The 57,671-nt window shown below is 65.9% G+C and carries 49 protein-coding genes (2 of these 49 running past the window's edge); 37 read left to right on the top strand and 12 right to left on the bottom strand.

Annotation, left to right across the window (positions count from 1 at the left end):
- Positions 1–56, bottom strand: the start of a protein-coding gene (locus tag B5X78_RS13720) for an MFS transporter (protein ID WP_268234330.1). Its footprint begins 1,168 nt before the window's first position; 56 of the gene's 1,224 nt are visible here — the first part of the coding sequence; the start codon lies at positions 54–56; its stop codon lies beyond the left edge, outside the window.
- Positions 57–154: 98 nt separating this feature from the next.
- Between B5X78_RS13720 and B5X78_RS13725 the strand changes: the two genes are divergently transcribed.
- Positions 155–1,081 (top strand): LysR family transcriptional regulator, encoded by a 927-nt coding sequence (locus B5X78_RS13725; protein WP_079725075.1) that lies wholly within the window; start codon positions 155–157, stop codon positions 1,079–1,081.
- 21 nt (positions 1,082–1,102) lie between these two features.
- Here B5X78_RS13725 and B5X78_RS13730 read toward each other — a convergent pair whose 3' ends face one another.
- Positions 1,103–1,891, bottom strand: a complete 789-nt coding sequence (locus B5X78_RS13730; RefSeq protein WP_079725076.1) for a DODA-type extradiol aromatic ring-opening family dioxygenase — start codon at positions 1,889–1,891, stop codon at positions 1,103–1,105.
- A gap of 393 nt (positions 1,892–2,284) precedes the next feature.
- Here B5X78_RS13730 and B5X78_RS13735 point away from each other — a divergent pair, with 393 nt between their 5' ends.
- From B5X78_RS13735 to B5X78_RS13745, 3 genes are all read left to right on the top strand, one after another.
- Positions 2,285–3,376 carry an OmpA family protein gene (locus B5X78_RS13735; protein ID WP_079725077.1) on the top strand — a complete coding sequence of 364 codons (1,092 nt, stop codon included), beginning with the start codon at positions 2,285–2,287 and terminating at the stop codon, positions 3,374–3,376.
- A 184-nt stretch (positions 3,377–3,560) separates the two neighbouring features.
- On the top strand, positions 3,561–4,073 hold the full coding sequence (locus B5X78_RS13740; RefSeq protein ID WP_079725078.1) for a hypothetical protein: 513 nt from the start codon (positions 3,561–3,563) through the stop codon (positions 4,071–4,073).
- A gap of 41 nt (positions 4,074–4,114) precedes the next feature.
- Positions 4,115–4,918 carry a pseudouridine synthase gene (locus tag B5X78_RS13745; RefSeq protein WP_079725079.1) on the top strand — a complete coding sequence of 268 codons (804 nt, stop codon included), beginning with the start codon at positions 4,115–4,117 and terminating at the stop codon, positions 4,916–4,918.
- On the opposite strand, the gene kbl is transcribed toward B5X78_RS13745, so the two are convergent.
- Positions 4,908–6,107, bottom strand: coding sequence for a glycine C-acetyltransferase (gene kbl / locus B5X78_RS13750; protein ID WP_079725080.1), 1,200 nt, complete (start codon positions 6,105–6,107; stop codon positions 4,908–4,910). The two genes, B5X78_RS13745 and kbl, sit on opposite strands and share 11 nt — an antisense overlap.
- 166 nt (positions 6,108–6,273) lie before the next feature.
- Here kbl and B5X78_RS13755 point away from each other — a divergent pair, with 166 nt between their 5' ends.
- The 6 genes from B5X78_RS13755 (at position 6,274) to B5X78_RS13780 (ending at position 12,621) form a co-directional block, all read left to right on the top strand.
- Positions 6,274–7,731, top strand: coding sequence for a porin (locus tag B5X78_RS13755; protein ID WP_079725081.1), 1,458 nt, complete (start codon positions 6,274–6,276; stop codon positions 7,729–7,731).
- A gap of 32 nt (positions 7,732–7,763) precedes the next feature.
- Positions 7,764–8,768, top strand: a complete 1,005-nt coding sequence (locus B5X78_RS13760; protein WP_139381638.1) for a sulfate ABC transporter substrate-binding protein — start codon at positions 7,764–7,766, stop codon at positions 8,766–8,768.
- 3 nt (positions 8,769–8,771) lie between these two features.
- Positions 8,772–9,635, top strand: coding sequence for a sulfate ABC transporter permease subunit CysT (cysT, locus tag B5X78_RS13765; protein WP_079725083.1), 864 nt, complete (start codon positions 8,772–8,774; stop codon positions 9,633–9,635).
- A 32-nt stretch (positions 9,636–9,667) separates the two neighbouring features.
- Positions 9,668–10,606, top strand: a complete 939-nt coding sequence (gene cysW, locus B5X78_RS13770) for a sulfate ABC transporter permease subunit CysW (protein ID WP_425478746.1) — start codon at positions 9,668–9,670, stop codon at positions 10,604–10,606.
- A 24-nt stretch (positions 10,607–10,630) separates the two neighbouring features.
- Complete coding sequence (locus B5X78_RS13775) at positions 10,631–11,674, top strand: sulfate/molybdate ABC transporter ATP-binding protein (RefSeq protein WP_079725085.1); 1,044 nt, start codon at positions 10,631–10,633, stop codon at positions 11,672–11,674.
- Positions 11,675–11,817: 143 nt separating this feature from the next.
- A complete protein-coding gene (locus tag B5X78_RS13780) occupies positions 11,818–12,621 on the top strand; it encodes a TorF family putative porin (protein WP_079725086.1) in 804 nt (267 codons plus the stop codon).
- 86 nt (positions 12,622–12,707) lie between these two features.
- Here the strand turns inward: B5X78_RS13780 and B5X78_RS13785 are convergent, their stop codons facing one another.
- Positions 12,708–13,004 (bottom strand): hypothetical protein, encoded by a 297-nt coding sequence (locus tag B5X78_RS13785; protein ID WP_079725087.1) that lies wholly within the window; start codon positions 13,002–13,004, stop codon positions 12,708–12,710.
- Between the two features lie 177 nt (positions 13,005–13,181).
- Between B5X78_RS13785 and B5X78_RS13790 the strand changes: the two genes are divergently transcribed.
- The 4 genes from B5X78_RS13790 to B5X78_RS13805 are packed head-to-tail and all read left to right on the top strand — an operon-like array spanning position 13,182 to position 16,755.
- Complete coding sequence (locus tag B5X78_RS13790) at positions 13,182–14,189, top strand: methionine ABC transporter ATP-binding protein (RefSeq protein WP_079725088.1); 1,008 nt, start codon at positions 13,182–13,184, stop codon at positions 14,187–14,189.
- On the top strand, positions 14,186–14,869 hold the full coding sequence (locus B5X78_RS13795; protein WP_079725089.1) for a methionine ABC transporter permease: 684 nt from the start codon (positions 14,186–14,188) through the stop codon (positions 14,867–14,869). The genes B5X78_RS13790 and B5X78_RS13795 overlap by 4 nt, the downstream gene beginning before the upstream one ends.
- A gap of 29 nt (positions 14,870–14,898) precedes the next feature.
- Positions 14,899–15,693, top strand: a complete 795-nt coding sequence (locus B5X78_RS13800) for a MetQ/NlpA family ABC transporter substrate-binding protein (RefSeq protein WP_079725090.1) — start codon at positions 14,899–14,901, stop codon at positions 15,691–15,693.
- A gap of 39 nt (positions 15,694–15,732) precedes the next feature.
- Positions 15,733–16,755 (top strand): NADP-dependent oxidoreductase, encoded by a 1,023-nt coding sequence (locus B5X78_RS13805; RefSeq protein ID WP_079725091.1) that lies wholly within the window; start codon positions 15,733–15,735, stop codon positions 16,753–16,755.
- On the opposite strand, the gene B5X78_RS13810 is transcribed toward B5X78_RS13805, so the two are convergent.
- The gene (locus B5X78_RS13810) at positions 16,742–19,366 is read right to left on the bottom strand and encodes an excinuclease ABC subunit UvrA (RefSeq protein ID WP_079725092.1); all 2,625 of its coding nucleotides are present in this window, start codon (positions 19,364–19,366) and stop codon (positions 16,742–16,744) included. The two genes, B5X78_RS13805 and B5X78_RS13810, sit on opposite strands and share 14 nt — an antisense overlap.
- A gap of 209 nt (positions 19,367–19,575) precedes the next feature.
- Here B5X78_RS13810 and B5X78_RS13815 point away from each other — a divergent pair, with 209 nt between their 5' ends.
- The 5 genes from B5X78_RS13815 to B5X78_RS13835 all read left to right on the top strand — a co-directional run bounded on the left by B5X78_RS13815 (position 19,576) and on the right by B5X78_RS13835 (position 28,006).
- Entirely contained in the window at positions 19,576–20,073 is a 498-nt protein-coding gene (locus B5X78_RS13815) for an RNA polymerase sigma factor (RefSeq protein ID WP_176140870.1), read from the top strand.
- Entirely contained in the window at positions 20,066–21,199 is a 1,134-nt protein-coding gene (locus B5X78_RS18635; protein ID WP_176140871.1) for a FecR family protein, read from the top strand. Before B5X78_RS13815 ends, B5X78_RS18635 begins: the two co-directional genes overlap by 8 nt.
- A gap of 22 nt (positions 21,200–21,221) precedes the next feature.
- Positions 21,222–23,552 carry a TonB-dependent receptor gene (locus B5X78_RS13825; RefSeq protein ID WP_188444679.1) on the top strand — a complete coding sequence of 777 codons (2,331 nt, stop codon included), beginning with the start codon at positions 21,222–21,224 and terminating at the stop codon, positions 23,550–23,552.
- Positions 23,553–23,675: 123 nt separating this feature from the next.
- Positions 23,676–25,841, top strand: coding sequence for a TonB-dependent receptor (locus B5X78_RS13830; RefSeq protein WP_079725095.1), 2,166 nt, complete (start codon positions 23,676–23,678; stop codon positions 25,839–25,841).
- Between the two features lie 26 nt (positions 25,842–25,867).
- On the top strand, positions 25,868–28,006 hold the full coding sequence (locus tag B5X78_RS13835) for a prolyl oligopeptidase family serine peptidase (RefSeq protein ID WP_079725096.1): 2,139 nt from the start codon (positions 25,868–25,870) through the stop codon (positions 28,004–28,006).
- A gap of 53 nt (positions 28,007–28,059) precedes the next feature.
- Here the strand turns inward: B5X78_RS13835 and B5X78_RS13840 are convergent, their stop codons facing one another.
- On the bottom strand, positions 28,060–31,005 hold the full coding sequence (locus B5X78_RS13840; RefSeq protein WP_079725097.1) for an L-glutamate gamma-semialdehyde dehydrogenase: 2,946 nt from the start codon (positions 31,003–31,005) through the stop codon (positions 28,060–28,062).
- 92 nt (positions 31,006–31,097) lie between these two features.
- On the opposite strand from B5X78_RS13840, the gene B5X78_RS13845 reads away from it, so the two are divergent.
- The 4 genes from B5X78_RS13845 (at position 31,098) to B5X78_RS13860 (ending at position 34,689) form a co-directional block, all read left to right on the top strand.
- Positions 31,098–31,577 (top strand): Lrp/AsnC ligand binding domain-containing protein, encoded by a 480-nt coding sequence (locus B5X78_RS13845; RefSeq protein ID WP_079725098.1) that lies wholly within the window; start codon positions 31,098–31,100, stop codon positions 31,575–31,577.
- Positions 31,578–31,727: 150 nt separating this feature from the next.
- Positions 31,728–32,213 (top strand): chorismate mutase, encoded by a 486-nt coding sequence (locus B5X78_RS13850; protein ID WP_079725099.1) that lies wholly within the window; start codon positions 31,728–31,730, stop codon positions 32,211–32,213.
- Entirely contained in the window at positions 32,210–33,226 is a 1,017-nt protein-coding gene (gene nadA, locus B5X78_RS13855) for a quinolinate synthase NadA (protein WP_079725100.1), read from the top strand. Before B5X78_RS13850 ends, nadA begins: the two co-directional genes overlap by 4 nt.
- On the top strand, positions 33,223–34,689 hold the full coding sequence (locus B5X78_RS13860; RefSeq protein WP_229730733.1) for an L-aspartate oxidase: 1,467 nt from the start codon (positions 33,223–33,225) through the stop codon (positions 34,687–34,689). Before nadA ends, B5X78_RS13860 begins: the two co-directional genes overlap by 4 nt.
- 224 nt (positions 34,690–34,913) lie before the next feature.
- Here B5X78_RS13860 and B5X78_RS13870 read toward each other — a convergent pair whose 3' ends face one another.
- Positions 34,914–36,680: a peptide-N4-asparagine amidase gene (locus B5X78_RS13870; protein ID WP_176140872.1), complete on the bottom strand. Its 1,767-nt coding sequence runs from the start codon at positions 36,678–36,680 to the stop codon at positions 34,914–34,916.
- Positions 36,681–37,116: 436 nt separating this feature from the next.
- Between B5X78_RS13870 and B5X78_RS13875 the strand changes: the two genes are divergently transcribed.
- A complete protein-coding gene (locus B5X78_RS13875) occupies positions 37,117–37,824 on the top strand; it encodes a DUF2306 domain-containing protein (RefSeq protein ID WP_079725102.1) in 708 nt (235 codons plus the stop codon).
- Between the two features lie 95 nt (positions 37,825–37,919).
- Positions 37,920–39,257, top strand: a complete 1,338-nt coding sequence (locus B5X78_RS13880; RefSeq protein ID WP_079725103.1) for an APC family permease — start codon at positions 37,920–37,922, stop codon at positions 39,255–39,257.
- Here B5X78_RS13880 and B5X78_RS13885 read toward each other — a convergent pair.
- Positions 39,196–39,756: a dihydrofolate reductase family protein gene (locus B5X78_RS13885; protein ID WP_079725104.1), complete on the bottom strand. Its 561-nt coding sequence runs from the start codon at positions 39,754–39,756 to the stop codon at positions 39,196–39,198. The two genes, B5X78_RS13880 and B5X78_RS13885, sit on opposite strands and share 62 nt — an antisense overlap.
- A gap of 225 nt (positions 39,757–39,981) precedes the next feature.
- On the opposite strand from B5X78_RS13885, the gene B5X78_RS13890 reads away from it, so the two are divergent.
- The 4 genes from B5X78_RS13890 to B5X78_RS13905 all read left to right on the top strand — a co-directional run bounded on the left by B5X78_RS13890 (position 39,982) and on the right by B5X78_RS13905 (position 43,969).
- On the top strand, positions 39,982–41,100 hold the full coding sequence (locus tag B5X78_RS13890) for a WD40 repeat domain-containing protein (RefSeq protein ID WP_139381568.1): 1,119 nt from the start codon (positions 39,982–39,984) through the stop codon (positions 41,098–41,100).
- A 64-nt stretch (positions 41,101–41,164) separates the two neighbouring features.
- Positions 41,165–41,659 carry a hypothetical protein gene (locus B5X78_RS13895; RefSeq protein WP_079725106.1) on the top strand — a complete coding sequence of 165 codons (495 nt, stop codon included), beginning with the start codon at positions 41,165–41,167 and terminating at the stop codon, positions 41,657–41,659.
- Between the two features lie 11 nt (positions 41,660–41,670).
- A complete protein-coding gene (locus B5X78_RS13900) occupies positions 41,671–42,270 on the top strand; it encodes a TetR/AcrR family transcriptional regulator (protein ID WP_079725107.1) in 600 nt (199 codons plus the stop codon).
- A gap of 238 nt (positions 42,271–42,508) precedes the next feature.
- A complete protein-coding gene (locus tag B5X78_RS13905; protein ID WP_079725108.1) occupies positions 42,509–43,969 on the top strand; it encodes an alpha/beta hydrolase family protein in 1,461 nt (486 codons plus the stop codon).
- A 34-nt stretch (positions 43,970–44,003) separates the two neighbouring features.
- Here B5X78_RS13905 and B5X78_RS13910 read toward each other — a convergent pair whose 3' ends face one another.
- Positions 44,004–44,951, bottom strand: a complete 948-nt coding sequence (locus B5X78_RS13910; RefSeq protein ID WP_079725109.1) for a hypothetical protein — start codon at positions 44,949–44,951, stop codon at positions 44,004–44,006.
- A 186-nt stretch (positions 44,952–45,137) separates the two neighbouring features.
- On the opposite strand from B5X78_RS13910, the gene B5X78_RS13915 reads away from it, so the two are divergent.
- A complete protein-coding gene (locus B5X78_RS13915) occupies positions 45,138–46,034 on the top strand; it encodes a hypothetical protein (protein WP_079725110.1) in 897 nt (298 codons plus the stop codon).
- A 47-nt stretch (positions 46,035–46,081) separates the two neighbouring features.
- Here the strand turns inward: B5X78_RS13915 and B5X78_RS13920 are convergent, their stop codons facing one another.
- From B5X78_RS13920 to tdh, 3 genes are all read right to left on the bottom strand, one after another.
- Complete coding sequence (locus tag B5X78_RS13920; protein WP_079725111.1) at positions 46,082–47,380, bottom strand: PDDEXK-like family protein; 1,299 nt, start codon at positions 47,378–47,380, stop codon at positions 46,082–46,084.
- Between the two features lie 95 nt (positions 47,381–47,475).
- The gene (locus B5X78_RS13925; RefSeq protein WP_079725112.1) at positions 47,476–47,982 is read right to left on the bottom strand and encodes a gluconokinase; all 507 of its coding nucleotides are present in this window, start codon (positions 47,980–47,982) and stop codon (positions 47,476–47,478) included.
- Positions 47,983–48,188: 206 nt separating this feature from the next.
- Positions 48,189–49,223 carry an L-threonine 3-dehydrogenase gene (tdh, locus tag B5X78_RS13930; RefSeq protein ID WP_176140873.1) on the bottom strand — a complete coding sequence of 345 codons (1,035 nt, stop codon included), beginning with the start codon at positions 49,221–49,223 and terminating at the stop codon, positions 48,189–48,191.
- A gap of 152 nt (positions 49,224–49,375) precedes the next feature.
- On the opposite strand from tdh, the gene B5X78_RS13935 reads away from it, so the two are divergent.
- From B5X78_RS13935 to purF, 7 genes are all read left to right on the top strand, one after another.
- Entirely contained in the window at positions 49,376–51,541 is a 2,166-nt protein-coding gene (locus tag B5X78_RS13935) for a S46 family peptidase (protein WP_079725114.1), read from the top strand.
- 156 nt (positions 51,542–51,697) lie between these two features.
- Positions 51,698–52,342, top strand: coding sequence for a histidine phosphatase family protein (locus tag B5X78_RS13940; protein ID WP_079725115.1), 645 nt, complete (start codon positions 51,698–51,700; stop codon positions 52,340–52,342).
- Positions 52,343–52,448: 106 nt separating this feature from the next.
- Positions 52,449–53,282 carry an energy transducer TonB gene (locus B5X78_RS13945; RefSeq protein WP_079725116.1) on the top strand — a complete coding sequence of 278 codons (834 nt, stop codon included), beginning with the start codon at positions 52,449–52,451 and terminating at the stop codon, positions 53,280–53,282.
- A 43-nt stretch (positions 53,283–53,325) separates the two neighbouring features.
- The gene (folC, locus tag B5X78_RS13950; RefSeq protein ID WP_079725117.1) at positions 53,326–54,600 is read left to right on the top strand and encodes a bifunctional tetrahydrofolate synthase/dihydrofolate synthase; all 1,275 of its coding nucleotides are present in this window, start codon (positions 53,326–53,328) and stop codon (positions 54,598–54,600) included.
- 67 nt (positions 54,601–54,667) lie between these two features.
- On the top strand, positions 54,668–55,684 hold the full coding sequence (locus tag B5X78_RS13955) for an SPOR domain-containing protein (protein ID WP_079725118.1): 1,017 nt from the start codon (positions 54,668–54,670) through the stop codon (positions 55,682–55,684).
- Between the two features lie 34 nt (positions 55,685–55,718).
- Entirely contained in the window at positions 55,719–56,312 is a 594-nt protein-coding gene (locus tag B5X78_RS13960; protein ID WP_079725119.1) for a CvpA family protein, read from the top strand.
- Between the two features lie 21 nt (positions 56,313–56,333).
- Positions 56,334–57,671: the 5' portion of an amidophosphoribosyltransferase gene (gene purF / locus B5X78_RS13965; protein ID WP_079725120.1), read on the top strand. Its footprint extends 132 nt past the window's final position; the window shows 1,338 of its 1,470 coding nt (coding positions 1–1,338); it begins with the start codon at positions 56,334–56,336; its stop codon lies beyond the right edge, outside the window.

A 57,671-nucleotide genomic window follows, 5' to 3' on the forward strand; every position in this document is an offset into this window, starting at 1 on the left:
GCAGTCAGGGCATACAGGGCCAGCGGCAGGCCAGGGCGGGAAGCGGAGGAGGTCACGGCAGGTGTCCAAGCAGCAAGGCAGGCACTGTGAGCCTTCCCCGCTGCGCGAAAAACCGCGAGACTGCGCAAATACTTTCAACGAAAGGTTGATAATCATGGACCGCGTCGGTGACCTGACCCTGTTCCTGCGCGTGCTGGACCTTGGCTCGATCACCGCGGCCGCGCGCAGCCTGGATCTGTCCGTGGCCGTGGCCAGCCAGCGACTCAAGCGTCTGGAACGCGAGCTTGGGGTGCGACTGCTGCACCGGACCACGCGCCGCCTGCACCCCACCCCCGAGGGCGTGGCCCTGGCGCAGCGCGGTCGCCTGCTGGTGGAAGAGCTGGAGTCGCTGGGCGCCGGGCTGCGCGAGGCCGCCGAGGAAGTGGCGGGCACCCTGCGGGTCACGCTCTCGGCGACCTTTGGCCGGCAATACGTGTCGCCCCTGCTGCCCGCCTTCCTGGCCCGCCACCCCAAGCTGCGCATGAGCGTGCATTTGAGTGACCACGTCGTGGACCTGGTCAGCGAAGGCTTCGATCTGGCCATCCGCATCGGCGCGCTGGAAGATTCCGGCATGGTCGCCCGCCGCATCGCGCCGAATCGGCGCGTGTTGTGTGCGTCGCCCGAGTACCTGCGTCGACGCGGGCGCCCGCTGCACCCGGAACAGCTGGCCGGGCACGAATGCCTGCTGCTGTTCGGCAGCCAGGGACGCCAGGACCTCTGGCGCCTGCAGGATCCGCAAGGGCGCGAAGTGGCGGTGCGGGTCAACGGGCGCTACGAAAGCAACTTCGGCGAACTCTTGCGCGATGCCGCTGTTGCGGGCGAAGGCATCGCTCTGCATTCGCTCTGGCATGTCGCCGAGGACCTGCGCCAGGGCCGATTGCAGGTGGTGATGCCGACTTATGCGCCGGCGACCACTGCCATCAGCGCGGTCATGCCGCGCCGCCAGCTGGTGCCGCCGCGGGTTCGCGCCTTCGTTGACTTGCTGGTGGACGCCTACGGCCAGACGCCGCCGTGGGAACTCGACCTGCCACCAAGGGAGTGAGGCAGGCCGGCAGGATGGGCCTCAGTCGAACGCGAACGCATCCAGCGCCAGGCCACCCAGTTCCACATCCCGATGCAGCAAGCGCGCGTGGGTATGTTCGCTGCCGGCGCCAAGCGCGACGTAGAGCGGGTACAGATGTTCCTGGGTGGGGTGGTTGCGCAGCGCATGCGGCAGGGACTTCCAGTCCAGTGCCGAAGCGATGTCGCCGGCTTCCAGATGCGTGCGCAGCGCATCCGTGAAGGCCGCGACCCACGGATAGGCGGGCGCGTGGGCGTGTTGCCAGTCCAGTTCGCGCAGGTTGTGCGAAAAGCCGCCCGAGCCCACCACTAGCACGCCGTGCTGACGCAGGGGCGCCAGCGCGCGACCGACCTGGAAGTGGTCCTCAGCGCTGCCATGCGGGTTCACTGACAAGGCCAACACCGGTATGTCGGCAGCCGGGTACATCCGCCGCAGCGGCACCCAGACGCCGTGGTCCAGGCCGTGGCGGTCGTCCTGCTGTGCAGGCAGGCCGGCGTTTGCCAGGCATTCCAGCACCTGCGACGCCAGATCGGGAGCGCCCATCGCCGGGTAGCGCAGTTCGTACAGAGCCGCAGGGAAACCACCAAAGTCATGGATCGTCTCGGGCGCGGGCGTCGCGGTGACCGTGGTGGTCGGGCGCATGAAATGGGCCGAAGCCACCAGCACGGCCCGGGGCGTGGGCAATGCCTGGCCCAACCGGTCGAGGAAGCGGCCCGTGGCCGAGTCTTCGATGGCCAGCATCGGCGAGCCATGCGAGAGGAAAAGTGAGGGGAGAAGAGCGGGCGTGTCCATGGGGGACAGCATGGTCCACCGACGGCCCCGGACCAAGCCCGCCGGCGGTACCGATGTGTTGCATGGAGAACATTGGTATACGTGTGCTACCCATCCCCGCCTGCAGGTGTTAGGGTCGCGCCCCATGCGTTCGTGAACATCCGCCCAAGGGCGCAAACCCTTGTGGCATGGGGATCGCGAATGGGACAGGCGCCGTTCGGCGGAAGGACCCGCAGGGAGCCATGTAACGCTTACTTGTTATAGTACCGTTAACACAGTCTTCACGCTGTTCCGCATAATCTGTTCAGGATGGCGCGCGTCCTACAGCCGTCTGTTTACGATAAGAAAGCTCGAGAGAACGCGTAGAGCATTTCGGTTTTTCTTACCACCGATGATTTTGACAAGGAGCTGCAAATGAACAAGAAACTGCTTTGTGCCGCGCTGCTGAGCGGTCTGAGCCTGGCGCAGGCCGCTTCGGCCCAGGAGTTCGACGACCGTTGGTACCTGACCGGTTCCGCCGGCATCAACGTCCAGGACAACGACCGCAACACCGACGATGCTCCGTTCGGTGCCATCGGTCTGGGCAAGTTCATCAGCCCGAACTGGTCCCTTGATGGTGAAATCAACTATCAGAACACCCAGTTCGAACGCGACGTCAACTTGAACTGGAGCCAGTACGGCATCTCGCTGGACCTGCGTCGCCACTTCTGGCTGTCGGGTCGCACCTGGCATCCGTACGTGCTGGCCGGCCTGGGCCTGCAGCGCGCTGAAGAAGAGTTCGATGCGTTCCCGAACCCGAATTCGCCGGGTGAGCGCAAGGACAACAACTTCGCCGCCAAGCTGGGTGGTGGTATTCAGGCCAAGCTGGGTCGCGTCGGTGTCCGCACCGAACTGGCCTACCGCATCGATTTCGACGACAACGCCATTGGCCCGTCCTACGACGGTTCGATCGACGACGGCGACGACTTTGCCGATCTGCTGGCTTCGGTCGGCATCATCATCCCGCTGGGCCCGGAGCCGACCGCTGCGCCGCCGCCGCCGCCGCCGCCGGTCGACAACTGCGCCGACAAGGATGACGACGGTGACGGCGTCAACAATTGCGACGACAAGTGCCCCGGTTCGCAGGCTGGCCAGACCATCGGTCCGGACGGCTGCCCGGTCCCGGTTTCGATCGACCTGAAGGGCGTCAACTTCGACTTCGACAAGTCGGTGCTGCGTCCGGACGCCGTCGCCATCTTGGGCGAAGCGACCGAAATCCTGAAGCGTTACCCCGACCTGAAGGTTGAAGTCGCCGGTCACACCGACTCCGTCGGTACCGATGCCTACAACCAGAAGCTGTCGGAGCGTCGCGCCAAGGCCGTGTACGACTACCTGACCAGCAATGGTGTGGACGCTGGCCGTCTGGTTGGCCCGACCGGTTACGGCGAGAGCCGTCCGCTCGACACCAACGACACCAAGGAAGGCCGTGCACGTAACCGTCGTACGGAACTGAACGTCCAGAACTAATCGGACGCTTCACGCTTTACACAAAGCCCGGCCCAGTGCCGGGCTTTGTTTTTGTGCGAAGACCTTGCGAAGCGTGCCGGCTTGCACACAAACACAACCACTTGGCGGGAAGTGGTGAGGTGTTGGTTGATATCACCGCCCCCGCTTCTTACACTGCGGGCTCAACGAAATGCAGGGAACGATCATGCGCCGCCATCTTGTCTTGCTGGGTCTGTTGGCCGTGACTGCCGTTCCCGCCGCCCAGGCGGCGCAGAACTGCAGTGGCAGTCTGGTACCGCCGCCCTTGCCCGTGCGTCCGACCGTGCTCGAACCGCTGGCGCCGGAGTTCACCCCCAATGTGTCGCAACTCGGTGCGCCCAGCGGCGTGCTGAGCCAATCGATGGACGAATCGCTGTCGGTGGATCGCGTATTGATGCGCCTGCGCATCGAGGGCTGCCAGAATGTGGCCAAGGCCATGCCGGTCGCCGCGCCTGCAGCCAATCCGAATGACCCCAGCGCCTACAAGCCGAAGACGCAGTTCGACAACACGCCCTGGCGTTTTGACATGAACCAGAACGGCAAGCGCATGACGGCCGAAGAGTTCGATGCCTGGATGAAGTCCCGCGGTGTGCGCGTGGCCAAGGGCAACGCAACCCCGGCTGCCGCTGCACCCGCCGCCGCGCCGGCCGCGCCCGTGCCGGAAGAAAAGAAGAAGTAAGCGAGCCAGACGCGGGCGCCAGTCGCTTGCGTCGTCCGCCTGTGCGAACGCGTCGTCCCGACCCCGCCCACCGGACCGTCGGCCGGCGCGTTGCTGTTTCCGGCAAAGCCGCAACGCCACGCCATGGCTTGGCGCGTACGCTGTCCAAGCAAGGGGTCTGTTCGCGCAGCGAGGCCGAGCGCTGGGTCCGCGCGGGTCGGGTCAGCGTGGATGGCGTGGTAGTGCGCGATCCGGAGTTTCCGATTCGCCATGGGCACGCCGGCATCCGGGTGGATGGCCAGGCGATTGCCGTGGTCGAACGCGTGTACGTGGCGCTCAACAAACCACGCGGCTTGCTGACCACCACCACCGACGAGCAGGGGCGCGACACCGTGTATCGCTGTTTCGACGGAGCTGGCTTGCCGTGGCTGGCGCCGGTAGGGCGATTGGACAAGGCCAGCGAAGGCCTGCTGTTGTTCTCCAACGATCCAGCCTGGGCCGCGGCGATCACCGATCCCGATTCCGGACCGGACAAGACGTATCACGTGCAAATCGATCGTTTGCCGAATGAAGCCTTGCTGCATTCGCTGCGTGCGGGCGTCAAGGATGGCGTGGAATTCCTGCGCGCCAAACAGGTGGAATGCCTGCGTGCTGGCGAAAAGAACGCGTGGTTGTCGATTACCCTGGATGAAGGCCGCAACCGGCAGATCCGCCGGTTGCTGGCCGCTTTCGATATCGCCGTGCTGCGCCTGGTGCGGGTGGCGATTGGTGCACTGCCCCTGGGCGAGTTGGGCAAGGGGCAGTGGCGGTTGCTGACGGCCGATGAGGTTTCGGGGCTGAAGCCCCTCGCACCGATCAGTCCTTGAGCACGCCCAGTTCGTGACCGATGCGGGTGAACGCATCGATCGCGTGATCCAGATGTTCGCGGGTATGCGCGGCGCTCATCTGGGTGCGGATGCGCGCCTGACCCTTGGCGACCACCGGGAAGAAGAAGCCGATCGCGTAGATGCCTTCTTCCAGCAGGCGCTCGGCAAAGCGCTGCGCCAGCGGGGCGTCGTAGAGCATCACCGGACAAATCGGATGCACGCCCGGCTTGATGTCGAAACCGGCAGCCGTCATGCGCTCGCGGAAATACGCGGTGTTGGCCTGCAACTGCCGGCGCAGGTCACCGGCCGATGACAGCATGTCGAACGCCCGTATGCCCGCGGCCACCACATGCGGCGGCAGCGAATTGGAGAACAGGTAAGGCCGCGAGCGCTGGCGCAACAGTTCAATCACTTCCCTGCGCGCGGTGGTGAATCCGCCCAGCGCACCGCCCATCGCCTTGCCCAGGGTGCCGGTGAAGATGTCGATCTTCTCCAGCACGCCTTTGACTTCCGCCGAGCCGCGGCCACTGTCGCCGAGAAAGCCGGTGGCATGGCATTCGTCGATGTGCACCAGTGCGCCGTACTTCTTCGCCAGCGCAGTGATTTCGTCGAGGGGAGCGATGACGCCATCCATCGAGAACACGCCATCGGTGGTGATCAGCTTGGTCTTGCAGCCGGCGGCATCGGCGGCCTTGAGCTGTTCTTCCAGCCCGGCCATGTCGCAGTTGTCGTAGCGGAAGCGTTTGGCCTTGCACAGGCGCACGCCGTCGATGATCGAGGCATGGTTGAGCGCGTCGGAGATGATCGCATCGTCCTCGCCCAGCAACGGCTCGAACAGGCCGCCGTTGGCGTCGAAGCACGCCGCGTAGAGGATGGTGTCTTCGGTGCCGAAGAAGGCGGCGATCTTCGCTTCCAGCTGCTTGTGCAGATCCTGGGTGCCGCAGATGAAGCGCACCGACGCCATGCCAAAGCCATGGGTGTCCAGGGCTTGCTTGGCCGCGGCGATGATGTCCGGGTGGTCGGCCAGGCCGAGGTAGTTGTTGGCGCAGAAGTTCAGCACCGTGCGACCGTCTTCCAGGCTAATTTCCGCCGACTGCGGGCTGGTGATGATCCGCTCGCGCTTGTACAGGCCCTGGGCTTGGATGCTCTCGAGTTCGGCGGCGTAACGGGCGGTCAGGGTGCTGGTCATCGGGGTCGGCGCGGTGGAAAGCCTGCATTCTAACCGGGCCCCGTCGGTCACCGAGCCGGCTCATGCCAATGCGGCATAAGCCAGACCCCGCAAGTCATTTCCCGGCGTGCATGTGCATCCGCAGCATCGTCGCTTCCGGCCCGATGGGCCATTCCGGGGAACGGCAATGCGTGGACAGCGAGCGGGCGTGACGGCAGGGCAACGGCGGGTGTCGCGGTTGGCGGTCGCGCTGCTGTGTTCGCTGGCGTTGCCGGCGTTCGCGCAGAAGGCGCCCACGGTCGAAGAGCTGCAGAAGCGCCTGGAAGCGCTGGAACGCCGCCTGGGCACCAGCGTCGCCAGCGAAGAAGGGGCGGAGCCGGGCCTGGCCGATCTTGACCAGCGATTGAAGGTCATCGAGCGGCGCCTGGAGCTGCAGCAGGAAGAAGCCGTGGCCAAGGCCAAGGAAGCTCCGGTGATCTCGGTCAATGACAAGGGCGCTTCCTTCAAGTCTGCTGACGGCAACTACGAGGTCCGCCTGCGCGGGCTGATTCAAGGGGATGGTCGCTTTTACGTGAACGACGACGCTCTGCCGCAGAACGACACCTTCCTGCTGCGTACCGCGCGCCCGATCATCGAAGGCTCGCTCGGCAAGCTGATCGGTTTCCGCTTCACCCCGGAATTCGCCGGTGACAGCGCGAGCATCGTCGATGCCTATGTGGATCTGCGCTTCGATCCCGCCTACACGCTGCGGGTGGGCAAGTTCACCTCGCCGGTGGGCCTGGAGCGCTTGCAGTCGTCGTCGGCACTGGCCGGGGTGGAACGCGCGCTGGCCAGCGAACTGGCGCCCAACCGCGATATCGGTGTGCAATTGCAGGGCGATGTGGCCGAGGGCAAGTTCAGTTACGCGCTCGGTGTGTTCAACGGCACCGTCGATGGTCGCGACGCGGTGACGACCAATCCGGACAACGAGTTCGAGTATGCCGGCCGCGCCTTCTTCGAGCCGTTCCGCAACAACGCCAATGCGCTGTCCGGCCTGGGCTTCGGCGTGGGCGCCAGCATTGGCGACAAGGTTGGCAGTGGCAACAACTTCCTGCCGCGTTATCGTACGCCGGGCCAGGTGCAGTTCTTCAACTACCGCTCCAGCGTGGCCGCCGACGGCGAGAACTTCCGCTTCTCGCCGCAGGCTTACTACTACCTGGGTCGCTTCGGCGTGCTCGGCGAGTACATCCGTTCCAGCCAGGAAGTACTGCAGACCACCGGCGCCAATGCCGGCGTGCGTGCCGACCTGGAGAACACCGCCTGGCAGGCCACCGTCCAGTTCGTGCTCAGCGGGGAAGACGCCAGCTATCGCGGCGTGGTCAAGCCGTCCAGCCCGTTCCGGCCCGGTGAAGGCTGGGGTGCGTTCGAGCTGGTGGGCCGCTACGGCCAACTGGAAGTGGATGACGGCGCCTTCCCGATCTTCGCCGACCCCACCGTCTCCGCGCGCGAGGCCAGCAGCTGGACCCTGGGCCTGAACTGGTATCTCACCAGCAACCTCAAACTCGTTTTTAACTACCTAGACACTACCTTCAAGGGCGGGGCTGCCGGTGGCAGTGACCGTGAAGACGAAAAAGCGATCTTCTCGCGCCTGCAAGTCGCCTTCTGATCCGGAGACCTCACATGACTGTTTCCACCAAAATGCAACGCCACCTTCGCACCTTGCTGATTGCCTTCGGCCTGACGGTCGCAGCGGCGGCCGGCGCCAAGGACGTCAAGCTGCTCAACGTCTCCTACGATCCCACCCGCGAGTTCTATCGCGAATTCAACGCCGCCTTCGCCGCTGACTGGCAGAAGCAGAAGGGCCAGAAAGTCGAGATTGAAACCTCGCACGGCGGTTCCGGCAAACAGGCGCGCGCGGTGATCGATGGCCTCGAAGCCGACGTGGTCACGCTGGCGCTGGCGTACGACGTCGACTCGATCGCGCAACGAGCGCGCCTGTTCCCGGCCAACTGGCAGCAGCGGCTGCCGGAAAACAGTGCGCCGTACACCTCGACCATCGTGTTCCTGGTGCGCAAGGGCAACCCCAAGAAGGTCAAGGACTGGGTGGATCTGGTGAAGCCGGGCATCTCGGTGATCACGCCCAACCCCAAGACCTCCGGCGGTGCGCGCTGGAACTATCTTGCCGCGTGGGCCTATGGCCTGAAGATCTTCAAGGGCGATGAGGCCAAGACCCGCAACTTCGTCAAGGCGCTGTTCCGCAACGTGCCGGTGCTGGATACCGGTGCGCGCGGCTCCACAACTACCTTCGTCCAGCGCGGCATCGGCGATGTGCTGCTGGCCTGGGAGAACGAAGCCTTCCTGTCGATTGAAGAACTGGGCCCGGACAAGTTCGACATCGTCGTGCCGTCGATTTCCATCCTGGCCGAACCGCCGGTGGCGCTGGTGGACAAGAACGTGGACAAGCACGGTACCCGCGCGGTGGCCACGGCCTACCTGAAGTTCCTGTACTCGCCGACGGGCCAGCGCCTGGCCGCCAAGCACTACTACCGGCCGCGACATCCGGAGTTTGCCGCCAAGGAAGACATCGAGCGCTTCCCCAAGGTCGAACTGGTGACCATCGACAAGGTGTTCGGCAGTTGGGCCAAGGCGCAGGCCACGCACTTCGCCGATGGCGGCGTGTTCGACCAGATCCAGCAGCGCTGATCGATGGCGGTCACGGCACTCCCTGCAAAAGCGGCGACGCCCCGGCGTCGCCGTGTGCTGCCTGGCTTCGGCCTGAGCCTGGGCTATTCGCTGGCCGGGCTGGGCCTGATCGTGTTGATTCCGCTGGTGGGCGTGTTTGTCAAAGCCAGTGGTCTGGGGTTTGAAGGCCTGTGGCGAATCTGGACCGAGCCGCGCGTGCTGTCCGCCTTGTGGATCAGCTTCGGCACCGCGCTGGCGGCAGCGGCGTTCAATGCGGTGATGGGCACCTGGGTGGCCTGGGTGTTCGTGCGCTACAAATTTCCGGGCAAGCGCTTGTTCGACGCGATGATCGATCTGCCGTTCGCCCTGCCCACCGCCGTGGCCGGCATCGCGTTGACCGCCTTATACGGACCCAGCGGCTGGATTGGCCGCTGGCTGGAAGCGGCCGGCATCAAGGTCGCTTACACGCCGCTGGGCATCACCGTGGCGCTGGTGTTCATTGGCCTGCCCTTCGTCGTGCGCGTAGTGCAGCCGGTGCTGGCGGAAGTGGAGCGCGAACTGGAAGAAGCTGCCGCCACCTTGGGTGCGAATCGGCGGCAGATCGTCTGGCGGGTGATCCTGCCCACCTTGTGGCCGGCGGTGCTGGCGGGCTTCGCGCTGGCGTTCGCGCGCGGCGTGGGTGAGTACGGTTCGGTGATCTTCATTGCCGGCAATCTGCCGGGCGTGTCGGAAATCGCGCCGCTGCTGATCACCATCAAGCTGGAGGAATTCGACTACGCCGGCGCCACCGCCATTGCCGCGGCCATGCTGCTGCTTTCCTTCGTCCTGCTGCTGGCGATCAACAGTCTGCAGGCCAGGCTCGCGCGCACGCAGCGGGGCAGGGCATGAGTGAGGTACTCCTTGAATCAGGCATTCCACCGATGATTCCCTCGCCGCACGCGGTGTTGGCCGACAGCGCGCCCGCGCGCGCGACGCAAGCGCGCGATGCCACCACCGAGCCGCGCTGGGCGCAGGCGCTGCTGATCCTGGGCGCTTTGGTCTTCCTGCTGGCCTTCCTGCTGTTGCCGCTGCTGCTGGTTTTTGTCGAAGCGCTGCGCGGCGGCGTGGGTGCGTTCGTGCGCGCAGTCAGCGAGACCGACGCGTTGGCCGCGGTCAAGCTGACCTTGCTGGTGACCGGGATCGTCGTTCCGCTCAACTTGCTGTTCGGCGTGGCGGCGGCGTGGGCGGTGAGCAAGCATCAGTTCCCCGGCAAACGCTGGCTGGTGACCTTGATCGACTTGCCGTTCGCGGTTTCGCCGGTGGTGGCCGGCCTGATCTTCGTGCTGATTTTCGGCGCGCAGGGCTGGGCCTGGCCGCTGATCGACGAAGGCTGGACCGGCACCTTGCCGTTGCTGGGCGAAGTGCACGTGCAGCTCCCCAAGATCATCTTCGCGCTGCCAGGCATCGTGCTGGCCACGGTGTTCGTCACCTTTCCCTTCATCGCCCGCGAGCTCATGCCGTTGATGGAGCAGCAGGGCACCGACGAGGAACTGGTCGCACTGAGTCTGGGCGCCAATGGCTGGCAGACGTTCTGGCGCGTGACCCTGCCCAACATCCGCTGGGCACTGCTATACGGCGTGCTGCTGTGCAGTGCGCGCGCGATGGGCGAATTCGGCGCGGTGTCGGTGGTGTCCGGGCATATCCGCGGACGCACCAACACCCTGCCGCTGCACGTGGAGATTCTCTACAACGAATATGCCTACAGCGCGGCCTTCGCGGCTGCTTCGCTGCTGGCGTTGTCGGCACTGATCACCCTGGTGCTGAAGACCTACCTGGAATGGCGCCACGGCGAATCGCTGGCCGCCAATCATCGCCACTGACCTGGCGCGTATCGAGGAACCACGATGAGCATCGTCATCGAACATCTGTCCAAGCGCTTCGGCGCCTTCGCCGCGCTGGATGACATCCAGCTGGAAGTGAAACAAGGCGAACTGCTCGCCCTGCTGGGGCCGTCCGGCTCAGGCAAGACCACGCTGCTGCGGATCATCGCGGGCCTGGAGCATGCCGATGCCGGCCGCGTGCTGTTTGACGGCGAAGACGCCGCAGGCTTGAGCGTGCAGGCGCGCCGCGCGGGCTTCGTGTTCCAGCACTACGCCTTGTTCCGGCATCTGAACGTGGCCGACAACATCGCCTTCGGCCTGCGCGTGCGTCGTGGCGCCGAGCGCTGGCCGGAAGCACGCATCCGCGCGCGGGTGGAAGAGCTGCTGTCGCTGGTGCAACTGGAAGGCCTGGGCGGCCGCTACCCGGCGCAACTGTCCGGTGGCCAGCGCCAACGCGTGGCGCTGGCGCGTGCGCTGGCGATCGAGCCGCGCGTGTTGCTGCTGGACGAACCCTTCGGCGCGCTCGATGCGCAGGTGCGTCGGGACCTGCGCCGTTGGTTGCGCGAGTTGCATGACCGCACCGGACTGACCACGCTGTTCGTCACCCATGATCAGGAAGAAGCGCTGGAACTGGCCGATCGCGTGGCCATTCTCAATGGCGGCAAGCTGGAGCAGTTGGGAACACCCGCGGCGGTCTATGACCAGCCCGCCTCACCCTTCATCTACGGCTTTGTCGGCGAAGTGAACCGGCTGCCGGCGCAGTGGCAGGCCGGGCGCCTGCATGCCGAAGGCAAACCGGTGCCGACCGAACTGGCAGGCGTAGGGCAGGGCGCGGCGCATCTGTATGTCCGGCCCGAGGACCTGCGGGTCAGCGATGAAGCCACCGGCTGGCCGGCCCGGGTCGTGGCCGAGCAGCGCAGCGGCCCGCGCCTGCGGGTGCGGGCAGTGCTGGAGCAGTCGCAATCACCGGTGGAAGTGGAGCTTCCCGCCAGCAATGACGGGGCTTTCCCGGTCGGCGCCCGGCTGCATGTGGCGCCCGCCCGTGCCGGATGGTTCCCGGCCGGCTGAGGCGGAAAGTTGGACCCTGGGGGCTTGACGAGTGTGATTTGTGCGTCGCATCATCGGGCTACGGTTAAAAAACCGTAAATGTGACAGGTCGGAGTGGGACCGGCCGGTACGCACACCTCATCAAAGCCATCAGGAGAGTTTGGATGAAGCCAGTCAAGCTGAGCCGTGCGCTCACCGCCGCGTTGTTGTTGGCGGTACCGTTTGTGTCCTACGCCCAGGAAGCCGCGGAGCCGGAGGAAGCATCCTCGCCGGTCACCTGGTCCATTGCCGCCACCACCGATTACGTGTTCCGTGGCGTTTCCCAGACCGACGAGGGCCCGGCCCTGCAGGCTGGCCTGACCTACACCGCGCCGTTTGGCTTGTATGTGGGCGCCTGGGGCTCCAACGTCGACTTCGGTGATCCGGATCCGGAAGCCGGTGTCCGCGGTGTCGATACCGAACTGGATCTGTTCGTCGGCTACAGCCACGACTTCAACGACAGCTGGAACCTCGACGTCAGCGCGCTGCGCTACACCTACCACGGCGCCTCCGATGGCGTGGACAGCGGCGACTACATGGAATACATCGCCAAGGTCACCTGGGCAGGCCCGGTCGAAGTATCCGGCCTGGTGGCGTATGCACCGGACTACGGCGACCTGACGCCCAAGGCCAAGGAAAGCTACGCCAACCTGTCGGCCTCGTACGAGTTCGGCGACAGCGGCATCTCGCTGGGCGCCGGCGTGGGTTACACCTCGGTCGATTACGGCGCCGAGACCATCGATGGCGAACGCTTCGACTACGGCGTCACCGATTACTTCGACGGCGCGCTGACCGTGAGCAAGGCGTTCGGTCCGGCCACGGCCACCCTCGGTTACTACACCACGTTCGCTTCCGACGCTGACCTGCTGAAGGACGAAAGCGGTATCTACGATGACCGCATCGCCTTGACCATCAGCATCGGCAACTGATTCACCGCCCTCGTCAGGCAAGGAGAAGGGCGCCGCAAGGCGCCCTTCTTTTTTTGCCTGCAACGCCACGGACCGTCCATCGACGGTCACTGCGGTGAGCGCTCTGCGGACCTGTCGGCAGAAACGGTGGGCGTCGCATTACCCGAGCGTTGCTGGTGTGACTTGAAGAGCGAGTACAGGCGCTCGTAGGCGTACTCCTGATCCTCCGGCGCCAGCAGCTTCAACACCGCGTTGGTGAGGTTGGCCCAGATGATCGGACGCGAGAGCGCGTTGGCATTCTGGTAGAGCACGTCGAGCTTGCGATCCATCTCGGTGATCATGGCTTCCAGCTCCTGCCGGGTCTTGAAGGCGGGTTGGATGAAGGCGCGCGCTGCCTGGTTCATGCGGTGCTCCGGTGCGTTCGGCGTCGCAGGAATCTGCGCCCGCAGCGGTTACCGCCCGGTTAAAACAGCGACCTCGAGCAAGGGCGAATCGTCATGACCATATGCCGGTCGGGAATCATTCGCCCGCCGCCGCATCCGCATCGAAAGCAGGTCGGCAGGGGCTATCATTCACGGTCAATGATCCAGTTCACCCACGTCAGCAAAACCTACGCCACGCCGTCGGGCCAGCTGCAGGCGCTCAAGCCTGTCAGCCTGGACATCCGGGCGGGTGAAATCTTCGGCATCATCGGCCAGTCCGGCGCAGGCAAGTCGACCTTGCTGCGGATGATCAACGGCCTGGAAAAACCCAGCCAGGGCCAGGTGCAGGTCGACGGCCAGCAGGTGGCCTCACTGCCGGAGCCGCAACTGCGCGCACTGCGTCGGCGCATCGGCATGATCTTCCAGCACTTCAACCTGTTGTCGTCGCAGACGGTGGCGGAAAACGTGGCGTTTCCGCTGCGCCTGGCCGGCATGGATCGCAAGGCGATTGTGGCGCGCGTGGCCGAGCTGCTGGAGCGTGTCGGTCTGCGCGAGTTCGCCGATCGCTATCCGGCCCAGCTCTCGGGCGGGCAGAAGCAGCGCGTCGGCATCGCCCGCGCCCTCGCCACCCAGCCCACCCTGTTGTTGTGCGATGAAGCCACCAGCGCGCTGGACCCGCATACCACCCAGTCGATCCTGCGCCTGCTGGCCGAACTCAATCGCGAGCTGGGCCTGACCATCGTGCTGATCACCCACGAGATGGAAGTGGTGCGTCGCATCTGCCATCGCGTGGCGGTGCTGGACGCCGGCGAACTGGTCGAAAGCGGTCCGGTCGAACAGGTCTTCCTGCATCCGGCGCATCCCACCACCCAGCAATTCGTCGCCGATGCCGAGCACCTCGACGACGAGGAGCAGATCACCGCGCTGGAGGCCGTCAGTGGCCGCATCCTGCGACTGACCTTCCTGGGCGCCGATACCTTCAAGCCGCTGCTCGGGCAGGTGGCGCGGCAGACCGGCGCGGACTACACGATCCTGGGCGGACACATCGGTCGCATCCGCGACACGCCGTATGGCCAGCTGACCATTGCGCTCACCGGCGGCGACATCGAAGGCGCGCAGGCGGCGCTGGTGCAAGCCGACGTACACGTGCAGGAGCTGCGCCGATGATCTTCGCCACCGCGACCGTGCTGGGACTGGATCCGGGCAAGTGGAACGAGGTCCTGATCGCCACCTTCGACACCTTGCTGATGCTGGCGGGTTCGTTGCCGCTGACCCTGGCCTTGGGCCTGCCGCTGGGCGTGTTGCTGTTCCTCAGTGACAAGCACCAGCGCCTGGACAACACCTGGCTGCACAATGTGCTGGCATTGCTGGTGAACCTGGTGCGTTCGGCGCCTTTCATCATCCTGATGATCGTGCTGATACCGGTGACCTTGCGGCTGATGGGCACTTCTCTGGGTGTGCGCGGTGCGATCCTGCCGCTGGTGATTGGCGCGGTGCCGTTCTACGCGCGGCTGGTGGAAACGGCATTGCGTGAAGTGCCGGCGGGCGTGATCGAAGCCAGCGAGGCGATGGGTGCGACCACGCGACAACTGGTCTGGCGCGTGCTGTTGCCGGAAGCCTTGCCGGGCCTGCTGGCCGGCGCGACGGTCACTGCCGTGGCGCTGGTTGGCTTCACCGCCATGGGGGGCGCGATTGGTTCCGGTGGCCTGGGCGATCTGGCCTATCGCGACGGTTACCTGCGCTCGCAGACCTCGGTGGCCATCGTCACCGTGGCGCTGCTGCTGGTGATCGTGCAGGTGCTGCAGTTTGTCGGCGACAGCCTGGTCCGCCGCGTCAATCATCGATGAGTCATTCTGTTTTCCCCCAAGGATTCCCCATGAAGAAGTGGCTACTCCCGGTTTTCCTGCTCGTGCTGACGCTGGCCGGCTGCAAGGGCGCTGGCGAAACCGACCAGAACACCCTGACCATCGCGGCCACCGCCGTGCCGCACGCCGAGATCCTGGACGTGGTCAAGCCGATCCTGGCCAGGCAGGGCGTGACCCTGCAGGTCAAGGTGTTCAACGACTACGTGCAGCCCAATGATCAAGTGGCGCAGGGCCTGATCGACGTCAACTATTTCCAGACCGAGCCTTATCTGGATGCCTACAACCGCGATCGCGGGACGAAGCTGGAGACCTTCATCGGCGTGCATATCGAGCCGTTCGGTGCGTACTCGCGTCGCTACCCCTCGCTGGAAGCGCTGCCGAACGGTGCGGACGTGGTCATCCCCAACGATCCCAGCAACAACAGCCGTGCGCTGATCCTGCTGCACAAGGCCGGCGTGATCCAGCTGAAGGATCCCGGCAACGAACTGTCCACCCTTCGCGACATCGTCGCCAATCCCAAGCAGCTCAAGTTCCGCGAGCTGGATTCGGCGATGCTGCCACGCGTGCTGAATCAAGTGGATCTGGCATTGATCAACACCAACTACGCGCTCGACGCCGGCCTGCAGCCAACCCGTGATGCGCTGGCAATCGAAGACGCCCATTCGCCTTACGTCAATTTCCTGGTCGGCCTGCCGAAGCTGCGCGAGGATCCGCGGGTCAAGAAACTGGAAGCGGCCCTGACCAGTCCGGAGGTCAAGGCGTTCATCCAGAAGAAATACCAGGGCGCGGTATTGCCCGCGTTCTGATCATCACCGCGTCTGCGGTTGCACGACAGGAGAGGGCACATGGGCGACATCATCACTACGCGCATCGTGCTGGCCTCGCGCCCCAGCGGTGAACCCCGGGCGGACAACTTCCGTCTGGAGCAGGCGCCGCTGGCGACGCCCGGTCCGGGACAATTGCTGATCCGCAATCGCTATCTGTCGCTGGATCCGTACATGCGCGGTCGCATGGATGCCGGTCGTTCTTATGCAGCGCCGGTGGCGATCGATGACGTGATGGAGGGCCGCACCGTGGCCGAGGTGCTGGAGTCGCAGCATCCCGACTATGCGGCGGGCGAACTCGTGCTGGCGAGTGGTGGCTGGCAGACCCATGCGGTCATCGATGCCAGGGCGGTGATCCGCAAGCTGCACGACGATGGCCTGCCGCTCAGCACCTCCCTGGGCGTGTATGGCATGCCGGGCTTCACCGCGTATGCGGGCCTGCACGAGATCGGCAAGCCGCAGGCGGGTGAAACGCTGGTGGTCGCGGCCGCCAGCGGTCCGGTCGGCGCCACGGTGGGCCAGATCGCCAGGATGCAGGGCGCGCGCACGGTGGGCATCGCCGGTGGTGAAGCCAAGCGCCAGTACCTGGAATCCATCGGCTTCGACGTGGCGCTGGATCATCGCGCCGAGGATTTCGCCGCGCAGTTACGCGCGGCGGTGCCGCAGGGCATCGATGTGTATTTCGAGAACGTCGGCGGCAAGGTGTTCGACGCGGTGGTGCCGTTGCTCAATGACTTTGCCCGCATCCCGGTGTGCGGCACGATCGCCAACTACAATTCGCGCGGCGAGATTCTGCCGGGCCCGGATCGCCTGCCCGGCTTCGTCAGCCAGATCCTGCGCCAGCGGCTGACCCTGCGCGGATTCATCCAGCGCGACTTCATCCACCTGTTCCCGCAGTTCCTCACCGACATGGGCGCCTGGCTCAAGGACGGCCGCATCCAGTACCGCGAGGACATCGTCGAAGGGCTGGAGCAGGCGCCGGAAGCGTTCTTCGGCCTGTTGAAGGGACGCAACTTCGGCAAGTTGGTGGTCAAGCTGGATTGAGGGCCTGCTGCAGATAGGCTGCGGTGGCACTGCCACGCGCCTTCGCCACCATGGCCGGCGGTCCTTCCGCCACCACCATGCCGCCCTGCTCACCGGCGCCCGGACCGATGTCGATGACCCAGTCGGCATCGGCCACCACCCGCATGTCGTGTTCCACCACCACCACCGTATTGCCGGCGTCCACCAGCGCATGCAACTGCACCATCAGCTTGTCGACGTCGGCCGGATGCAGGCCGGTGGTGGGTTCATCCAGCACGTACAGCGAATCACCGCGTTGGCTGCGCTGCAGTTCGCTGGCCAGCTTGATCCGTTGCGCCTCGCCGCCCGACAGTTCGGTGGCGGGTTGGCCCAGGCGCAGATAGTCCAGGCCCATCGCCTGCAGCAGTGACAGCGGCTTGTGGATCGCGGCTTCGCCGGCGAAGAACTGCATGGCCTCGTCGACGGTCATCGCCAGCACCTGCGCGATGTTTTTGCCGTTCCAGTCCACTTCCAGGGTCTTGTCGTTGTAGCGGCTGCCGTGACAGGTGGGGCAGGGCGCATACACGCTGGGCATGAACAACAGTTCCACCTGCACGAAGCCCTCGCCTTCGCAGGTCTCGCAGCGGCCCTGCGCCACGTTGAAGGAGAAGCGGCCCACGCCGTAGCGTCGCTTCCTGGCGGCCGGGGTGGCGGCGAACAGTTTGCGCACGTGATCGAACAGACCGGTGTAGGTGGCCAGGTTGGATCGCGGCGTGCGGCCAATCGGTTTTTGATCGACATTGATCATCCGCCGCAGGGCGTTGGCGTCGACGCGCAGGCGACCGGTCGTGCGCGCGATGGCGGTCGGTTGCGGCAGCTCGCCTTCGTTCTCTTCCACCACAGGTTCATGGCCCAGGTGATCGCCGACCAGTTCCACCAGCGCCTGGCTCACCAGGCTCGATTTGCCGGAACCGGAGACGCCGGTGACGGCAGTGAACGCGCCGAGCGGAAAGCGCACGTCCAGCCCGTGCAGGTTGTTGCGATGGATGCCAGTGAGTTGCAGCCAGCCGGCAGGCGTACGCTTGTCGCGCCGGGGCGCACGCTCGCTCGCGAACAGATAGCGTCCCGTCTTCGACTGGGCCACATCGCGCAGACCCTCGGGCGGACCGCTGTACATCACCCGGCCCCCGTGTTGTCCCGCCCCCGGGCCGACGTCCACCAGCCAGTCGGCACGGCGCAGCGTATCCAGATCATGCTCGACCACGAACAGCGTATTGCCCGTGGCCTTGAGCTGGCCCAGGGCATCGTGCAGCGCCTCGGCATCGGCCGGATGCAGGCCGGCCGTGGGTTCATCCAGCACATAGACCACGCCGAACAGCTGGGATCGGATCTGGGTGGCCAGCCGCAGCCGTTGCAGTTCACCCGATGACAGCGTGGGCGTGGCGCGATCCAGCGACAGATAACCCAGGCCCAGCGCCTGCAGCGCGCCGATGCGATCGCGCAGATCCTGGGTGATGCGTTGCGCGGCAATGCGCTTTTCTTCCGACAGATCCGGCGTGCGCCGCACGTCCGAGCTGCCTTCATGCGCCGGCCCGCCCTTGGCCACCCGTCGGGCGGTGTCCTGCCGCGTTGCCGACTTGCTGCGCGTGGCGGCGCGCGAAGGCGCGTTGAAGTGACCGTCGGCCGCGGGCGCCAGCACCTCGCTGATCCGATCCAGAGACAGTTGCGACAGGCTGCCGATGTCCAGGCCCGCGAAGGTCACCGACAGCGCCTCGCGCTTCAGCCGGCGTCCCTTGCAGACCGGGCACGATGCGCCGGTCATGAAACGGGCCACGCGCTTCTTCATCAGCGCGCTCTGGGTGGTGGCGAAGGTATGCAGGATGTAGCGACGCGCGCCGGTGAAGGTGCCCATGTAGCTGGGCTCGGTCTTGCGGCGCAGCGCCGCACGCGTTTCGGCGGGAGTGAAACCGGCGTATACCGGCGCGGTCGGCTGCTCCTCGGTGAACAGGATCCACTGCCGATCCTTCTTCGGCAGATCCCGCCAGGGCGTGTCGACGTCATGGCCCAGGGTGACCAGGATGTCGCGCAGGTTCTGGCCGTGCCAGGCCGGTGGCCAGGAGGCGATGGCGCGCTCGCGGATACTCAACGACGGGTCCGGCACCATCGATTTTTCGGTGACGTCGTAGATGTAGCCCAGGCCGTGGCAATTCGGGCAGGCGCCTTGCGGGGTGTTGGGTGAAAAGTCTTCGGCGTACAACATCGGCTGGCGCGCCGGGTACGTGCCGGCGCGCGAGTAGAGCATGCGCAGCAGGCTGGACAGCGTGGTCACGCTGCCCACGGTGGAGCGCACGTTGGGCGTGCCACGTTGTTGCTGCAGCGCCACCGCCGGTGGCAGGCCTTCGATGGCGTCGACGGCCGGCACGCCGACTTGATCGATCAAGCGCCGCGCATACGGCGACAGCGACTCCAGGTAGCGGCGTTGCGCCTCGGCGTACAGGGTGCCGAAGGCCAGCGACGACTTGCCGGAACCGGAAATGCCGGAGAACACCACCAGCGCATCACGCGGGATGTCCACGTCCACGTCCTTGAGGTTGTGCTCGCGGGCGCCGCGGACGCGGACGAACTCGCCAGTCTTGGGGTGGAAGGGTTTCATGGGGGGCCTGCTGACGGGGAATGCATCGTAGTCAACATAGGAGCATGGGGTGAATGGCATGTGCAGGCTGGGGTACCCTGACCCTCATTTCCGCTTTGGCCTTCCCGTTCGTCTTTGGCTACATGAGAGCACCCAGCGACCAGCACCCCCCGCCGGACGAGGGCCCCGAAGCGGGAACGGGCGAAGCCCCGGCCTCGGCCGAATCCCTGATGCGCGACTTCAACCAGGCGCTGGTGCGGATGCTGCAGTTGCGCCTGGGCTCGTATGAGGATGCCCGCGAAGTGGCGCAGGAGGCCTACGCCAAGCTGCTGGTGGCGGGCGACAGCAAGGTGGTCAGCTACCACCGCGCCTACCTGTTCCGGATTGCGCAGAACTTGGCCACCGATCTGTTACGCAAGCGCGCCTACACCGAGCTGCCCGAACCCATCGACCTGGGCCTGTGGCGCGACCCGGTGGCCAATCCGGAACGCGCCGCGCGGCTGTCACAGGTGCTGCATAAACTGCCGGCCATCCTGGCCGAGCTCCCCGACAACTGCACCGAGGCCTTCCGCCTGGTGCGCATCAAGCAACTTAGCTTTGCCGAAGCCGCGGCGTGCATGGGCCTGACCGAACGCATGGTGCGCATCCATGTGGCCCGGGCGCTGGCGCATTGCCAACAACATCTGGACGGCATCACGGACGAGTACGCAGGAGAAGGACATGAATAAGACCGACCAGAACGCGCGCACGCTGGCGGTGGAGCAGGCCAGCCAATGGCTGGTCCGCCTGCAGGATGACGCCGTGTCCGATGCGGATCTCGAAGCCTGGGGCGACTGGATGACGCAGCCGGAAAACGCGCGCGCCTTCGACGACATCAGCGCGCTGTGGGAAGCCACGGCGGCGTTGTCTTCCGAGTCGCTGGAGCAGGCCGCGGCCGCACGCGCAGAAGGCGCACCGGCGCCAATATCCGCGTCCACATCGACGACTGCGGCAACACCGGCATCCGCATCCACCTCCGCGGGTGCGACACGAACCCTGTTGCACCGTCGCCGCCGCAAGCCCTGGCTGGCCGCCGCCGCCATTGCCGCCAGCTGCGCGCTGGTGGCGGTGGGCGTGTTCAAGCTGTTGCCAGGCACGCCGCCACCCGCCGATCAGCAATGGGTCACCGGCAAGGGCGAACGCCGCGAGCTGCAGCTGGCCGATGGATCCCGCGTGGTGCTGGATGCCGACAGCCAGTTGCGCGTGGTGTTTGCCGACGGTCATCGTGATCTGCAGCTGCCACGCGGCCGCGCCCACTTCGCGGTGGCGCATGATCCGGCGCGGCCTTTCCGCGTGCAGGCCGGCGGCATCGTCAGTCAGGCCATCGGCACGCGTTTCAGCGTGGCGCATGCGTCGGCCGATCAGGTCGCGGTGGTGGTGGACGAAGGGCGGGTGCGGGTGAGCGAACGCGCAGCAGGCAAACGCGACGCGGCTGGCCCTGTCGCCGCACGCACGCTCGACCTGGTCAGGAACCAGCGCGCGCGCTACGGCGCGCTGGGCGGACTGCAGGGTCCGCAGCCGATCAATGCCGATCTGGCCGGCGCATGGAAGGAGGGCAGCGTGATCTATCAACGCGAACCGTTGGCCAGCGTGGTGGAAGATCTCAATCGCTATTCGCGCATTCCGTTGCGGCTGGAAGACAGCTCGATGGGCAGCCTGCTGGTGACCGGCCGCTGGGAAAGCGCCAGCGTCGACACCTGGGTGGAAGGCCTGGCCAAGGCCTTGCATCTGGAGGTGGTGCGCAAGCCGGATGTGATCCTGTTGGCGGCGCGCAAGCCCGTGCAACGCGACACTCCGCCGCTGTCGACGCCTTAGCGGGAACCAGGAGAGCCGGCGGGTGATACCACGCATGCGGCGCGCGGCGCTGGTCACGTTCCTCTCGCTTGCGGTGTCGGCGCCGACGCTGGCTGCCGAACGCGCTGCCGCGCGCAAGGACTTCCATATTCCGCCGCAGCCGCTGGATGAGGCCCTGCTCGCTTTCTCGCAGCAGGCCGGAGTGGAGCTGGCGGCGGTGGGCGATTTCAGCCAGGCCGGACGCAGCGCGGCGGTGGACGGCATCATGACCCCGCAGGCGGCGTTGGAACGGCTGTTGGGTGGCAGCGCTTTCGAGTACGCCATCCAGCCCAATGGCATGGTCACCGTCTCGGCGCTGCGCGCGCACACCTCGCCGGCGCCAGCGGCGACCATGCGCCTGGAACGCGCCGCCACCACCACGCCAATCGTCACCCGCAACGTGGCCACCATCGTGGTGACCGCTCGCAAGCGCGACGAACGCCTGATTGACGTGCCGATGGCGATCTCCGCCGTCAGTGGCGAGCGGATCGAACTGCTGGGCCTGGACAGCGCGGCCGAGGTGGCCAAGCTGACGCCGGCGGTGAGCAGCGTGGATATTGGCGGCGGCTTTACCCAGCTGCAGATCCGCGGCGTTTCCAGTTCCATCGGCGGCAACGACAACGGCTACTACCTGGACGATGTCGCCTTCAGCGGCGTCACCGTGCCCTGGCATCCGGACACGCGCTCGTTCGATCTGGAACGCGTCGAGATCCTCAAGGGTCCGCAGGGCACGCTGTTTGGCGAAGGATCGCTGGGCGGCACCATCCGTATCCTCACCCGCGCGCCGGAACTGGATCAGTTCCGCGCCCGCGTCGAACTGGGCGTCGCAAGTACCGAATCCGGTGGCAGCGGTGACAGCGCCAAGCTGATGGCCAACCTGCCGTTGATCGACGACCACCTGGCGCTGCGCGTGATCGCCACCGAGGAAACGCTGCCGGGTTGGCTGGATGATGCCGCCAGCGGCCGTCGCAACGACAACCGTCAGGCGATCGCCACCCGGCGTGCGCGCTTGCGCTGGTCGCCCGATGACCGCTGGTTGACGGATGTCAGTTATATGCGATCGACCACCGACGCCATGGGCGGCGGCTACTCGGCCGCGGATGACGGGCAAGTGGATGCGACGCTGGGCAACGACTCGCAATGGCAAAGCAGCAGTTTCACGACCAGCTATCTCAGCGGCCATTCGCGCTTCAGCTACATCTACTCAGACAGCAGCCTGGGCTACCAGCTCAATGGCAGCCTCAACCCCGCCAGCCCCACCACCGGCTCGATCGCCATCGACGTGAGCACACAGGAACTGCGCTGGAGTTACGCGCTCGATGATCGCCTGGACTGGGTCGCCGGCTACGCCCATCGGCGGGCGGCGCGCACGGATCACCTGGTGGTGGCGGAGGCGACTTCGATGGCCAGCCAGTCCAATCGCGCCGACACGCTGTACGCCGAAGGCACGCTGCGCAGTCGCGATGGACAGTGGTCCGTCACCGCGGGCCTGCGCTACTTCCTGGATCGGGTCGATGGCATATCGGCCGGCGACGACATCGTGTCCACCGCCAAGGACCGCTTCGAGAGCGTGAACCCGCGCGTGATCATCGCGCGGCAGCTGTCGCCTGAGATGCTGTGGTACGCCACCGCCAGTACCGGTTTCCGCTCCGGCCAGCTGCAGCCGATCACGTCGCTGGTGACGGCGCAGGCGCTGGGCACGGAGTTGCCGCTGTCGATCAAACCCGACTCCATCACGTCCTACGAACTGGGCTTCAAGCAGCAGCTGGCCGACCAGCGCGTGCTGCTGCAAGGTGCGCTGTTCCAGAGCCGTTGGCGGGATTTGCCGGTGCGGGTGCCGCTGGACGATGACTTCAACGGCATCGCCAACTCGCGTGGCGCGCGCATCCGTGGCGCGGAAGCGGGCATCCGCTACAACGCGCCGTCCAGCCTGAGCCTGGAGGTCAACGCAGGCCTGGTGGATGCGCGCTACCTGGCCGATGTACCGGGCACGCCGCTGCGCAAGGGCTCCACCGTCTACAACGTGCCCAAGCTCACCGCGTCGGCGGCGGCCAGCTATGCCTGGTGGGTGGCGGGCGATCTGACGGCCGTGGCCTCGGCGACGGCGTTCTACAACTCCGAGCGGACCACTTCGCTGGTGGTGGGTCGCAGCGGCGATGCCATTCTCTCGATCGGCGCGCGCGTGGGGCTTGAATCGCCGCGCGGCTGGGCCGGTTACCTGTACGTCGACAACCTTGGCAACGAAGACGGCGCAGTCGACGGGCGCACCGCCTTCGACGTGGCGACCCGGCTCAGACCACGCACCTACGGAATGGAGCTGCGCTACGCCTACTGACCCTGCGGCCGCGCATGGCCGGGGCAGGTGAGGGGCGCATTTCACTTTTGTGGCACAGCTTCGTCTGTGGCTGTGGGGACTGCTTTTCGCAGCGCCCCGACCCTCAGCCATCGGAGCCCGTGCATGTCCCGTCGCAATCACGTCCCTTTGTTCCGCCACGCCTCTGGCCCGCGCTGTACGCGATTGGCCGCCGGCATCGTCGCCGCGCTGCTGTTGGCGCCGGCCGCCTTTGCGCAGGATGCCGCCCCTTCCTCCACTGATGGCGCCGCCGCCACCGACACTACGCCGGCCAGCGAGAAATCGCAGGAAGCGGTGACCCTGGGCAACGTCATCGTGACCGCACGCAAGCGCGACGAACGCCAGCTCGACGTGCCGATTGCCATGAACGCGGTGACGGGCGAACAGATCGACGCCATGGGCCTGCTCAACGTCACCGATGTCATCAACATCACCCCGGGCGCTTCCTCCATCGATACCGGCGGCGGCTTCACCCAGGTGCAGATCCGCGGCGTTTCCAGTTCGCTGGGCGGCAACGACAACGGCTACTACATCGACGAAACCCCGTTCACCGGCGTCACCGTGCCCTGGTATCCGGACGCGCGCTCGTTCGACATCGATCGGGTTGAAATCCTCAAGGGTCCGCAGGGCACGCTGTTCGGCGAAGGCTCGATGGGCGGCACCGTGCGCATCATCACCCGCAAGCCCGACTTCGATCGCTTTGCCGCCGGCGTGGAGCTCAACGCCTCGCAAGTGAGCGGCGGCAGCGATGGCTGGGGCGCCAAGGCCTACGCCAACATTCCGCTGGTCGATGACATGCTGGCGCTGCGCGTGGCGGTGACCGACGAGACCACGCCCGGCTGGATCGATAATGCCGTCACCGGCGAGAAGAACGTCAACGACAACGACATCCGCACCCAGCGCGCCAAGCTGCGCTTTGCGCCGGTCGACAACTGGACCATCGATCTGTCGTACTGGAAGTACAAGTCCGACAGCGCGGCCGCTTCCAACGCCGCCTACGACGACATGACCAATGATTCGTTCCTGGCCAACCAGAACGAGTGGGACTCCAGCAGCCTCACCAGCACCTACGACTTCGAGAACTCGCAGCTGGTCTATGTGTTCTCCGACGCGGACCTGACCTACGGCCAGTTCGGCGACCTGGCACCGGGCATTCCGCTGACCGCGGTGATCGACATCGGCGTGCGCACGCACGAGCTGCGCTGGGCCTCGACCGGTGAGCGCAAGCTGGACTGGACGGCGGGCTATTACCTGCGCAAGGCCACGCGCGAGGACGTACTGGATATTCCGGGCATCGTGGAAAGCACCTCCACCCAGGTCAACGATGCCTACGCGTTCTTCGGCGAAGCCACGTTGAACTTCAATGCGCAGTGGGCGTTGACCGCGGGCCTGCGCTATTTCAAGGACGAAGTCGACGGCGCCGATGCCGCGGCCGATGGCAGCGTGTCCACGCTCGATGCCAGCTTCGACAGCTGGAACCCGCGCGTGGCGCTGTCCTACAAACCCAGCCAGGACACCACCTTCTACGCCAGCGCGGCGAAGGGTTTCCGCTCCGGCCAGTTGCAGCCGATTGGTTCGATCATCCTGGCCGAGGCGTTCGGCGTTGAACTGCCGTCCACCATCGATCCCGACACCATCTGGACCTACGAGCTGGGCGTGAAGTCCTTGTTTGCCGAAGGCACGGTGCTGCTGGAAGGCGCGGTGTTCTACAGCGACTGGGAAGGCGTGGCGGTGCGCGTGCCGATCACCCCGCAGATCAACGGCCTGGCCAATTCCGATGGCACCACCAACTACGGCGTGGAGGTCAACCTGGTTTATACGCCCGACAGCCACCTGACCGTGCAGGCTGGCGGCAGCTGGATCGACGCGACCTACTCGGCCGATGTGCCGGGCACGCCGCTGTTCAAGGGCACGCCGGTCTACAACGTGCCCAAGACCACCTTCAATCTCTCCGCCGCCTACGGCTGGGACATTGGCCAGAACCTGCGCGGCATTGCATCGAGCCTGCTGCAGTACGAGTCGGCGCGCGAAACCGCACTCACCGCCGGCACGCCCGGTGATCCGCGCACGCGCATTGGCGCGCGCGTTGGCCTGGAATCACCGGCCGGCTGGGCGGTGTACCTGTACGGCGAAAACCTGACCAATGAAGACGGCGCCATCAACGCCCGCAGCGCCAGCCAGTTCGACGGCAACGGCGATCTGCTGCGGCTGGGTGCGGCCGATCGCTACCAGCCGCGCACCTACGGTGTGCTGTTCCGCTACGACTACTGATTGCGCCCACGCACAGAGGACTCACGATGAAGACAAGCTTCCGTTTTTCCAGTGGCCTGCTGGCCATGGCGATCACCGCGGCCAGTGGCCAGGCCCTGGCAGCCGATGATGATCTGCTGTGGCTGGAATCGCCGCACGATGCCAAGGCCCTGGATTGGGCGCGCGCGGCTACCGCGCAGACCCGCCAGCAACTCGGCGCCTCGCCATCGCATGCGGCGGTGGCCGGTGAACTCAAGGCGATCCTGGCGCAACCGCCGGCCGAGCCGGATCAGTACCTGCTTGGTGAGCGGGTGGTGCGTTTCTTCCGCGACGCCGCCCATCCCTATGGCCTGCTGCAGACCGCGCCACGCAGCGGCGCGGGCGTAAAACGCGACTGGAAGACGGTGCTGGACGTGGCCGCGTTGCGCCAGAGCGAAGGCATCCCGTTCGAGCTGCAGGTGTTCACCCTGGGCAGCGCCTGCCTGGCGCCGACCTACACGCGTTGCCTGCTGCGGCTCTCGCCCGGCGGCGGCGACGAAGTGGAGATCCGCGAGTTTGACATCGGCCAGGGCGCGTTTGTCGCCGATGGCTTCAAGGTCGGCAAGTCGCGCGCCTTCGCCGAATGGATGGGGCCGGACACCCTGCTGGTGGCCAGTGCACTGAATGATGCACCCAAGACGCTGGCCGGCTGGCCGGCAGTGGTCAACCTGTGGTCGCGCGGCACGCCACTGGCCAGCGCCAAGCCGGTGTACCAGGCGCAGGCCAGCGATGCGATCGTGCAGTTTTCCACGGTGGGCAATGGCGCCGATACGCTGGGCGTGATTGGCCGTGCGATCGATTACTCCACTTTCGAGGTGGTGGTGGTGGATGCGCAGGGCAAACAGACCAAGCTGCCTTTCCCGCAGGCCTTGAAGCCGTTCGGCGTGCTGGGCGCCTCCGCGCGCCACGTGATCGCGCAGCTGGCCCATGACGAGACCATCGAGGGCCGGCCGTACAAGGCCGAGACCGTGATCGCCTACGACACCAGCGCCAGCGCGAAGGAAGGCCAGCGGGTTTCGGCGGTGTATGTGCCGGCCGCCGGCGAGTTTGTCGACCCGGCCTTTGGCGGCCTGGCGGTGACCCGCGACGATGTCCTGCTGCTCTCCAACCGCAACCTGCGCCAGCGCGTGGTCGCCGCGCGTTTCGAGCAAGGCCGGTGGAAGCAGCGGCAGGTGTTCGAAGCGCAGCCCGGCGAGACCGTGACCGTGCGCAGCGATGGCCATGACAGCAACGAGTTCATCGCCTCCGTGGCCGGCTTCGTGACCCCGCGCAGCCAGTACCTGATCAACGAGAAGGGTCAGCGCACGCTGTTGGCGCAGGATCCGGTGCTGATGGACGGCAGCGGCTACACCACCGAGATTGGTTCGGCCACCTCCCGGGATGGCACGTCGATCGACTACTTCCTGCTCAAGCCGCGCAAGCCGGCCGCCGGCCCGCAGCCGCTGCTGATGACCGGGTATGGCGCGTTTGGCCTGTCGATGCGCCCGGGCTATTTCGATGCGTTCGTCGGTGGTCCCGCGCTGAAGCTGTGGCTGGAACGCGGCGGTGCGATCGCCATCCCGGCGATTCGTGGCGGCGGCGAGCGTGGTGCGGCCTGGCATATGGCGGCCATCCGCGAGAAGCGACAGAACTCCTACGACGATTTCATCGCGGTGACCGAGCACCTGATCAAGACCGGCTTCACCTCGGCTGATCACGTCGGCATTTTCGGCATGTCCAACGGTGGCTTGTTGACCGCCACCCTGGGTACCCAGCGTCCGGATCTGTTTGGCGCGGTGGTCAGCGATGTGCCGCTCACCGACCTGATCCGCATGCGCCACATGGGCATGGGCGCGGCGTGGATGAACGAGTACGGCAATCCCGATGATCCGGCGCAGACCGCCGCGATGCTGAAGTATTCGCCGTACCAGAACGTCCGCAAGGGAACCAAGTATCCGCCGTTCCTGGTAACCATCTCGACCGAAGACAACCGCGTCGGCCCCGGCCATGCGCGCAAGCTCGCCTGGCGCCTGCAACAGGCCGGCGCCACCACCTACTTCTATGAAGACGAAGAGGGTGGCCATGGCGTAAGTGACGCTTTCCGCAATCCGGAGCTGATGGCGCTGCGGATGAGCTTCCTGATCGACAACCTGATGGGCCAGCACTGAGCCCCGACGCCGGCTGGAAGCCACTGCGCTTCCAGCCGGCAACGTAGCCCAGCTCACTCCACCCGGGTCATCAGCTCCACATCACCGCCGGCCGCGGCGGTGTTGATGCTGAGCGTGGATTCGCTGCAGAAGCGGGTCAGGTACAGCGGTCCGCCGGCCTTGGGGCCAGTGCCGGACAGGCCTTCGCCGCCGAACGGTTGCACGCCGACCACCGCGCCAATCATGTTGCGGTTGATGTAGACATTGCCGGCATGGGCGCTGTCGGCAATCTGGCTGGCACGCTGATCGATGCGGGTCTGCACGCCCAGCGTGAGGCCGTAGCCGAGTGCGTTGATGCGTTCGACCACGGGCTCGATCTCACCGCGCCAGCGCACCACCTGCAGCACAGGCCCGAAGATCTCTTCGCCCGCATGCTCGATGGCGTCTATCTCGAAGGCGACCGGGGCGATGCCGTTGGCCAGATCGGCAGGCAGTTCCGCGCGGGCAATCAGCCGCGCTTGCTGCTCCAGTTGCGCGATCTGCTGCTGCAGTTTGGCCAGCGCCTCGGCATCGATGACCGGACCCAGATCGCTGGCCAGGTCCGACGGCGCACCGACGCGCAGCAGGCCGATGGCGCCGCGCAGCATCTCCAGCAGGCCATCGGCCATGTCCTCCTGCACGCACAGCAGGCGCAGCGCCGAACAGCGCTGGCCGGCGCTGCGGAACGTGCTCTGCACCACCGCGTCGACCACCTGCTCGAGCAGTGCGGTGGCGTCGACGATCATCGCGTTGATGCCGCCGGTCTCGGCGATCAGCGGCACGATGGGACCGTCCTTGCCAGCCAGCGTGCGCGCGATCACCTTCGCCACGGCGGTGGAACCGGTGAAGGCCACGCCGGCGATTTGCGGATGCGCGACCAGCGCCGCGCCGGTGTCGCCCGCGCCATACACGCCGATCAGCACATCGCGCGGCACGCCGCAGTCGTGCAGCAAGGCGATGAAGCGCGCGGCCACGCCCGGCGTCTGTTCCGCCGGCTTGGCGGCGACCGTATTGCCGGTGACCAGCGCGGCGACCACCTGGCCGGCGAAGATCGCCAGCGGGAAATTCCACGGCGAGATGCATGCCCACACCCCGCGACCACGCAGGCGCCAGGTATTGCGCTCGCCGGTGATGCTGCGCAGCGTGCGGGTGGCCATCCACTCGCGCGCCTGCTGGGCGTAGTAGCGGCAGAAGTCGGCGGCCTCGCGGACTTCCGGTATCGCGTCGGCCCAGGTGCGATGACCTTCGCGCACGATCAACGCGCACCAGAGCGGCAGGTCGCGTTCCAGGGCATCGGCGGCGCGATCCAGGATGTCGGCGCGTGCTTCCACCGCCAGCGCATTCCAGCCGCGCTGCGCGGCCGCCAGCGTATCGACGATCTGGCCAATGTCATCCACAGCGGTTTCCGGCGGCGTGGCCAGATCCGCCGTGATCCATGCCGCCTGCAGTGAGGTGGCCATGTCGGCGCTGGTCGGATCCAGGCCAGCGGTATTGCGCCGACCCTCGAACAGATCCAACGGCAAGGTGACGCCGCTGTGCGCGCTCAGCCTGAGCAGCGAGGGCACCAGCGCCGCAGGCGCAATGCGTTCGTCACCCAACTGGTTGACGAAGGAGGAGTTGGCGCCGTTTTCCAGCAGCCGTCGTACCAGGTAGGCGAGCAGGCTTTCGTAGGCGCCGATGGGCGCATACACGCGCAGGCCCACGTCCGGGTATTGCGCGCGCACCTGCGCATGCACGGCTTCGCCCATGCCATGCAGGCGCTGCAGTTCGAACGGCACGCCCGCTGCGCGCGCCATCTGCAGCACGGCGGCAATGGTGCCGGCGTTGTGACCGGCAAACTGCGGATACAGCGCATCGGGCGCGGCCAGCATCGCCTGCGCGCAGGCCAGGTAGGCGATGTCGGTGTGATGGCGATGGCTGAACACCGGGAACGCCGGCAGCCCCAGTTCCTGCGCGCGCTTGATTTCGTAATCCCAGTAGGCGCCCTTGACCAGCCGCACCATGAAGCGCTGGCCATGCGCGCGTGCGATGCGCACGACCTCGGCAATCACGTCCAGTGCACGCGTCTGGTAAGCCTGCACGGCCAGGCCAAAGCCTTGCCATTGCGGGTACAGGGCAGCCACCTCGCGCGCGACCGCCTCGAACACCTCCAGCGAGATCTCCAGCCGCTCGCTCTCCTCGGCATCGATGGTCAGGTTGATGTCGGCGGCGGCGGCGGCCTGCGCCAGTTCGCGCACGCGCGGCACCAGCACCGCCATGACGTGATCGCGCTGCAGGGCTTCGAAGCGGGCGTCAATGGCCGAGAGTTTGATCGAGATGCCGTCGGCCCGTTCCACCGGCACGCTGCGGTCGCGCTGCGCGGCCAGCGTGGCAATGGCCACGCGGTACTTGTCCAGGTAGGCCAGTGCATCGGCATCGGTGCGCGCGCCTTCGCCGAGCATGTCGTAGGACCAGCGCAGGCCGGCGTGCGCCTTGCGCTGCTTGCGTGCCGTTGCCAGCGCCTCATCCAGGGTCTGGCCCATGACGAACTGGTTGCCCATCAGCTGCACGGCGCGCACGGTGGCAGCGACCACCGCCTTCCCGCCGACCTTGGCGAGGAAGCCTTCGCGCTGGCCATCGTCGCCGAGCATCTTCTTCGACAGGCCGATGGCATGGCGGGTCAACGTGGCCAGCCAGGAGTCGGACACCTCGCTGAAATCGGCGCGGGAAAGCTGGTCGGCGGTCAGCCGCATCGCGGTCTGCGCATCGGGCACGCGCAGCAGCGCTTCGGCCAGCCGCATCAGCGCCAGCCCTTCGGCGCTGGAAAGCGGGTACTCACGCAGCAGCGATTCCATCGCGAAGCTGGACGGGCGGGAAGCGCGCACCTGCTCGATCCAGCCGACGGCGTCGCGGCTGGCCGCCTCCCAATCCAGCGCCTCCAGCGAGGCGAGCAGGGGAGTGACGACGTCGGATTCGGGGCGGTAGGGCGTGGGCAGGCGCATGGTTCACCGGTTGAAGGGAGGTGGAGATCGGTGTGCAAGTGTCCGGTGATCAGCGCCGCGTTAATCTCCATAGATGTGGCAGAATCCGGCCCATGAGCGAACAATCCACGGCGTTGGACCGGACTGACCGCAGAATCCTCGGCCTGCTCCAGCAAGACGGCCGCATGACCAATCTGGCCCTGGCCGAGGCCGTGCACCTGTCGCCGACGGCGACGCTGGAACGCGTGCGCCGGCTGACCGCCGCCGGTTTCATCCTCGGCTATCGCGCGCGCTTGAACCCCGAATTGCTCGGCGCAGGCATGCTGGTGTTCGTCGAAGTGCTGCTGGACCGCACCACCCCGCACATCCTGGAGGAGTTCAAGCAGGCGGTGCAGGACCGGCCCGAGATCATGGAGTGCCACCTGGTGGCAGGCGGTTTCGATTACCTGATCAAGGTGCGCGCCGCCGACATGTCCGACTACCGTGACCTGGCCGGGCGCGTGCTGTGGGGCCTGCCCGGCGTGCGCGAGACCCGCACCTACGCGGTGATGGAAGAGGTCAAGAACAGTCCCGACATCCATCTGGGCCTGTAGTCGCCGGGCGTTCGACTTGATTTGTGTCAATGGCAGGAGCCGGTCGGCTTCCTAGCATGTGCCGCTTCTGACCGCCTGGGGGCGGCCTCCGGTACGCCATGCAATCTTTCCTGCAACTCCCGGCAGATCACACAAGCAGGCGCGAAGACGATGTGGCTTGATCGCCTCGCCCTGTCCGGCGCACGCCATGCCATCGATCACATCGATGATCGCATGGTGACGCTGTTCGCCCATCGGCAACGCCTGGCCGCACTGGCCGGCCGGGTGAAAGCGCATGCGGGACTGCGTCGCCAGGATGCACAGCGCGAGCAGCGGGTGACGGAGCGTGCACGGCGCCAGGCGCTTCGCTGCGGGCTCGACCCCGACGCCGCCCGCTGGCAACGGGTGCTGGTGCCGCGCCTGCTGACCCGGGCCATCGCATCGCCGGAGGCATTGCGCAGCCTGCAAGCGATCCGCGGCAGACGGAGGCGCCTGACCCTGACCGGCGACACCGAGCTGGGCCTGCTGCTGCGCAACCTGCTGGAGCGCATGCCCTGGGAAAGCGTTCCGCTGGGCCTGCGCATCGCGCTGCAACGTGGCGCCCGCGTCGTGCAGCGCGCACGCGCCGCGCACCAGTTGCGCCGGGGCGTGGCATGAGTGCGGCAGCGCGTCCGGCGTGGTCGCCGGATTTGATGGAACGTCATGCGGAGATGATGGCGCGCGCGGGCGAGGGCGTGCCCTGCCTGGAATGGCCGTTCCACCTGCCGTGGATCGACGCCATCCAGCAGCTCAAGCGCGAGCGTGGCGCGGTGATCATGGCGCACAGCTATCAGTCGCCGGAGATCTTCCACGGCGTGGCCGACATCACCGGTGATTCGCTGGCGCTGGCGCAGGCGGCGGCGCAGGTGGACGCCGGGGTGATTGTGCTGTGCGGCGTCCACTTCATGGCCGAAACGGCGAAGATCCTGGCGCCGGATCGCACCGTGCTGATTCCGGATCCCGAGGCAGGTTGCTCGCTGGCCAGCGCGATCACCGCAGACGACGTACGCAGCCTGCGCGCCCTGCACCCAGGCGCGCCGGTGGTCACCTACGTCAACACCACGGCCGCGGTGAAAGCCGAATCCGACGCCTGCTGCACCTCGGCCAATGCGCTGCAGGTGGTGGAGTCGATGGGTGCGGACAAGGTGATCTTCCTGCCGGATCAGTTCCTCGGCCGGCATGTGGCGTCGATGACGAACGTGGAACTGGTGTTGTGGAACGGCCGCTGCGAAGTGCACGAGCAGTTCACCGGCCAGCAGGTGCGGCATGTGCGCGAGCGCTTCGATGCGCGCGTAGTCGCGCATCCGGAGTGCCCGCCGGAGGTACTGGAGGAAGCCGATTTCGTCGGTTCCACCACCGCCATGGGCAGCTGGCTGGAACGCGAACGGCCGGCGCGGGTGGCGCTGATCACCGAGTGCTCGATGGGCGACAACATGCGCACGCGTTTCCCGGACATCGAGTTCGTCAAGCCCTGCAATCTGTGTCCGCACATGAAGCGCATCACCCTGCCGAAGATCTTCGACTGCCTGCGTGAGCTCCGCCATCCGGTCGAGATTGACGACGGCACGTCCGTGCGCGCACGCGCCGCGCTGGAACGGATGCTGGCAGTCGGTCGGCGGGATCGCGTGTGAGCCAGACGTCAGCCAGCGCGTCCGCCAGCGCCCTGGTGGTGGTGGGAACCGGCGTGGCCGGGCTGGCCACGGCGCTGGCAGCCGCGCCGCGGCCGGTGCTGCTGGTAGGCGGCTCGCCACCCGGCAGCGGCGGCTGTACCGCGCTGGCGCAGGGCGGCATCGCCGCGGCGATGGCGGATGACGACTCCGCTGCCGCGCACGCGCGCGACACGATGGTGGCCGGCGCGGACCACAATGACTACGACGCCGTGCAGTACCTGGTCGGCAATGCCGCGCTGGCGGTGCGCTGGCTGCAGGCGCAGGGCATCGCCTTCGATCACGATGGCGATCGGCTGGAGCTGGGAAGGGAAGGGGGCCATGGCTGCGCGCGTGTCGTGCATGCCGGCGGGGATGCCAGCGGTCACAGGCTGCTGCTGGCATTGATGCGCGCGGTGCAGCAGGCGCCTCACATCACCTGGTTGCCGCCGTCACTATTGGATGCCGTGCGCCTGCGCGACGGCCGCGTCTCCGGCGTGGGCCTGGTGGAGCTGGCGACGGGCGCCACGCAGGAACTCGCATGCGCCGAACTGGTGCTGGCCACGGGCGGTTGTGGGGCCCTGTTCGCCGCCACCACCAATCCGGCCACCGCCGATGGCAACGGCATGGCCTTGGCGCTGGCCTGCGGCGCGCGCCTGCGGGATACCGAGTTCATGCAGTTCCATCCCACCGCGCTGGACGTGGCGCGCACGGGCGCGCTGCCCTTGATCACCGAAGCCCTGCGCGGCGCCGGCGCACGCCTGCTCGATGAGCGCGGCCGTGCCTTGATGAAGGGGCGTCATCCGCTCGGCGATCTGGCGCCGCGCGATACGGTGGCGCGGCGCGTCTGGGAATGCCGGCAAGCGGGCGGGCAGGTCTGGCTGGATGCGCGGCATCTGCCAGGCGACTGGGCGCTCCGTTTTCCGACGGTGTTCGCGCTGTGCCTCCGCCACGGCATCGATCCGCGTGAGCAATTGATTCCGGTCACGCCGGCCGCGCATTTCCACATGGGCGGCGTGGCCGTGGATCTGGAAGGTCGCACCGACGTGGCCGGCCTGTATGCGGTGGGCGAAGTGGCCTGCAATGGCGTGCATGGCGCCAACCGCCTGGCCAGCAATTCCCTGCTGGAAGGCGTGGTGTTTGGTCGTCGCCTGGGCCGGCACCTGGCGCATGTGCGCCTGCATGTGCCGGCGCAGGGCAAGGAGCGCTGGGTCGACCGCGGCGTCGCCGCCGATCCGCCCGCGCTCGATCAACTCAGGCAATTGGCGTGGTCGACGTTGGGGCCGGTACGCCATGGCAGGCGCATGGCCGAAGCCATCGAGCGGCTCGGCAGCGACGCCGCGATCGGCGCCAGCTGGCAGGGCAAGTTGATGGAGCGCTTCCTGCAGGCCGCTTCGCGGCGCCGTCTGAGCCTCGGCGCGCACTATCGCGAAGACGCCGCCGGCTGAGGCCGCGCGGCTAGTCCGGCAGCAACGCCGCCAGTGAGGCCTTGCCATCTCCTGCAGCAGCTCGCGTCCCTGTTCGACCCCGGGCACCCAGCGTCGCAGTCCATCTTCGATCAACAGCTGCAGCGCGTCGTGGTTGTAGACATTCAACGTCGGCCCGGCGACGAAGCCCAGCCCATGCTCGCGGCTCAGCTGCACGGCGGACAGGCATTGACCGGTGCGTCTGACTACCGGCCGGCCCAGCTAAGGTCATCGGGCGATCCATCCGGATGCGAGGCCCAGAACAGGCGGTTGCGTCCATCGGGACAGTCCACGCCTTCGTCATACGTGCCCAGCACGCCGCCATCGGAGCTGGCGTTGATGGTGTGGCAACTGCCGTACGAATCGCGGAACAGATGACTCTGGGTGGATTGCCAGTAAGGCACGCCGGGGCCGGAGGCGTGGTAGTTGAGGATGGCCTCGTGCCGCAGCCGCGCGTAGTAGCGCGCGATGCCGGGTCGCCAGCGTTCGCTGCGCAGCGAAACGGTCTGGTGCATGTTCGCGGCGCCGAACTGGTAATCCAGGATCAGCGGCATGACCAGCGTGTCGGCATCTTCGACAATCAAGGTGCCGTCGCGCCATTGCCGGGTCACGGCGGCGGCACGGGTGTCCAGGTCGATCACCATCAGGTAGGCGTCGTCGGCGGTGCCGGCCGGATCCCGGGCGTACACGTTCTGCTTGTTGTTGAAGGAGAACGTGCGGCTGACACGGGTTTCAATGCGTCCGCGCGAGGTATCGACGAAGCCTTCCAGATCGTAGTGATGCACGGCCTGGGTGGTGACCAGGCCACGCACTTCGCCGGCGCTGTTGCGATGGATGTTGTCACTGACCCGCGGGGCGGATATCGCTGTCAGCGTATTGCGCGTGACCTGCCCGGTGATTTGCCGCGTGCCCGCGTCCTGGTAGAGCAGCAGCGTGCCGGACACATCGAAGTCCACCGTCGCGCCGGTGCTGTCCAGCGACAACGCGATCACATGCGGGCTGCCATCGCTGAGCAAGGCGGCAAACGGGGTCAGGTCGACCCGATAGGGCAGGTAGCCCAGCGCTCGCGGCGTGGGCAGGGGGCGATAGAGGGGCGTCGAGCCCCATGACGCACTGAACTGCGGATGCACCTTGGGAAATACCGGCGCCAGTCCGGCCGGCTGTCCATCGATGCTCACCCGAACTTCGCGGAAACTGCCACCGCTGCAGCCCTGTGGCACAGGCCCACCTTCCAGGCCGAGTCGCGCCGGACCGATGGCATAGGGATGGGTGAGCTCGGGGAATTCGGCCAGCAGTTCCGCGCTCAGGCAGGAGAACCAGTGCAGGTCATTGCCGTATCGCGGCTGCGCAATCACATCCAGATAGGCACGTTCGATGTTGCGGGGCAGTTCGACACTCGCGGAGAACGGCGATGCCGGCGCAAGCACCTCGCCGAATCCCCGCGGCGTCAACGAATGCACCTGATCCGGCACGTGTTGGGCGCGGTTGTTGGGATTGGCGGGATAGAACAGCAGCGTGGCGCTGACCCGATAGGGTGAGCGGAAGCGATCGGAGTAGCGCGGGCTGGCGCGCAGTTCCAGGAAGCCTTCACCGGCCGAATGCAGGACCGCGCTGTAGTCGGTGACATCGCGCTCGACCCGCCAGTGCGTGGGTCGATCATCGAACTGGCCTCCACCGGCGTACAACGGCACACCACCGATCACCAGTTGCGCCAGTGTCAGGCCATCGCCATACGCCGACGGGCTGTCGTTCTGTAGCGCCACCTTGACGATGACCTTGGCCCAGGGCCCCGGGCAGGCGGCGGGTGGTGCATAAGGAAAGCTCTGTTCTTCGCCGAAAAAGGGTCGGCCAGGTTCGGCCAGTTCGGCATTGCGGAACAGCTCGACCACGCAGGGCGTACCGGACGCGCGCGGAATGGCAGGCGTGATGTCCACCGTGTCGCTGGAGCCGATGACCGCGGAGGCTGCCGCCATGTCCTGCAGAGGTATCGCCGTCGATTCCGTTGCGGCAAAGGCGCCTTGCATGTCCCGGATTTTCCCGTCGGCAGACGTTGCTGGCCGGACATGCTGGCGTTGCGGCGATCCGGCTGCTTCGGAAATTTTGCCGGACTGGCTGGCCAGCGCCACGATAACCACGCCCCCGCACGCGACAACACTCCACTGCATACCTGCCAATCTGCTCATGGTCGACTCCCGCTGACGCAAGACCGGGCCACGGTAGGTTCGAGTATGTCGTCAGAACGCGAACGACGGATGCGACGCACGCGCGGGAACCGTCTGCTGAATGCGCGACGGTGAGGCTTGGCCGCGGCGATCGCACCTGACGGGTATTCAGAATCCGGCGCCGGCAGTCGAGCCAAAGGAAAGGAAACAGTACTCTTGGCCCTCCAGCGCCAGCCACGGAGCGTCCATGTCGCCAAGCCGCGAGGAAGTAGCCAGCCCCCAGGGTCAATCCCTGCTGACGCGTGTACTGCTCGCCCTTGCGTTGATCGCGCTGGCGGCCTGGTGCGTCGATTTCCTGATCAGCGTCCACGCGAAGTACCGGCACGTCGCCCCGGCCACGTACACGATGTTCTGGACGCGCCGCGCCTGGCTGTGGACCCATCTCGCCGGCGGCACTCTGGCGATCGTGCTCGGCCTGGTGCAGTTCCTGACCCAGTGGCCGCGCGCGTTTTCGCGCGTGCACCGCTGGACCGGCCGCGGCTATCTGGCCGGCATCCTGATCGCCTCCACCGGCGCGGTCGGTTTGATCGCCACCTCACCTGCGCCATTCGCGATCCGAATGGCGTTTGCCGCCACCGCCTGGGCCTGGTTGAGCACCTCGCTCATTGGCCTGGTGGCGATCCGGCGCGGACAGGTGCAGAAGCACCGTCGCTGGATGACCCGCGCCTGGCTGGTGACGTTGGCGCCCATCACCTTCCGCTTGGTCATCCACACACCGGGCGTCATGACCCTGGCCGATCCGCCTGATGTCATTGCCATGATGCTGTGGGTCAGCTGGGCGCTGCCGCTGTTGCTGTTCGAAATCGGGCGCCGTTCGTGGGCGCTCTGGCATCGACGTCGGGCAGGGCAGGCGCAGGCGGGCTTGTCGCGCGCGGCAGACGCGGGGCCCGTGTAACTGGCCGAGTTCCCCGAGCGACTGCGTATGGCTCCTTGAGAGCGCCTTGCAGGTCGTCGCCGCGTACGCCCGGCATCGCCAGAGGGGGAAGGTGGATGGACAAGCGTCGCATCGAAGCCCCGCTGGTGGGGCCTGCGCAACTGCCGCGGGTGATTGGCGTGGGCGGGGTAGCGTTCACCGCGTTCAACTGCGTGGTGGGCGTGGGCATCTTCGTGTTGCCTTCGCTGGTGGCCGGAGTACTGGGACCTGCGGCGATTCTGGCGTACGGGGTCTGCCTGGTGCTGATCGGGCTGGTGGCGCTGTGCATGGCCGAAGCGGGAAGTCGCGTGCCGGAAGCGGGTGGACTGTATGCCTACGCCACGGCCGCCTTTGGCCCGGTCACCGGTGGCGTGGCAGGCATGCTTTTGCTGTTCGCCAACGCGATGGGCTCGGCGGCGGCGCTGGCGCGCTTCTTCATCGACACGCTTGGCACGTTCTGGCCTGCAGTCGCTGCGCCGTGGCTGGGGGCCATCGTATTGGTGCTGGTCTATGCGCTGCTGGCGCTGGTCAACGTGCTGGGTGCGCGCGATGGCAGCAAGCTGTCGGTGGCCATCGGCATCATGAAACTCACCCCGCTGGTGGGGCTGGTCCTGGTGGGTTTGTTCGCCCTCCAACCGCAGAACCTGGCCTGGCCTGCGGTGCCGCCGTTGCCGAAGATTGGCGAGGCTTCATTGATCCTGGTGCTGGCCTTCATCGGCATCGAGAGCGGCTTGTCGGTGTCGGGCGAAACCCGCAATCCCGCGCGCACGATTCCCCGCGCCATCGCCTTGGCGCTGGGCATGATTGCCGCGCTCTACATCGGGCTGCAGACGGTGACGCAAGGCGTGCTTGGCGCGGCGCTCGCCACGTCCTCCGCACCGCTGGCCGACACTGCCGACGAGCTGCTGGGACCGTGGGGTTATCGCGCCATCGCGTTGCTGACGCTGGCCTCGGCCGGCGGCTATCTTGTGGCCGACATGCTGTCTTCGCCGCGCGTGGGCTATGCGCTGGGTTATGCGGGCCAGTTGCCGCGCTTCATGGCCTACGTCCATCCGCGCTTCCAGACGCCTGCAGCCGCCATCGTGCTGTACGCGGCGTTGGTGGTGGCGGTGGCGATTTCGGCATCGTTCCGCCAGATCGCCACCTTGTCGGTCGCCGGCACGCTGGTGCTGTATCTGATTGTCTGCCTGTCGGTGCTGCGCCTGCGCAGCCAACTTGCAGGCGCGCAGGCCAGCCCCTTCGTCATCCCGGGCGGACCCTTCGTGCCACTCGCGGCGGCGGTCATCATCCTCTGGCTGCTGTCCACGCTGGCGCGGCGCGAACTGCTGGCCACGCTGGCCTTCCTGCTCGTGGCTACGCTGGTGTGCTGGTTACGCGGTAGGTCAGTTCGGCGAAGCCCGGCCCCATCTGGCTGACTGACATCAGCGTCAACGCCGGGCTCAACACACGTCGCGGGAACAACGGCTTGCCCTTGCCCAGCGTGACCGAGCCGATGGTCACGATGATCTCGTCCAGCAGGCCAGCGTCATGGAATTGCCCGGCCAGATCGCCGCCGCCCATGATCCACACATTCCTGCCTGCCGCCGCCGCGCGCATCTGCGCATGCGCCGACGCCACATCGCCGTTGACGAACGATACGTTCGCTCCGGCAATGACCGGAAGCTGGCGGCTGGTAAACACCCAGGTGGGCTGCAGGTACGGCCATGCCGAACCGGTCTGTTCGGAAACCGCCTGTGCATTGCGCACGATCCATTCGTAGGTGGACGAGCCCATCGCGATGGCGCCGACATGCTCAAAGAAAGCGGGATAGCTGGTCTCGTTGATGTCGCCGAGCGGAAACAACCAATCGAGCGAGTCATCCTCGGTGGCGAGGAATCCATCCAGGCTCGAGGACGTGTAGTACTGGGTCTTCAAGTGCGCACCTCGACAACGGAAGAGACACCGGACGGTACACGCCATGGCCGTTTGTCACAACGAGCGCCGACAAACATCGCGAAAGTCGACACCGACCTCTTCACCGATTGCGCCGTCCTTCCGCTCGTCGTGCTTGCTAAGATTCGCCCACTGCAACAACCACGGTCGGGGTAAGCCGTGGTCTGTTCGCTGATTGCGTATACCCGCCTTCGGTCAGGGGAATACATGGACGCAGACTCATTGCTGAAATCGATGATCAACCTGCTACTCGTTTGCGCGTTGGGCGCGCAGACTGGCTGCAGCGCCGGTGCCGCCAGCGCCGGCAGCGCCGGCCCCACCGATGCGTTCACGCAGAACTTCATCGACTTGAATCGCCGCATCGATGACGCCGCCACCGCCGTCGCTTACGACCCGCGGACGAAAATCCTGGCGATCGGGCGGGACAGCGGCCGGCTCGAACTGTGGGACACGCGCAAGGCCGACGCGCGCATCGCGCGCCAGGCGCACACGGTTCGCATCGATCACATCGCTATCGGTCCTGAAGACGGCATCGTCCTGACCAGCTCGGCCGGCACCACGGTGATGAATCTCGATCCGGAAGGCATGCCCAAGGTGTGGGATGCGCACTCGGGCAAGTTGCTGCTGGCATTGCCGGGCGAATGGACGGGTGGTCCGGTGGCGGCCACGCCATTCAAGGGTTACTACCTCATTGCCAGCGCCAACGAACTGCACCTCTACGATCATGCACGCCGCGCGATCGTGGGCAAGCCATTGCTGTTCAAGGGGGCGTCGGTTTCCGCGCTGGGTTCGGACAAACAGTCCGGCTTGATGGCCGCAGGCAGCAGCAGTGGAGAACTCAAACTGCTGAGGCTCGACATCACCGGCCAGACCCCCACGTTGCAGGTCGTCAGCGGCACCTCGACTTACAACCTCGAATCGCGCACGGACGTACTCGCCGTGATGCTGCGTGATGAGGGCAAGCGCCTGGTCACGGTCAACTGGCTGTCCAAACAGAAACGCCAGGACAAGGCGGCGAACATCGCCGGCCAGCAGGCCGAAGTCGTGCTGTGGAACACGCAGACCTGGGCGCGCGAGCGCACCTATCCGATCACCTTGCAGGCGGTCCATTGGGCCTCGTACACGCCCGGCGAAAGCTGGCTGGTATTGGCGGGCAATGAGTCCACCCGCGGTCGGATCGAGTTGATCGATCTGAAGGGCGGGCAGGCGTGGCGATACATGGCCAACACCACCCACCCGGTGGCGGTGCTGCTGCCGGAGATTCGGGCGGGGCTGATTCTGCAGAGTGGCGGGGCGACGCGGATCCGGTATCTGGACCAGGAGTAGGTCGGTTGACTCCAAACCTACCAGTAGGTAGGCTGGACTTCTGCCCCCCCATCGAACCCGTTCCATGACCATTTCCCCGCTTGGCTGGCTCCATACCGTCGGAAGCCTGCCCGCCATCCCCCTGGCGGCCTGCATGCTCGTCAAGTCCGGCCGCATCGTTCCGGAGTCCAGGGCCGGACGCGCCTATTTCTGGTTCATGCTGCTGGGCGTACTGACGGTCTATCCGATCGCTCATCAGTCCATCAGTACCGTCATTGCCACCGTCACGCTGGTGCTGCTCCTGCTGGGTTACGGCATCGCGCTGCGGGGTCCCGCGAGGGGATGGTGGAAGTACGTCCAGACGGTATCCCTGAGCATCAGCGTCTTCCTGCTGATGGTTCCCACGGTCAGCGAAACCCTGCGTCGGTTGCCCGTCGGCCAACCACTGGTGACCGACATGAAAGACCCGCTGTTGCTGGGTGCGCAAGGTGCGCTCCTGCTTGCCTTGATCGTCGGCATCCCCTTGCAGTTGCGCGTGCTCGGCAGGCAGCGTGCCCATGCAACGAAGGTGCAGGGCTGATGGTTTCTCCGATGCCCGAATCGCCCCTCCAGTACTCGGCCAAGGCGCAGGAGATCATCCAGCGGACCAATGAGTTGTTGGCCACGGGTGGCTACAACAGCTTCAGCTACGCGGATATCGCCGAGTTGGTCGATGTCCGCAAAGCCAGCATCCATCATCACTTTCCGGCAAAGGTCGACCTGGTGAAGACCACGGTGGCCTTGCACAGGCAAGCCACGCAGCGTGGCCTGCAATCGCTCGAACAATCGATTGCCGACCCCCTGGAACGACTCGTCGCCTACTGCCGCTACTGGGTGGAATGCATCCAGGCCTCCAATCCCCCCATCTGCATCTGCGCGCTGCTGGCGGCTGAACTGCCCGCGATTCCCGCGGAAGTCGCAGACGAGGTCAAGGCGCACTTCAAGGATCTGCACGCCTGGCTTGCCTCCACCATGGAACAAGGCCTGGCAGAGGGGAAGATGGCGTTGGCCGATACGCCATCGGCTGAAGCGTCCATGTTCATGGCGTCGGTGCATGGCGCCATGCTTTCCGCGCGAGCGACCGGCAATGCGTTGCTGTTCTGGGAGATTGCCAGGCAGGCCACCCAGCGGCTTCGCGTGGCCCGGCAATGAATCGCCTGGACGGGTAATGCAGTCGCCTGCCCATCACCACGACGGATCGCCATGACATTTGACGGATTGTTTCAGCAGGGCAGACACACCTAGACTCGGATCGCAAGGCGAGCCCGACATCGGAACGGGCTTGGCATTCGAACTCCTGGAGAAACTGGTGAAGTCTGTCGTTCGTGGTTGTGGCGTATTGCTCTTGATTTGCCTTGCGTCGCCATCCACGGCGGGCGAAACCTCTCACATGATCACATCCAACGCTGGCACTTATGGCGTCGGCCTGCAGGTGGTCAAGCAATACGATTACAGCCGCACCTTCAAGGCGCCGATTGATCCCCTGACCGGCGACGCCGTTCATGGCGAGCGCTCGCGACCGATGCAGACATTGATCTGGTATCCGGCGCGGCCAACGGCGCAGAAGCTGGCTTATGGCGACTACGTGCATGCGCGCGTCACCGAACTGCAGTTCGACCTGTCCGAAGAGAGGAAAGCCCAAGCCGTGGCCAAGGGCGAGCAGGCGCTGTCCAATCGTCTCGGCGCGGAGCAGGCTCGCGCCGTCCTGACGTCGCCGATGCGCGCGTCGCTGGATGCGCAGCCTATGTCTGGCCGCTTCCCGTTGGTGATCTATGCGCCCGGCGCTGGCGGTGCGGCCGACGAGAATGCCGATCTGTTCGAACACCTGGCCAGCCACGGCTATGTGGTGGTCGCCAGCACCAGCCTGGGCACGCACGCCAAGGGCATCGACTACGCGATGGCCGACGTCGAAACGCAGGTGCGCGACATCCAGTTCCTGCTCGGCCATGCGCTGTCCCTGCCGCAGGTGGATGCCCGGCATATCGCCGTGATTGGCTGGAGCTGGGGCGGCATGAGCAATGCCTTTGCCGCATCGCGCGATGACCGCATCTCGGCGTTGGTCAGTTTCGATGGCACGCGCGAGCCGGCCTTCACCAGGCTCATTCCCACGCAGAACCTGACGGTCCCGTGGCTGTACATCTCGCGCACCCCCGACACTATTCCGCAAATCAACAAGTCCGAAATCGACACGACCTTCAGCCTGTTGAACGAGGCGAGATACGCCGATGTCCACCAGCTGACCATGTATCCGATGACCCACGTGGATTTTGTTTCCCGCCATCTGCGCGAATCGGCTGAGGCGGATTTCGGCGAGTATTCGCGCGCTGAAGTGGCGCAGGCGTACAACATCGTGGCTGATTACGTGCGCCACTTCCTCGATGCCACTCTCAAGAACGACGACAAGGGCGCCGCTTTCATACGCCGTATGCCGCGCGAGAACGGCGTGCCGCCGCATGTCATGCGGGTCGATGCCCGGCAGGCAGAAGACCTGCCGCCCTCACAGGCCTCGATGGCCGCCGAACTGCGCCAGCGTGGCTTTGCCCACATCGGTGAGGCGTATCAGCAGGCGCGCAAGCGCGACGAGGCCTTCGAGTTGTCCGAGCGCGACTTGAAGCGCTGGGGATACGGACTGCTGGATGAAGGACGCACACAGGATGCCGTCGAAGTGCTGAAGCTGTGGGCCACCTTGTGTCCCGGCAACTGGGATGCCGCCGACAGCCTGGCCGAGGGGTATCAGGCGGCGGGGAACAAGGCGCTTGCGATCAGGAATTTCCGGCGGTCGCTCGAGCTGAATCCCGACAACCGCAATGCGGTGAAGCAGCTCGAGGTGCTGGCGGCAGATTCCAGGTAGCCTGCAGGGCGACCAGGAACAGGGTCGGTCCGTGTCAGGTACTTTCGTCGTCCTCTGGCTCCCGCCACCAGACACCACCTTCCTGCAGCTCGGGTGCCTGGACCTCGCGCGTCTCTATACCAGCCCATTGTCGTCCTGGTGCAGCTGCCGACCAGTTCTTCAGCAACGTTTCCACTGAAAGGCGACTTTGTGCGGCAATACCCAAGTTGCGGTCAGGTTGCCAGGCGCCTTTTTCCGGCTCGCGATGACGATGCGCAACGCCATAGCTGCAGCGCAGGCAATAGTTGACCAGGCTTCGTGTCCAATCTTCGGCGTAGCCAATTCCAGGAAGCGTGGCATCAAGTAGCGACCGCAGGTCGGCCGGCTCGTCGCAACTGACAAATACGACAAACGTCTGGAACTCGGATTGCTGCATCCGCGCTAGTTCGTTGAAAACGGGCGTATCGCGTCCGTCAGCATTCAATCGCGTGCCTGTGGAGGCACCATCATGCAGGACGATGTCACCAAAACGGTGACCCGATTCTGGGGTGGGGACGTTGAGCACACGTGCCCGTACGGGGTCGATGCGGCGCACCCACACGGTCTCACCCGCGTGCCACGGGTTGAGTCGAACCACGGCAACGCCGAAGTCATCCTCGATGGGCCCCGAGCCTGCGTCGATGCCGATGCCCAACGCCGTCCAGAGTCTGCGAGCCACATCCCATTGACCCAGAGCAGTGGCGGCGATGGCCGCATTCCAGTGCTCGGCTTCATCCACCTCATTGTTCAACTCGATGGCCCGCTGGTTGTGGTGCAGGGATGTGGGCCAATCAAGCAGGTACTTATGGACCAGGCCGCGCATGTAGTGGGTGCTGATGGAGTCCGGCCTGTGCAGCAGCAGAGATTCAAACAGAAGCGAAGCTTCGTTCAAGGCACCACGGTCGAAGGCGTCGTGAGCCTGGACTTTGACGGAGTCGAGGTCCAAATGTCTGGGAATGGTCATGGCAGCGAAGGTACACCAAAGTCCTCGCCGGCATTCCTTGACCGCATACGGACACCTGGGATGCGGCTTGCGACGCTGGCACCAGCCCCAAGACCCGCCTATAGTCGCCACGGGGAAACACCAAAGGGAACGCGGCGGCTGGCGCAGGCCATTCGTCGCGGCGGATGGGCGTCTTGGGGACACTTCATGGAACGACACCTGGCCAGGATGCTGGCAATGCTGGGGCTGCCGCTCGCGCTGACGGGCTGCGCCAACCTCCAACGCAACGTGGCGATGCACGATCTGGCGAATGCGCCCGGCGGCTTTGTCGTCGATGGCACGGGGCCGGATGACTATCCCGCCTTCCTGGCGGGCGAGGGCCTGATCAGCAGTTGCCGCTACGCCGTGCATCACTTGGGACGCGAGGAGTACCAGCCCACCAAGGCACGCATGTTCGAGGCCTTGCTGGCGCGCAAGTTGCCGGAGGCCGTGGATCATCGCGTAACACTGGAGCGCTTCGACGTTTATCACAACGGCCATGCGCGGGTGAAACTGGTGGTCAACAATTTCATGGCCATGCAGTACGGCGGTTGGTACTTTCCGCCGCAGCAGGATCCCGCCAACGAACGCGTTCGCCTGCAGGCCAATCCCGAGATACCCAAGCGCGAACCCGACTACATTATTGGTTGCTGGGACAACCAGGAGGGCGGCTACGACCGCCGCGGCGTTGCGCAAGGGCACGACGTGATCGTCACCTGGGTCGGATTCCGCATCGACGACACGCCGTATCTGTTCAAGAGCGACTACCAGTTCGTGGCGAAAACCCGCGCGGACTTGAGCCTGGCCATCGAGCGCGCGATTCGTTCGACCATGCGGCGGATTGCGGCGGAGATCCGGCCGGCGTGGAGCACGCAGCCGGCGAATCTGCAGGTGGTGGCCGTGGAGTCGGCGCCTGCTTCACCGACACCGACACCGATGAGCAGTACGCCGACGGTGACGCCGACGGCACCCGTCACGCCGAATCCCTCGCAGCCGAAACGCGCCACGTCGGCGCCGACGACCGAGGCCAAGCCCTGGTCGGGTGGAAAGTGGAAGGGTTGGTAGAGTCGCAGAGAGATTGCGGGGCAAAAAAGTCGGCGCACTGATCTTAGCTAGCGCCCGGCTTCCGCCAGCGTGGGTAGTGTCGAAAGGTCTCTGAAGATTTCAGCGACCCGCTGGAAAACGTCGCTCAAGCCAATGTCATGATCCAGGATAACCCAACGCCGGGTTGCTTCGCCGTGCTTCAGAAACTGCGGGTTGTACTCGGAGAGGAGGTCTCGCAGGTGTTCGGCTTCTGACTCAGAGCGTGCATAGTGCGAGTTCCAGACCAAGACAATTCTGAAGCGAGATCTCTCCTTGTCGGTGTACGTGATTCTGAGATAGACCGGCCACCAGTCACCATTGAAATAGCGGTCCCACCCAGTTGGACAGATTTCAATCCACCCTCGTCCATGGTCCAGCAAATCGCTGCGCAGGCCCGGAAGCCTCGTCAGCAATGTCGAAACGACCGACGCCATGCCCTGCGTTTCGCGGAGTAAGCTTTCAAGCGAGCGATTCTGAAGCATGAAGAGCAGCTCAACGGTCGGCTTAGTGCTGCCAAGCCATTCTGCTTCGATTCTCCTGATAGACATCGCCAGCAGGTAATCGATGGCCTTGCGGTGGTCGTGGTGTAGCCCGGAGGCAATCTCAATGGCCTTCTTCTCCTGCGGGCTTTCCCAGTCGGTTTGCCTGTTGCAGTAGCTCACCACCAGTCGAGCGGCCGTGTTTCCGCGCTCCATGTGCATGATTGCGCGATTTGCGGATACCTTGAGCCAGTCGTAACCGAGGTGCAGCCAGGACCGGGCGGCAGGCAATTCCCGATCGTCGTCGTCAAGCAGGTATCTATCCAGCGCGATGAATGCGCAATCGTATCCACGAAGATTGGCATTGCCCTGGGTGATATCCTCAAAATTCTTCTTATATGTATCGAGCTGCTGGCTTGAGTGGTGCATACCCGCCTTGTTCTCGATCAACAGTACGAACTTGTTTTGCGGGTCGATAACAAAAAGGTCGACGCGCTCCTTCGCCTTCATTCCTAGCTCCCGGGCGACAAAGGCCGAACCAAAACTCGTCGTTCGAATCCGGGATGCACTCCACTCGGCGAAGAATCGCGATGTCATGCCTCTTCTATCCAATGAGTCGGATGTGCGGGAACTTATGGTTGCAGCAATCAGAAGATCGCGAAGGATTTGATCGCCCTGCCCATGCCCTTCGCGCGGGTCGAGTAGCCAAGCCAGAATATCGGAATGCTGATTCTCGGAGAGGCCAATGACGTCGAGTACCTCGTCACCCGTGCGCAGTAGTTCGCAGAGTTCTACTACTCGAGAGTCCGTGTAAAAGGCTTCCAGGGCGTCCCGCGTGAACTTATCCATGTCTGTGCTCTCGAGAAGGTTATAGTCAGCCGAAAATCCTGATTGGTCGCGAAGTGGAAAGAAATTCGTCCGAACGTGCGCTGCAGTAGCGGGTCTCACGATGCTCTAGCAGCCAGTGCGCTGATGGCACGGGCAAGCACCTGCGCAGGGTGGCCATCGACTTCGACGCTGAGCACATCGGCTTCGCCATCGGGCAATTGCAGGGCCTCGTACTGACTGGCGAGCAGATTGGCCGGCATGAAATGTCCGCTGCGTTGCTTCAACCGTGCGGCGACCTGCTCCGGTGCCGCATGCAGGAAAATGAAGCGCATCGGCACCCCGCTATCACGCACCGTTTGCCGATGCGCGGCGCGCAGGCCGGAGAAGGCGAGGACTGAGGAGCGGCCTTGGCGTTCGCTGTCCTGCAGCGCTTTGGCCAATGTGGCGACCCATGGCTCGCGTTGCGCGTCCGTCAGCGGAATGCCTGAGGCCATCTGCGCTTTGGCTTCGATGCTGTGGAAGTCGTCGGCATCGAGGAAATCGTAGCCGTAGTGGTCGGCCAGCCCTCTGGCGACCGTGGTTTTGCCGCTGCCGGAGACGCCGAGGATGATTAGGGCTGGCATGGAATTTCCGGTTGGGTGCCGGGGTGGGATGTCTTCGTTTCCAACGTCGGTGCCGTCATCATTCCGGCTTCGATGGCCCCATCCCAGCGTGTACTCGCCACATCCATGTGGCTCGCCCTTCGGGCGGCTTCGCCGTACACATCGGCATTCCTGCCGATGTGTCCCCCGCAGGCGGGGGAAGGAGCGTTCGGCGGAGCGTTGCCGGCTCAGGTCCAGCTCAACACCACCTTGCCGGCCTTACCCGCTTCCATCAGGTCGAAACCCTTCTGGAAGTCGTCGATTGGCAGCTGGTGGGTCAGCACCTTGCCGAGCGGGAAGCCGGACAGCACCAGCTGGGTCATCTTGTACCAGGTCTCGTACATCTTGCGGCCGTAGATGCCCTGCACGGTCAGGCCCTTGAAGATGATGCGATCCCAGTCGACCCCGGCGCCCTTGGGCAGGATGCCGAGCAACGCGATCTTGCCGCCGTGGTACATGCAGTCGAGCATGTCGTTGAAGGCGCGCGGGTTGCCGCTCATTTCCAGGCCCACGTCGAAGCCTTCCATGTGCAGGTCGGCCATCACGTCCTTGAGCGAGGTGTTGGACACGTTGACGACGCGGGTGGCGCCCATGTCGGCGGCGAGCTTGAGGCGGAAGTCGTTGACGTCGGTCACCACCACGTTGCGTGCGCCGATGTGCTTGCAGATGCCGGCGGCAATGATGCCGATGGGGCCGGCGCCGGTGATCAGCACGTCTTCGCCGACCACGTCGAACTCCAGCGCGCAGTGCGCGGCGTTGCCGTAGGGATCGAAGAAGGCGGCCAGTTCGCTCGGAATCTGATCCGGAATCGGCCACAGATTGCTGGCCGGCATCACCATGTACTCGGCGAACGCGCCATTGCGGTTCACGCCGATGCCGACGGTGTTGGGGCACAGGTGCGGGCGGCCGCCGCGGCAGTTGCGGCAATGGCCGCAGACGATATGGCCTTCGGCCGAGACGCGCTGGCCGACGGTGTAGCCGGTGACCGCCGAACCGAGCGCGGCAATGCGGCCGACGAACTCGTGGCCGATGGTCAGGCCCGGCTTGATGGTGCGCTGGCTCCATTCGTCCCACAGGTAGATGTGCAGGTCGGTACCGCAGATGGCGGTCTTTTCCAGCTTGATCAGCACCTCGTTCGGGCCCGGCTGCGGCACCGGCACCTCTTCCAGCCAGATGCCCTTGCCGGCTTCGCGCTTGACCAGCGCCTTCATCGTTTGCGTCATGGGACTGTGTTCCGGAGCGCTGGATTGAGGGCGCGGATTATACGCTGCCGCCCCCGGACGTATGGTCCGGCATAGGCCAGAAGTCATGGGCGGGCCGGGCATCCCCGGCCGGTACAATCGCCGATTCTTTATTTTTGACGGGGATAGCTCCTATGCGATTGAACCTGCTTGCCGCCTCGCTCGCCGTGGCCTGTCTTGCGCCGGCCAGCCTTGCCATTGCCGGAGAAGGCATGTGGGTCCCGCAACAGCTGCCTGAAATCGCCGGCCCGCTGCAGAAAGCCGGGCTGAAGCTGACCGCCGAACAGCTGGCCGATCTGACCGGCGACCCGATGGGCGCCGTGGTCGCGCTGGGCGGCTGCACCGCCAGCTTCGTTTCGCCGCAGGGCCTGGTGGTCACCAACCACCATTGCGCCTACGGCGCCATCCAGCTCAACTCCACCGCCGAGAAGAACCTGATCAAGGACGGCTTCAACCCGGCCACGATCGCCGATGAAGTCAGCGCCGGCCCGACCGCGCGCATCTATGTGCTGGACGACATCAAGGACGTCACCAGCGAAGCGCGCGCCGCCATTGCCGGTGCCAAGGACGCGCTGGGTCGCGCCAAGGCGCTGGATGCGTTCGAGAAGAAGCTGGTGGCCGAGTGCGAAGCCGAACCCGGCTTCCGCTGCCGCTTCTACAGCTTCTCCGGTGGCAACACCTATCGCCTGTTCAAGAACCTGGAAATCAAGGACGTGCGCCTGGCGTACGCGCCTCCGGGCAGCGTCGGCAAGTTCGGCGGCGACATCGACAACTGGATGTGGCCGCGCCACACCGGCGACTTCTCGTTCTACCGCGCCTACGTGGGCAAGGACGGCAAGCCGGCGGCGTTCTCGAAGGACAACGTTCCTTACCAGCCCAAGCATTGGCTTAAGTTCGCCGACCAGGAACTGGGCGCCGGTGATTTCGTGATGGTGGCCGGTTACCCGGGTTCGACCAACCGTTACGCACTGGCCAGCGAATTCGACAACACCGCAGCCTGGACCTATCCCACCGTCGCGCGCCATTACGAAGCGCTGATCGATCTGGTGCAGAAGGCCGGCAAGAGCAACCCGGACATCGCGGTGAAGTACGCCAGCGTGATGGCCGGCTGGAACAACACCAGCAAGAACTACGAAGGCCAGCTGGAAGGCTTCAAGCGCATCGACGCTGCTGGCCAGAAGCACGCCGAAGAAGCCGCCGTGCTCAAGTGGCTGAAGGGCCAGGGCAGCAAGGGCAAGGCCGCGCTCGACGCGCACGCCAAGCTGATTGCACTGGGCGAGCAGGCCAAGGCCACGCGTGACCGCGATCTGATCTTCCGCCAGTTCAGCATGAGCGGTGCGATTGGCGCGGCGACTTCGATGTATCGCCTGTCGATTGAAAACGAAAAGCCCAACGCCGAGCGCGAGAGCGGCTACCAGGAACGCGACCTGCCGACCCTGGAAGGCACCATGAAGCAGATGGAACGCCGCTACGTGCCGGCGATGGATCGGCAGCTGCAGGCCTACTGGCTGGGCGAGTACGTCAAGCTGCCGGCAGCGCAGCGCGTCGCCGCGGTGGACACCTGGCTGGGTGGCAACGACAGCGCGGCGATCAACCGCGCCCTGGACAAGCTGGCCGGCACGCAACTGGGCAACACCGAAGAACGCCTGAAGTGGTTGAAGGCTGATCGCAAGGCGTTCGAGGCCAGCAACGATCCGGCCATCCAGTACGCCGTGACGGTGATGCCGACCCTGCTCAAGCTGGAGCAGGAGCGCAAGGTGCGCGAAGGCGAATCGCTGCTCGCGCGTCCGACCTACCTGCAGGCGGTGGCTGATTACAAGAAGAGCCAGGGCGAGTTCGTCTATCCGGACGCCAACCTCTCGCTGCGCATCACCTTCGGCAACGTGATGGGCTACGAGCCCAAGGACGGCGTGAGCTACACCCCGTTCACCACGCTCGAAGGCGTGGTCGCCAAGGAAACCGGCGCCGATCCGTTCGACTCGCCGAAGGCGCTGATCGATGCGGTCAAGGCCAAGCGTTATGGCGGCCTGGAAGACAAGCGCATCGGCTCGGTGCCGGTGAACTACCTGTCGGATCTGGACATCACCGGCGGCAACTCCGGCTCGCCGGTGCTCGACGCACACGGCAAGCTGGTCGGCCTGGCGTTCGACGGCAACTGGGAATCGGTGAGCTCCAACTGGGTGTTCGATCCCAAGATGACCCGCATGATCGCCGTCGACGGCCGTTACCTGCGCTGGATCATGCAAGAGGTGTATCCGAGCCCGCGTTTGCTGGAAGAGTTGAACGTTTCCAAGAAGTAAGCGCTGCACGCAATCCGCTGCTCAACAACGGCCCCTCTGCGAAGGGGCCGTTGTCGTTTCGGCGGTAGCCAAATGGTCTGCCCCTTACCAACGGGCTGGGGCGATGCCAGAGCCAACCCGCTACAATCCGCTCCCACCCCCCGCACAGACCCCCGCATGCGCATCCTGCTTGCCCGCCACGGCGAAACCCCGTGGAACGCCGAAGGCCGCTACCAGGGCCAGATCGACATTCCGCTGTCACCGGTAGGCGAGGCACAGGCCAAGGCGCTGGGCGAGCGGCTACGCGACATCCCGATTACCCGCGCGGTCGCGTCGCCGCTGACCCGCGCCGCCACCACCGCGCGCTTTGCGCTGGGTGAGTCGCGCGCCGACATGCTGGAACTCGACCCCGAACTGCAGGAAATCGCCCACGGCGAGTGGGAAGGCCTGCTGGCGAGCGAAATCCTCGACAAGGACCCGGCCCGCCTGCAAGCTTGGCGCGAAGAACCCGACACCGTGCTGATGCCCGGCGGCGAATCGCTGCGGCAGGTGCTGGATCGCTCCTGGCGCGGCCTGGCCCGCGCCGCCGAAGGCCTGGGCGATGGCGACACCTTGCTGGTGGTGGCGCACGACGCCGTCAACCGCGTGATCCTGTGCCGCATCCTCGGCCTGCCCATCAGCAAGCTGTGGACCTTCCGCCAGGCGCCGACCACGCTCAACCTGCTCGAAGGCCCGGACGTGGAGCGTTTGGAAGTGGTGCGCCTGAACGACTGCGCCCACCACACCCCGTTCTTCGGCGAAGCCAAACACCGCGCGCTGTAACCGGCTTTCGCTGCTTCCCCTGCAACGCGGGGGAAGGCCGGAATGGGGGCAAAACCCTCGCGCTGATCCAAGCGCTTGCAGGATTGATGAATCGAAGGGGAGTTCGATGAAGCGGCATCCAAGACTGCGCCTGTTGGCGATGTGGTTGAGCCTGTGCGCCAGCGTATCCGCTCATGCCGGCAGCGCGGCCGACTTGCCCATCCAGCCTCCGCACTATCCCGCCGAGCTGGCCAAATCCGGCGCCGAAGGCACCACCATCCTGCTGCTGACCACCGACACCGAAGGCAAGGTCGTCGCGGTGGAAGTGGAAACATCCTCCGGCTACGAAGCCCTCGATCAAGCCGCCACCGATGCGGCGTTGCTGTGGCGATTCAATCCCGCCGGCAACGGCCAGACGATGCCGCGCATCCGCGTCCCCGTCGAATTCCGCATCCCGACGCCGTCCGAATCCGACGACATGGCAGCGGCCACCGACACGCCCAGCCTGGAAGAACATCGTCACTGGCAGCAACTCTGGCAGCAGATGCAGGTGGCGCCCGTGGCCACGGCGCGCGACGGCAGTCTGCCCGGCTATCTCACCGATCCCTTGCCGCTGCCGGCCGAGAGCGCCGAGGCCATCGTGCAACTGCTCAATGAGAAGGCGACCCGACAACCCGAAAGCGAAGACGGCGTCATCCGCTACGAATGGTCCGAGGGTCCGCTCATCAGCTTCTACGAGGTATTCGACGCCGGCTGGTCCAACAACCTGACCGTGCTGCGCTCGCGCCTGGTCACCGACGGCCAGCACGCCTTCTGGATGCAGCGCTATCAGTGCGACGCACCCGACCCGGCCGAGTGCACGCGCTTTGAAGCGCGCCTGCGCAAGGCGCCGCGCCAACGCGGCCTGGATCCACCTCTGCCTCCGCCGCCACCGCCGCCACCCGCGCCGCCGCCTGCGTAAGCCGGGCTTTCGCGGCAGGCGTCCCGCGTTCTACGATCCTGCCATGAGCGACACCCTCACCACTCTCGACGACTGGCTCGAATACATCGAACGCCAGCATCCGCGCAGCATCGCGCTGGGCCTGGATCGCGTGCGCGCGGTGGCCACCGCGATGGGCCTGGGCAAGCCGGCCGCGCAGGTCATCACCATTGGCGGCACCAACGGCAAGGGCTCGACCGTGGCCTTTGTCGAAGCTATCGCGCGCGCGGCGGGCTGGCGCGTGGGCGCCTACACCTCGCCACATCTGCTGCATTACAACGAGCGCGTGCGCATTGATGGCGATGAAGCCAGCGACGCGCAGCTGATCCAGGCGTTCGTCGAAGTGGAAGCCGCACGGGGCGAAACCGCGCTGACCTATTTCGAGTACGGCACCCTGGCCGCTTTGTGGCTGTTCGAGCAGGCGCAGCTGGATCTGGCGGTGCTGGAAGTGGGCCTGGGCGGTCGCCTCGACGCGGTGAACCTGGTGGACGCGGACGTGGCGGTGATCACCACCGTCGATATCGATCACACCGACTGGCTGGGCCCGGATCGCGAGAGCATTGGCGCGGAAAAGGCGGGCATCGCCCGTGCCTGGAAGCCGCTGGTGCTGGGCGAAATCGATTCGCCCTCCACCGTGCTACGCCACGCCTACGCCATCGGCGCCAATGCACTGCGGCTGGGCAGCGATTTTTTCCAGGAAGCCATCGACGAGCAGACTTGGCGCTGGCGCGAGGTGGGCGCCGAACTGGAACTGCCGCATCCGCCGCTGGCGGGCGCCATTCAACGCAACAATGCCGCCGCCGCCATCGCCGCGCTGCGGGCGCTCGGCACGCCGCCGCCGGATGCCGCGTTCGCGGCAGGCATTGCCGCCGCGCGCTTGCCGGGCCGGCTGCAGCCGCTGCAACGTGATGGCGTGGAGTTCGTGATCGATGTGGGCCACAACCCGCAGGCCGCGCGCGAACTGGCGGCCTGGCTGCGCGCGCAGCCCGCGCGCACCACGCAATTGGTGTATGCGGCGCTGGCTGACAAGGACGCCCAGAGCGTGGTGGCGGCGTTCGACGATCTGGACGTGCGCTGGCATCTGGCCGGGCTGGAGCCGGGCGCGGCGCGTGGTCAGACCGTGCAGGCGCTGGCCGGTCGATTGGCGAAGACCCGCGCCGCAGATGCCGGCACGCATGACGACGTGGCCACTGCACTGGATGCCGCGCAGATCGCGGCGGGCGAGGGTGGTCGCGTGCTGGTGTTCGGCTCCTTCCACACCGTTGCCGAGGCCTTGCGCCACCTGCGTTCATCGGATTGACGGGCCGCGCGCGAACAGCGCCGTATAATCGCCGGGCATCTTCCCCCGGCGAGGTACGTGGCATCCGATGGATACGGCTCTGAAGCAGCGTCTGATCGGCGCAGTCGTTCTGGTGGCGCTGGCCGTCATCTTCCTGCCGATGCTGGTCAAGGGTCCGGCCCCTGACAGCGGCGTCTCCGATATCCCGCTCAAGGTGCCCGATGCACCCGATGGCCAGTTCGAAACCCGCGAACTGCCGCTGGTGACGCCGGGTGACGCGCCTGCGGGCGGTGCGGTCGGCCTGCCGGCCAACACCGCGCCCAATCCCGATGCCGCGGCGCTGGCCAATCCGGCCGACGCCGGCGCCATGCCCGCCACCGCCGCGGCCGGCAATTACGCGGTCAGCTTTGGCGCCTACGCCAGCCCGGCCGATGCCGCTGCCGTGGTCGCGCGCCTGAAGCAGGCCAAGCTGCCCGGTTACAGCGAAACCGCCACCGTCAATGGCCGCACCGCCTATCGCGTGCGGATTGGTCCGTATGCGGATCAGGCCACGGCCGAGTCGATGCGCCTGGAAGCAGTGAAGGTGCGCAACGACGTCAATGCCAAGGTGGTGGTGCTGGATGCCACCGCTGCCGCCGCGGCGCCGACGCCTTCGGTCGCGCAGGCTGCGCCGGCCAGCGCGGGGGGCGTGATCACCGAAGCGCTGCCGCCGGAGCCCGCCAAACCCAATCCCACTCCCGCGCCTGCGGCCGCGAGCAAGCCGGCCACGGTCCCGGCGACGCCGGCGGCCAAGCCCGCCGAAGCGCCCAAGCCGGTCGCCGCCGCACCCAAGCCTGCCGCGACGAGTCCGAGCGCACCGGCCGCGTCCAGCGTCGGCTTCGCCGTGCAATTGGGCGCCTTTGCCAAGGCCGAAGACGCCAACGCCCTGCGCGACAAGGTGCGCGCGGGTGGCTACAGCGCCTTTGTCGAACAGGTCCGCACCGACAAGGGCACGCTCAACCGCGTTCGGGTCGGCCCGGTGGCCAGCCGCGCCGAGGCCGATACGCTCAAGGCGCAGGTGGCTTCCAAGTTCGGCATCAACGGCATGGTGCGACCGCATCCGTGATGACCTCGCCTGATCCCGGGATGAGGGCTGCCCGATGACCTCCCTGGATCTGGTGCTGGCCGGCGTCATCCTGGCGTCGGCGCTGTTTGGCCTGTTCCGCGGTTTCATCAGCGCGCTGGCCTCGCTGCTGGCCTGGGTGCTGGCGGGCTGGGCCGCATTCCACTACGGCGCGGCCGTGGCGGTGTTGCTGGCCGAGGGCGGCACGCCGGAAGCCACCGAGCTGTTTGGCGGTTACGCGCTGTGCTTCATCGCGGTGATGATCGTGGTGGGCCTGATTGGCTGGGCGGTCAGATTGCTGGTGAAGGCGATCGGCCTGTCCAGCCTGGATCGCCTGCTGGGCCTGGCGCTGGGCGCGATTCGCGGCGTTTTCATCGCGGTGGTGATGGTGCTGCTGATGGCCTTCACCGCCTTGCCGCGCGGCCCCGGCTGGCAGCAGGCGCAACTGCTGCCCCACCTGATTCCCGCTGCGCAATGGCTGAGCCGTTGGTTACCGGAATGGACTGTGCAGGAATTGGATTTTGGCAATGGCCCGCTGGCGGGCGATAATGACGGCCTTCTCGCCTTACCCCCGCCGCTGGACGACCCCGGCGCGCCGCCCGCGCCCGAAACCCCGCCAGCGTCGAACTGAACTCGAACCGGAGTACGCCCCATGTGCGGAATCGTCGGCATCGTCGGCAACCAGAATGTTGCCGGCCAGCTCTATGACGGGCTGACCGTCCTGCAACACCGTGGGCAGGACGCCGCCGGCATCGCCACCGCCGATGGCACGCGCCTGCGCGTGCACAAGGACAACGGACTGGTGCGCGACGTGTTCAATCCCAAGGCGATGAGCGTGCTGGAAGGCCGCGTGGGCATCGCCCATTGCCGCTATCCCACCGCCGGCTCCGAAGGCATGGACGAGGCGCAGCCGTTCTACGTCAACTCGCCCTACGGCATCGCGCTGGCGCACAACGGCAACCTGATCAACACCGACGCCCTGCGCCAGGAAGTGTTCGCGCAGGATCGCCGCAACATCAACACCGAATCCGACAGCGAAGTGCTGCTGAACGTGTTCGCCCACGAGCTGGACCTGCAGCGCACGCTCACCCCGGAAGCCGCCATCCGCGCGGTGGCCGGCGTGCATCGCCGGGTCAAGGGCGGCTATGCGGTGGTGTCGGTGGTGCTGGGCCTGGGCCTGGTGGCGTTCCGCGACCCCAACGGCATCCGTCCGCTCGTGCTGGGCAAGCGCGATCACAACGAAGGCATCGAGTACATCGTCGCCTCCGAATCGGCCGCGCTGGACATTCTCGGCTTTTCCCGCGTGCGCGACGTGCAGCCCGGCGAAGCGCTGGTGATCACCGCGCGCGGCGAGCTGTTCTCCGAAATCGTCGCCGAGCAGCAGCAACATGCGCCGTGCATTTTCGAGTACGTGTACTTCGCGCGTCCGGACTCGATGATCGACAACGTCTCCGTGCACAAGGCGCGCATGCGCATGGGCGTGAAGCTGGGCGAGAAAATCCTGCGCCTGCGTCCGGATCACGACATCGACACGATCATCCCGATTCCGGACACCTCGCGCGACGCCGCGCTGGAAATCTCCAACGTGCTGGGCGTGAAGTACCGCGAAGGTTTCATCAAGAACCGCTACGTCGGCCGCACCTTCATCATGCCCGGCCAGACCGAGCGGGTGAAATCGGTGCGCCGCAAGCTCAACCCGATCCACCTGGAGTTCCGCAACCGCGTGGTGTTGCTGGTGGACGATTCGATCGTGCGCGGCACCACCTCGCAGCAGATCGTGCAGATGGCGCGCGACGCCGGCGCCCGCAAGGTCTACCTGGCCTCGGCCGCGCCGCCGGTGCGCTTCCCCAACATCTACGGCATCGACATGCCGGCGGTGGACGAACTGGTCGCGCATGACCGCAGCATCGAAGACATCGAGAAGCTGCTGGGCTGCGACTGGCTGGTCTACCAGGATCTGGAAGATCTGGAAGTGGCGGTGCGCGAAGGC

The sequence above is a fragment of the Pseudoxanthomonas indica genome (assembly GCF_900167565.1).
GTDB classification, from domain to species: Bacteria; Pseudomonadota; Gammaproteobacteria; order Xanthomonadales; family Xanthomonadaceae; genus Pseudoxanthomonas_A; species Pseudoxanthomonas_A indica.

Bases quoted from the DNA above. Each gene is read 5' to 3' on its own strand.
- B5X78_RS13725 (WP_079725075.1), top strand. From the start codon at position 155: ATGGACCGCGTCGGTGACCTGACCCTGTTCCTGCGCGTGCTGGACCTT.
- B5X78_RS13730 (WP_079725076.1), bottom strand. From the start codon at position 1,891: ATGGACACGCCCGCTCTTCTCCCCTCACTTTTCCTCTCGCATGGCTCG.
- B5X78_RS13735 (WP_079725077.1), top strand. From the start codon at position 2,285: ATGAACAAGAAACTGCTTTGTGCCGCGCTGCTGAGCGGTCTGAGCCTG.
- B5X78_RS13740 (WP_079725078.1), top strand. From the start codon at position 3,561: ATGCGCCGCCATCTTGTCTTGCTGGGTCTGTTGGCCGTGACTGCCGTT.
- kbl (WP_079725080.1), bottom strand. From the start codon at position 6,107: ATGACCAGCACCCTGACCGCCCGTTACGCCGCCGAACTCGAGAGCATC.
- B5X78_RS13755 (WP_079725081.1), top strand. From the start codon at position 6,274: ATGCGTGGACAGCGAGCGGGCGTGACGGCAGGGCAACGGCGGGTGTCG.
- B5X78_RS13760 (WP_139381638.1), top strand. From the start codon at position 7,764: ATGCAACGCCACCTTCGCACCTTGCTGATTGCCTTCGGCCTGACGGTC.
- cysT (WP_079725083.1), top strand. From the start codon at position 8,772: ATGGCGGTCACGGCACTCCCTGCAAAAGCGGCGACGCCCCGGCGTCGC.
- cysW (WP_425478746.1), top strand. From the start codon at position 9,668: ATGATTCCCTCGCCGCACGCGGTGTTGGCCGACAGCGCGCCCGCGCGC.
- B5X78_RS13775 (WP_079725085.1), top strand. From the start codon at position 10,631: ATGAGCATCGTCATCGAACATCTGTCCAAGCGCTTCGGCGCCTTCGCC.
- B5X78_RS13780 (WP_079725086.1), top strand. From the start codon at position 11,818: ATGAAGCCAGTCAAGCTGAGCCGTGCGCTCACCGCCGCGTTGTTGTTG.
- B5X78_RS13785 (WP_079725087.1), bottom strand. From the start codon at position 13,004: ATGAACCAGGCAGCGCGCGCCTTCATCCAACCCGCCTTCAAGACCCGG.
- B5X78_RS13790 (WP_079725088.1), top strand. From the start codon at position 13,182: ATGATCCAGTTCACCCACGTCAGCAAAACCTACGCCACGCCGTCGGGC.
- B5X78_RS13795 (WP_079725089.1), top strand. From the start codon at position 14,186: ATGATCTTCGCCACCGCGACCGTGCTGGGACTGGATCCGGGCAAGTGG.
- B5X78_RS13800 (WP_079725090.1), top strand. From the start codon at position 14,899: ATGAAGAAGTGGCTACTCCCGGTTTTCCTGCTCGTGCTGACGCTGGCC.
- B5X78_RS13805 (WP_079725091.1), top strand. From the start codon at position 15,733: ATGGGCGACATCATCACTACGCGCATCGTGCTGGCCTCGCGCCCCAGC.
- B5X78_RS13810 (WP_079725092.1), bottom strand. From the start codon at position 19,366: ATGAAACCCTTCCACCCCAAGACTGGCGAGTTCGTCCGCGTCCGCGGC.
- B5X78_RS13815 (WP_176140870.1), top strand. From the start codon at position 19,576: ATGCGCGACTTCAACCAGGCGCTGGTGCGGATGCTGCAGTTGCGCCTG.
- B5X78_RS18635 (WP_176140871.1), top strand. From the start codon at position 20,066: ATGAATAAGACCGACCAGAACGCGCGCACGCTGGCGGTGGAGCAGGCC.
- B5X78_RS13830 (WP_079725095.1), top strand. From the start codon at position 23,676: ATGTCCCGTCGCAATCACGTCCCTTTGTTCCGCCACGCCTCTGGCCCG.
- B5X78_RS13835 (WP_079725096.1), top strand. From the start codon at position 25,868: ATGAAGACAAGCTTCCGTTTTTCCAGTGGCCTGCTGGCCATGGCGATC.
- B5X78_RS13840 (WP_079725097.1), bottom strand. From the start codon at position 31,005: ATGCGCCTGCCCACGCCCTACCGCCCCGAATCCGACGTCGTCACTCCC.
- B5X78_RS13845 (WP_079725098.1), top strand. From the start codon at position 31,098: ATGAGCGAACAATCCACGGCGTTGGACCGGACTGACCGCAGAATCCTC.
- B5X78_RS13850 (WP_079725099.1), top strand. From the start codon at position 31,728: ATGTGGCTTGATCGCCTCGCCCTGTCCGGCGCACGCCATGCCATCGAT.
- nadA (WP_079725100.1), top strand. From the start codon at position 32,210: ATGAGTGCGGCAGCGCGTCCGGCGTGGTCGCCGGATTTGATGGAACGT.
- B5X78_RS13870 (WP_176140872.1), bottom strand. From the start codon at position 36,680: ATGGCGGCAGCCTCCGCGGTCATCGGCTCCAGCGACACGGTGGACATC.
- B5X78_RS13875 (WP_079725102.1), top strand. From the start codon at position 37,117: ATGTCGCCAAGCCGCGAGGAAGTAGCCAGCCCCCAGGGTCAATCCCTG.
- B5X78_RS13880 (WP_079725103.1), top strand. From the start codon at position 37,920: ATGGACAAGCGTCGCATCGAAGCCCCGCTGGTGGGGCCTGCGCAACTG.
- B5X78_RS13890 (WP_139381568.1), top strand. From the start codon at position 39,982: ATGGACGCAGACTCATTGCTGAAATCGATGATCAACCTGCTACTCGTT.
- B5X78_RS13895 (WP_079725106.1), top strand. From the start codon at position 41,165: ATGACCATTTCCCCGCTTGGCTGGCTCCATACCGTCGGAAGCCTGCCC.
- B5X78_RS13900 (WP_079725107.1), top strand. From the start codon at position 41,671: ATGCCCGAATCGCCCCTCCAGTACTCGGCCAAGGCGCAGGAGATCATC.
- B5X78_RS13905 (WP_079725108.1), top strand. From the start codon at position 42,509: ATGATCACATCCAACGCTGGCACTTATGGCGTCGGCCTGCAGGTGGTC.
- B5X78_RS13910 (WP_079725109.1), bottom strand. From the start codon at position 44,951: ATGACCATTCCCAGACATTTGGACCTCGACTCCGTCAAAGTCCAGGCT.
- B5X78_RS13915 (WP_079725110.1), top strand. From the start codon at position 45,138: ATGGAACGACACCTGGCCAGGATGCTGGCAATGCTGGGGCTGCCGCTC.
- B5X78_RS13920 (WP_079725111.1), bottom strand. From the start codon at position 47,380: ATGGATAAGTTCACGCGGGACGCCCTGGAAGCCTTTTACACGGACTCT.
- B5X78_RS13925 (WP_079725112.1), bottom strand. From the start codon at position 47,982: ATGCCAGCCCTAATCATCCTCGGCGTCTCCGGCAGCGGCAAAACCACG.
- tdh (WP_176140873.1), bottom strand. From the start codon at position 49,223: ATGACGCAAACGATGAAGGCGCTGGTCAAGCGCGAAGCCGGCAAGGGC.
- B5X78_RS13935 (WP_079725114.1), top strand. From the start codon at position 49,376: ATGCGATTGAACCTGCTTGCCGCCTCGCTCGCCGTGGCCTGTCTTGCG.
- B5X78_RS13940 (WP_079725115.1), top strand. From the start codon at position 51,698: ATGCGCATCCTGCTTGCCCGCCACGGCGAAACCCCGTGGAACGCCGAA.
- B5X78_RS13945 (WP_079725116.1), top strand. From the start codon at position 52,449: ATGAAGCGGCATCCAAGACTGCGCCTGTTGGCGATGTGGTTGAGCCTG.
- folC (WP_079725117.1), top strand. From the start codon at position 53,326: ATGAGCGACACCCTCACCACTCTCGACGACTGGCTCGAATACATCGAA.
- B5X78_RS13955 (WP_079725118.1), top strand. From the start codon at position 54,668: ATGGATACGGCTCTGAAGCAGCGTCTGATCGGCGCAGTCGTTCTGGTG.
- B5X78_RS13960 (WP_079725119.1), top strand. From the start codon at position 55,719: ATGACCTCCCTGGATCTGGTGCTGGCCGGCGTCATCCTGGCGTCGGCG.